Origin of the sequence: Haloarchaeobius baliensis (genome assembly GCF_052060055.1) — an archaeon.
In the GTDB taxonomy this organism is placed as follows: domain Archaea; phylum Halobacteriota; class Halobacteria; order Halobacteriales; family Natrialbaceae; genus Haloarchaeobius; species Haloarchaeobius baliensis.
In genome coordinates this window covers 495,662-553,332 of the sequence record NZ_JBPPFR010000002.1, presented here as the reverse complement: position 1 = coordinate 553,332, position 57,671 = coordinate 495,662, and the positions used below count along the sequence as shown (strand labels likewise).

Below are 57,671 nucleotides of genomic sequence, written 5' to 3'. Positions count from 1 at the left end.
GTCGTCATGCTCATCGTCGGCTTCATCGGCTACTTCGGCCAGCTGGTCGCGACCATCCCGAACCCCATCGTCGGGGGGCTGTTCCTGGCGATGTTCGGGCAGATCGCGGCGGTCGGCCTCTCGCAGCTGAAGTTCGTCGACCTCGACAAGAACCGGAACGTGTTCATCATCGGCATCGCTCTGTTCGCCGGCCTCGCCATCCCGGCGTACATGGGTAACGTCGGTGGTGCCGGCGCGTTCCAGACCGGGCTGGCGGGCGAGTTCCCGTTCAGCCTGCTCGAGGGCGTCGAGGTGGCCGGCGTCTCGCCGCTCGGCATCATCGCGACGACCACGTTCGTCATCGGCAGCACCGGCATGGCCGTCGGTGGCATCGTCGCGTTCGTCCTCGACAACACCATCCCCGGCACCCGCGAGGAGCGCGGGCTGACGACCTGGGAGGACATCACCGAGGACGCGGACGACTTCAAGCCGTTCTGGGAGCGCATGGGCGACGGCGACGACGAGCGCCCCGCACCCGGCGGCGACTGACCGCGAACGCGTTCGCACAGCCACACCCCTTCTTTCGACGCTCCACCGTGAGCAGCAGCCACAGCCCCCACCGCAACAGTCACGGGGCTGGGGGTCGCGAGAGGGGAACGTGCAACCGTCGAAGCTAACGGCGGACCTCGAGTACAGGGGCCAGCTGCGCGACGGCGGCTGGGTCGGCGTCACCCCGGAGAGCCTCGCCGTCGTCCACCGGAACGAGGACCCGGTGTACGTCGAGTTCGAGCAGGTCGAGACCATCCGGGTCGAGGGGCTCGACTGGTTCCTCGTCATCATGAGCCTCGCACTCGTCGGCTTCGGGCTCTTCTCCATCCCGCGGAACCTGCTGGCCGGGCTCGGCTTCTGCGTCGCCGGCGGCGTCAGCCTCTACATCACCTACGGACGCCGCGACCGGGTCCGCATCTCGGGCGAGGGCGAGAGCGACGACCTCACCATCTACCCCGAGGACGTCGAGGCGCTCAAGGCCGCGCTGGACCCGTACGTCGAGGGCTCGGCCGGCTGGAACCGGACGAGCTGAAGGGACCGAGCAACTGCGCCAACTGTTAACACGGACGGGCGCGAACCCGCCGTCATGACCGACGACCTCCCGTCACGCGACCGCGCTGTCGAGCACGTGCTCTCGCTGGCCGCCGACGCGATGGGCGCCCGCGCGACCGAGGCCGTCACCGCCGACGCCGTCGCCGGCCGGACCCTCGCCGAGACCGTCGTCGCGCCCGCCGACGTGCCGCCGCAGGACTACGCGACGATGGACGGCTTCGCGTTCGACGCGGCGGAGGACTACACGCTCGCCGTGGTCTGCACGGTGACGCCCGACGACGACCCACCGGAACTCGGGGCCGGCGAAGCGGTCCGCATCGCCACCGGTGCACCGCTGCCCGAACGCGCGACCGCCGTCGTCAAGCGCGAGGACGCGACCCTGACGGACGGGGAACTCCGCGGTCCCGAACTCCAGCCCGGCACGCACGTCTACGAGCGGGGGAGCACCGTCGCGGCGGGCGAACGGGTGTTCGCTGCAGGGGAACGGCTCTCCCCGAAGGACGCCGTGCTGCTGGACGACCTCGGCGTCGAGACCGTGTCGGTCCGCGAGCGCGCGAGCGTCGGCGTCGTCGCCACCGGCACGGAGATCCACGAAGGAACCCAACCCGACCGCGACTCGAACATGCTCCTCGGGCTCGCGCGTTCGTGGGGCCACGACGCCGTCCACGCCGGCACCACCCCAGACGAGTACGACGAAGTTCGGGACCTGCTCGCCGACGCGGCGGCCGCCCACGACGTCGTCGTCTCGACGGGCGGCACGAGCGTCGGCCACGGCGACCACGTCGTCGACGCGCTGGCCGACCTCGGCGAGCTGGTCGTCCACGGCGTCGCCCTCCGGCCCGGCAAGCCCGTCACCGTCGCCCACCTGCCCGACGACGACGCCGTCGCGGTCGCCCTGCCCGGCAAGCCGGTCGCCGCCCACACCGCCGCCTGCCTCGTCGCGCGGCCGCTGTTCACCGGCGCCGCGGCGCTCCCGACGCTCTCGGCGACGGCGACCGTCGACCTCGACCTCCCAGAGAGCGACGCCATCGGCGGCGCGGACGTCGAGTACGCCGTCCCGGTCCAGCTGAACGCCGGCCGGGCGACGCCGCTCGGCCACCCCGATTCCGGGCTCTCGATCTACGACCGGACGTTCGACCCGAGCGTGCTGGCGTCGTCCACGCGGGCGACCAGGGCGGACGGACTGGTGCTCACGCAGGCGGGATTCGCGGCGGACGAGACGGTCGCCGTGGTGCCGTACGCGGCGCTGGAGTAACGGCGACGAGGACCGTGACGGAAGCGTGTCGGCTATCAGTACGTGCGACCTGGCGGCGTCGACGGCGGGCGACAGTCCGCGAGGGCACTCTGCGCCTCCTCGATGACCCACGCCAGACTGTCGCCGAACCGCTGGACGTGCGTGAACTTCAGCTCGTGTGGAGAGGCCGCCAGCTCCTCGGGCGTGAAGAACCGGGCGTCGGTCGCGTCGGACGCTGCCTCGACGGTGCCCGTGGTGTCCGCCCGGTGGACGGCGTAGTCGATGCCGACCATGTACTGCTCGTCGGCGGGCTCGCCCGCCTCGTCGAAGAAGTAGACGAGGTCGGCGGGGTCGACGGCGAGCCCGGTCTCCTCCTCCAGTTCCCGGGCGACACCCTCCCGCGGCGTCTCGCCGAGCTCGATGCGGCCCGAGGGTAGCTTCCACTCCCCCGGCGACCGGAAGTCCTCGACGAGCAGGACCGAATCGCCGTCGATGACCGCCACGCTCCCGCCCGGCGTCGGGTTGTAGAACACGTAGTCCTCGCACGACTCGCAGCGGTAGACCATCGCCGTGTCGGCGGCGTCGCTCACCATCGGCGAATCGACGGGCTCGACGGCTGTGCCGCAGTAGGGGCAGTGCGTTGGTGGCTGGTTCATCGCTAGCATGGAGCAGGCGTGGCGGATATGTAACTCTGCCGTCGAATCGTTCGTGATGAATTCGGCTGTTCTGAGGGTTGTTCGTACTCGCTGTTGTGGGATTCACTGGAACTGCGAACGCCCAGAAAGCCCCTTCATCAACGCGAGTCATTGGAACTGCGAACGCCCAGAAAGCCCCTTCATCAACGCGAGTCATTGGAACTGCGAACGCCCAGAAAGCCCCTGCTGGCTCGACTCCCGCGGCTCGCTGCGGTCCTCGTTCCTGCGGTCCTTGCGTCGCCGGGGTTCGTCGAGCCAGCAGCCCCTTTCAGTCCCGCCCACGGCACAGCACCGCACCTCACACCTCCCCAGCCTCTTGCGCTCCTCAGTCGCTAGCGTCCCCGGAAATCGGAGATTTCCGGTGGGCCCACGAGACGCGAGCGTCTCGTGACCGCTCCCTGCGGTGCTCATCCCTCGCGCGGGCGTCCACTCGCCGCCTCGCGGTGCTCGGCGACGAGTGGGGCCGCGCGCCACCCGGCTGGTTCGGGGACGTCGATACCGGCTGCCGACCCCGTGCGTACGAACCTTTTTGCGCGCGCCGCCCGGGAATTGGTAGCATGAATACTGACGGCCAGATACTCGACGGCATCACCGTGGTCGACCTCACGACGTTCGTCACGGGCGGGTTCGCGTCGCTGATGCTCGCCAACCAGGGCGCGGAGGTCATCAAGGTCGAGCGCCCGGGTGTCGGCGACGACAACCGCCACTCCGGCCCACCGTTCATCGACGGCGAGTCGCCGTACTTCTGGACCATCAACTACGACAAGCGCAGCGTCGAGCTGAACCTCAAGCACGAGGAGGGCCTGGCCGCGCTGTACGACATCGTCGCCGAGGCGGACGTGTTCGTCCAGAACTACCGGCCCGGCACCGCCGCGAAGCTCCACGTCGACGAGGAGTCGATCCGCGAGGTGAACGACGACGTGGTGTACTGCGCCATCTCGGCGTTCGGCCAGACCGGGCCATGGAGCCAGCGCCCGGGCTACGACCTGCTCGTGCAGGGGATGAGCGGCATCATGAGCGTCACCGGCGAGCCCGACGGCCGACCCGTGAAGGTGGGGCTCCCACAGACCGACCTCATCACCGCGATGTGGGCGGCGTTCGGCATCGTGACGGCACTGTACCGGCGCGAGGTGACCGGCGAGGGCGAGTACATCGACCTCGCGATGCTCGACGCGACGCTGCCCTGGCTGACGAAGCAGGCCGGGAAGGTGTTCGCCGGCGAGCGGCCCGAGCGCATGGGCACGAAGGACCCGGTGCTCGCGCCGTACCAGACGTTCGAGACGGCCGACGGGCACCTCAACGTCGCCTGCCTGAACCAGAAGCTCTGGCGGGGGCTCTGCGACGCCATCGAGCGCCCCAAGCTCGCCGACGACGAGCGGTTCGAGACGAACGCGGACCGCGTCGAGCACATGGACGAGCTCGAGGCCGAACTCGCGCCGTCGTTCGCCGAGCGGACCACCGACGAGTGGATGGACGTGCTGGTCGAGGAGGCCGGTATCCCCGCCGGGCCGGTGAACGAGCCCGAGGACGCGCTCTACAACGAACAGACCGAGGCGCGGGGCGTGATGACAGAGCTCTCGGACGGCGAGCGGACGGTGCCGGTCGTCGAGCACCCGCTGAACTACGGGCGCTCGGAGAGCGGCTTCGACCACCTCCCCCCGAAGCTCGGCGAGCACACCCGCGAGGTGCTCCGGGAGGTCGGCTACGGGGCGGACGAACTCGACGAACTCGCAGCTGCGGGCGCGTTCGGCGACCCCGAGTAGTACGCCCGACCCACAGTTCCGTCACGAGTAATAAAAACAACTAGCATTGTGTTCGGTATGAAAACATATTTGTCGGCCGGCACTCGACTACGACCGTATGGAGTTCGATATCCGGAAGCGACCCAGTAACGCGATACTGCAGGTCACGATGGAGCGGGGGGAGACGATCAAGGCGAAGACCGGCGCGATGGTCAGCCGGAGCGACACGATGGACACCGAGGCCAACGTCGGCGGCGACGGCGGCATCGGTGGCATGGTCAAGAGCGCAGTCAGCAGCAGCAAGGACCTCGTCACGAACGAGTTCACGGCGCGTGAGTCCGGCGCGAACGTCGTGCTCGCGCCCGACCACCCCGGCGACATCGTCGCGTTCGACCTCGGCGAGACCGGGCGCATCAAGTCCCAGTCCGGCTCGACGCTCGCGTGGGGGCCGAACGTGAACAAGTCCTCGGCGATGAACGAGGCGGGGAACCTGTTCTCCTCGGGTCAGCTGAAGGTGCTCGCGCTCGACGGCACCGGGATGGCGTTCCTCTCGGCGTACGGCTCGGTGTACGAGGTCGACGTCTCGCCGGGCGAGCCGGCCATCGTCGACGAGGACCACCTCGTCGCATGGACCGACGGCCTGAACCTCGACCGGCAGAAGGACGGCGGCATCAAGTCCACGATGCTCGGCGGCGAGGGCTACGTCTCGAAGTTCTCCGGCGACGGCCGCGTCTGGCTCCAGACGCGCGACCCCATCGTCTTCCAGAGCATGGGCGGCGGCGGCGAGGGTGACGGCGACGAGGGTGGCCCGAGCGTCTCCGACTTCATCTGACGCCGCCGCTGCCGACAACCGACCGCGTTCTTTCACACTACCTGTCCGAGTACCGACCGCTTTCTCGCCGGTAGGGTACTCCTGCGGAGTTTCCACGAAACCACCAGCGAGCGGCGCCCTGTGGCACGGTTGCGGGTCACACGACGTACTTAGCGTCCGGTTATATGACCATCACAGTGGTGCGTAGAGGAAATGAGTGCGAGTGCCACGGGAGCCCCGGAAGACCGTTCAGAACTCCCGGATTCGGGGTTCTGGGCGGTCCGGTTTGGGTTGTTCCCGGTGGGAGGACGACCGCGACCGACGGGAGCCACCACGGCTGCCGGTCGGCTCGACCGAGCTGGACTCCGTGACGGACGCCGACAGCCCCTCGACGTCCGCTTCCAGGGGCGCCCCCCGGCGAGGGCGTCTGGATGAGCGACTGTTCGTCCTGTCCCTCCTGGGCACTCGTCGCCGGACTCGTCGCCGCCGTCGTCATCGGCGGTGGGGTGCTCGCACAGCCGGTCATCGCCAACGATGGCCTCGGCGGGCTGGGCAACAGCTTCGGCGGGACCGACGCCGCCACGACCCTCGCGCCGGAGGCCGCCTGCGAGATCTCACAGCAGTACCCCGAACCGGGCGAGCCGATGAGCATCTACGCGTTCGACTCCCGGAACGCCGACAGCTACCGGTACGACCTCGACGGCGACGGCTCCCCCGACACGCCGTTCACCGAGGACGCCCTCTACACGACGAACTACTCCGAAGGGACGTACCAGCCGGTCGTCTACGCGTACAACGCCACGGACGAGACCTCGGACACGGCCACGTGTCCCGAGTTCACCGTCGCGCCGAACACGCCGCCAACGCCGCAGCTGACCTACGACCCGTCGAACCCCGTCGTCGGCGGGACGGTGCAGTTCGACGCGACAGCGAGCACCGACGACGACGGCGAGATCTACTACCTGCGGTGGGACTTCGGCGCCGACGGTAGCTACGAGGTGAACGAGTCGGTCGAACTCGGCATCGACGGCCGGGAGAACCGCACCTACACCACCGCGGGCCCGAAGGCGGTACGGATAACGGTCGAGGACGACGACGGCGATAGCGCGAGCACGACCGTCGAGTTCACCGTCGACGCCGAAAACACGGCCCCGACCGCGTCGTTCGACGTCTCCCCACAGCCCGCGGTCGCCGGCGACCCGGCACGGCTCGACGCCTCCGCCTCCAGCGACCCCGACGGCAGCATCGCCGAGTACCGCTGGGACTGGAACGGCGACGGCACCGTCGACGAGACCACGAACTACGCCGTCGTCGACCATCCGTACGCCTACGACTCGACCGGTCCGGGCTACGCGGTCACCCGGCTCACGGTCGTCGACGACGACGGCCAGACTGGGTCGACGACGCGCGACGTGAGCATCGTCGAGTCCGCGCCGGTCGCCGACTGCACCGTCTCGCCGTCGGCCGTCGAACCCGGCGGCTCGGTCACCATCGACGCCTCTGGCTCCGCGAACGCTGCCGAGTACCAGTACGACACCGGCGGGGGCTTCGGCGACTACACCACACAGAGCCAGCGGACCGTCGACTACGTCGAGGAAGGCACCTACGACGTCCGGGTCCGAGTGTGGGGCAGCAACGCCGAGCGCAGCGACACCGCCGACTGCGGCACCGTCACGGTCGCCACCGACAACGTCCCGCCGACCGCGTCGTTCACCCACTCGCCCGCCGGGCCAGGCGTCGGCGAGACCGTGACGTTCGACGCCTCCGGCTCCAGCGACCCCGACGGCAGCATCGCGACGTACCGCTGGGACTGGGACGCCGACGGCACCATCGACAGCAACACCGTGACCCCGACGACGACCCACACCTTCACCAGTGATGGGGCGCACGCGGTGCGACTGGTCGTCGTCGACGACGACGGCGCCACGGCACGGGCGTTCGGCGCGGTCGACGTGACGCGGGAACCCGGGCCAGTCGCCCGGTGTTCGGTCTCCGCACGCGAGGTGGTCGTCGGCGAGGAGGTCATCATCTCCGCCGAGCGCTCCGAACGGGGCGACGACTACCAGTTCGACACCGGCACCGGCGAGTTCGGCGACTACCGCGCCGAGCCGACCCGCACCACCAGCTACGGCGAGCCGGGCACCTACTCGCCGCGTGTCAGGGTGCTCGCGTACCCGAGCGAGCGCTCCTCGGTCGTCGACTGCCCGACGGTCGACGTCACCACGGAGAACGTCCCGCCGACCGCCGCGTTCGCGCCCTCGTCGTTCGTCGTCGACGCCGGGGACACGGTCACGTTCGACGCCTCGAACGCGACCGACGCCGACGGACGGGTCGTCGAGTACCGCTGGGACTTCGACGGCGACGGCACCACCGACGCGGTGACCGCCGGCCCGACCACGGACCACACCTACGACGACACCGCGAACATCTCGCCGATGCTCGAGGTCGTCGACGACGACGGCGCGACGGACCGCATCTCGCTACCGCTCGACCCCGCTGTCCCGCCGGGAGACGAACCCGGCGGCGACGACGACGAGGGATTCCTCGTGCCGCCATGGTGGGTCATCCCCGGGGCCGGCGTCGGCGCCGGCGGCGGCTACCTGCTCTGTCGCAGCCGGTCGACGCCCGCCCCGCCCGTCGGCGGCGGCTCGCCCGACGGCGACATCGACATCCCCGCACACATCCCCGGCCGGAGCGGGGGCTCGAAGGGCGGCATCGACGACTTCGCCACCGGGACGTTCGAGACGCCGCCCGGCGGCGGCACCGTCGCGGTGACCGATCTCGACTTCGAACCCGACCTCGTCCTCTTCACCGCGACGAACAACGTCGGTCGCACCGGCGACGACACCGTCCGCACCGACGGCTGGACGTACGGCACGCTCTCGCGGGCGGACGACGGCACCCTGACCCAGAACGTCGTCGGCGTCGCCAACGACGCCCGACGGACCGGCAGTGCGGTCGGCTCCGGCCGCGACGGGCTCGTGCTCGACCTGCTCGTCCACGACGACGGCAGCGCCGGCGCGCTCGCCGGCAGCGTCACGAAGACCACCAGCGGCGGGTTCGAGATGTCCTTCGACGGCTCGTCGCTTCCGGCAGGCAGCCACGACGACAGCTTCACCGTCATGTTCCGGGCGTTCCGGACCGACAGCGATGCCAGGGTCGAGACGGGGCACTTCCTCACCCCGGCGACCGCCGGCGTCCAGTCCGTCCAGCTCGGCCTCGACGCCAGCTTCGTCTCGCTCACGTCGGTCAACGCCGTCCACGGGATCGACACCGCCTCCGCGACCGACGGCGCCATCGGCGTCTCCCACGGCGAGGCCGTCAAGACGGCCAACGACGCGGTCCAGCAGCACGTCGCCAACAGCACGCTCGTCCCCGAGACGGTCGTCCGCAACGCCTACGGCGGCTACCAGGACCGCGCGCTCCACCTCATGCACGGCCGCGGCGACGAGTTCGGTGCACACACCACCGGCCGCGTCACGAAGCTCGGCGAGACGATGGAGCTCACCTACGACGAGGTCACGGACACCGGGCAGGGCGGCCACCTCGTCACCTACGTCGCGGTCGAGGCCGACGACCATCGAACGCCCGAGATCGGCCAGTTCCGCGTCCCCGCGCCCGACGCCGACTACCCGACTCGCGTCGACGTGGGCTTCGACCCCGCGATGGTCGAGTTCACCACCTGCAACCTCGACGCGCTCGGCACCGACCAGGTCGTCGCCGACCACGCCTTCGGCTTCGGCTGGTCCCACGGCGTCGCCATGCCCGCCGCCGACGGCAGCGTCTCCCACCACCTGCTCCATGGCTCGCTCGCCGCCGACGACGTGTTCGGCCGGGTGCTCCCGCCAGTCGCTCCAGGTGCCGAGGGAGAGGGCGCAGCCACCGACGGCGGCGTCGAACTCGGCTCGCGCACCGAGGGCCAGCCATCGGCGGCACGCGTGCTCGCCCTCGGCGACGACGGCACCGTGACCGGCCGCGACGACGTCGTGGTGTCCGGTGTCACGAACACCGGCTTCGAGGTCGAGACGCGCAGCGTCAGTACCGGACGACGGAACACCGACAGCGAGGTCAGACCGGTCGTGTTCTACCGGGCCTGGCCGAAACGAGGTGAGCTATGACAACGATACGACGACCACAGGGTCCGAATCCAGGGGATGAACGAGTGGGTGGCCGACGATGACCGAGAGTGCCGAGTGGCTGATTGATACAGACACCGGGAAGTTCTCCTTCGAAATTGGAGACTCACAGATCGGTGACACCGACCGAATCGAACAGGCCCGGAAGCTCGCGCGGGAGTACAAAGTCCAGGTCCAACGATTTCAGGCGTGGGCGTCGGGAGAGACCGATCTCATCATGGACAAAAGCGTCGACAGTGACATCGCCGAGCGATACGAGGAGGCGCTCGGTGACCTGCAGGGCCAGAGCCGGGTCGGTGCAATGCGTCTCTACGAACAGATCGAACAGTTGATTCAGTCGTCCCGCTCGGACGAGTCGAACCTGGACCCGAACGATCTCGGAACAGAACTCGGGATATCGGGAGACCTGACCGGTGGGACGCTGCTGAAGTCGGACATACTCGGCTACGACATCACATTGGGGAAGGAAGGAGAGGACTTCCACAACAAAATATGTCACGCGGAGGCGATCCATCAGAACAAGGAGGCAATCCTGGACGCGGACGGCTCACAGTTCCAGATGTTCGGTCGTCTCGTCGAGGTGATGCGGGCAAACTACGAGCACAAGGCGTTACACCTCGTCGCACTCATGGCGTCCGGCTCCCCGGACGGCTTCGTCATGCAGCTGGGCAACTACTACGACTACACGACCGATTTCTCGGACGAGAACGGATTCCTTCGGCAGTTCGCCGGAAAGAAGTACTGGGAACAGCTCAGGCTCATCAACGAACTGACCTCGCTGTTCTCGTTCAGCAACATCGGTACACAGTTCCTCGCGGACCAGGCGTCGACCACGACGCTAGCGGAGAAGGTGTCCGAAACGGTCACTCCGGGCGGATCGGCCCGACGTAATCGGGCCATATTCCCCCTCGAGAACGTATTCTACCCACCGCTCTACGGAAGTTTGGACGAGAACGACTTCGTGAACATCCGTGTGCCCTCGCTCGGTGGCAAGCCGTTCTCCGGTTCGGATGCCCGTGCGCAGAAACGGAACGCGATTTTCCACGGTCGGAGCAAGGGGTTCCGGTTGAAAGCTGTGAACGACGCCGGGACCAACAGCAGCGTCCAGGGAATCAGCGAAACGCTCGCCAACCTGGCCGGTATCTTCCTTCCGGGAATTAAACACTACATCCGAACAGCAGGGACGACCGCCGAGGCGAATCGCGGACAGCAGATGCTTCTCATGGTCTACCGGAAGTTCACAGCATCGGACAAGTACAGCCAGAACCACATCCCCGGTCCCGAGTGGCAACAACACATCTCCCTCATCGACCGGAAACTGTACAAGGACAGCAATGGGAACGATATCGACCCCGGTGACCTAGCGGACAGCGCATGGAGCGAGCAGGACACGATTGCTCTCGTCTACAAGATCGAGAAGACGGTCCGGAAGACGCACGTCAACGCCGATATCGAGAACAAGTGGACGGGCGGGTTCACGCTGATCGAGAACGTCTACAAAGTCGGTCTCTATGGGTACGCCTGGTACAACGGGGACCCGCAAGGATTCAAATCGGCGCGAGGGTTCATGGGGCTCGCGACCGACACCCTGTTCATCGCTGCGAACTTCACGGAGAGCAAGCACTTCCTCGATTGGGTCGACTCGTTCGCAGCCAAGTTCGGTAAGGCCGGTACGGTCAACAAGTTCCTCGATTCGAAAGTTGCGAAATTCTGCACGTGGGCGGACAAAGTCGGCTGGAAGGTGGGACTGTTCGGCGTCCTGCTCAGTGCATGGGACGTGATCGGGGAGATCGATTCCGCCGATTACGACGCTGCAGCGGCACTCGGGGCATCCACTCTGGGAACCTTGCTGTGGGTCGGACTCAGCGTCGAGGTATCGGCGAGTACCGCGTCTGCCCTCCCGTTCGTTGCGAGTGCGGCAGCCGAAGGCGGGACGATAGCGTCGGTAATCGGCGCGACGGCATCGATGGCCGTCACGGTCGTCGCGGGCGTGCTCATCATCGGCGGGACCATCGCGTACGTCTACTACAACGACCCACCGGTGGTCGACTGGGTGAAGACAACCTACTTCGGTAGACTGTGGGGAGATAACGACTTCGAGGACCCCGGTTCCGACACGTTCCTGTACGAAGATGACGGTGAAGTCAACTGGAACCGTCAGCTCTCGACGCTCCGCGAACTGATCACCGGTGATCAGTTCACCATCACCAAATGTCGATACAAGGACGGCTACATGCTCGTAGAGTTCGAACCCAACTCGTCGTTCATCCGGGTGAACAACGGGGACGTTCTCTACGTAACGAGCTGGATAACGGGATCGAACAGCATACAGGACCGGGACGAGAAGTGGAATGGAATCGTCCACCGGCTCGAACTCAATACGAAGAACGTCGCGACACACGGCAACTGGATCGAGGACCCGAACGACGACCTCCCAATACAGAAGTTCGGAGAGTACGACTTCGGCATCAAGCTGTTCTCCTTCAAGCAGCTCTCGACCGACGGTTCGGGCAATTTCCTGGCAGGAAGACAACGGCTGTGGATGCAGGTGCATCCGACCGCCATGGAGACAGACGCGAGGTACGGACTGGTCGGTATCGACACGGACACACTGTCCCACTCCGGGGACGGCGGTGCACCTGAGTCGTACGTCGAACTGATTCACGTGCCCTCCGACATGGAATCCCGAATATCGCTCCTGAAACACCGGAAGCGGTTCTACCTGAACGAGGATTACGGCCTCAAAGGGTTCAGTGGGACGACGAGAGCGCGACGGCTGATCAACTACTACGGTGGGCTCGGGACGCCGAGCGACATCAGCGGCGAGCTGGCGAACTTCGACTTCTCGTAAACCATGGCATCTGAAACAGACACCAAAGAGCAGGTCGTCCGGGAACTCGGCGCGTTCCTCGAACCGGTCGTCGAGGCAGGCAACGGCGGTCCGTCCGCGATTTTCAGGTTGCTGCGAGACGCAGGCGTCGGGGAGGAGCTACAGCTCGGCGAGGTCGAGAAACTGGTCTCCATCGTCGGCGACGAACTCGCGGACCCGCTCACGACGGTGCACCAGAGTGTCCTCGTCGACGAGGCAGAACTGAGCGACGTTCCAACGGTCATCGAAGCCGTCGTCGAGATACACGGCGGCATCTCGAAGATAGACGACCTCTCGTTCGAGTCGCCGGAGCTCGACGAGGTCGGCAGCGGAATCCTCGACTATCTCGTCGAGGAGTACTTCGAGTCTGAGCACTACCTCTCGTACAACGTCCTCGTTGTGCTGGGCGTCCTCGGGCAGCCACGGTCGAGTGGCGCTGCCGAGTTCCGACCCGGGAAGCTCGTCGACCTGTTCAACGAGCCGGGCGGGACGATGCTCGATACGTACACCGACGAGGACGCTGGCGGCGCACTCGACTACGACCTCATCTCCTTCGGCCTCGGTGAGCTGTTCTCGGCCCTCGACATCGTTGCGTTGCCCGAACCTATCGACCGCGAGGCCGCGCAGGCGCTCTCGACGGAGATCCCGAGTTCGCTCACGAACGACCAGAACGCACACCGCGTCGCACAGTACAGACAGTACAGGTTCCCGCTCGTCCAGGGTGGCGGGTTCGCGTTCGGCGTGAACCTCATTCCGGTGCCAAGTGTCGAGCCGAGCACATCCCCACCGGAGTACGAAGGAATCGACGGGTTCGCGTTGCAGCCGTACGGGAAGTTCGAGGACGGCTGGTCGGGGAGCTTCGGGGAGAACGACCAGTGGACGTTCTCGACGACACTCTCCATCTCGGAGAGCGACTGGGTGCTCGGTGCCCTGCTCCAGTCAGGGCAGATCGAGACGAAGGCACTCTCGAAGGACGGAAGTACGCTTCCGTCGCTCAAGGCGCGTGGCGAGGTTGCACGTGCGACGGGGCAGTCGGGGAGCGACAAGCCACTCGTCGGCTCCTCGGACGGAACGAACCTGACCGCGACTGAACTCGGAATCGCCGGAATGGTCGGACTCGAAGACGACGAGTTCGTTGCGGGGGTCGAGTTACCGAGCAGCTTCCGGCTCGTCATCAAACCGAGTGGCGGGTTCTTAGAGCAGGTGTTCCCCGAGAGCATCACCAGCGAGTTCGACCTGACGGCAGGGTGGTCGAACACGAAAGGGCTCTACTTCGAAGGGGGAGTCAGCCTCGAAATCCCCATCCCGCTCCACGAGCAGCTCGGTCCGCTCACCATCAAAGAGATCTTCATCTCGCTCGCTGCGGACACCGAGACCGGCGAGATAACCGTCCAGGCAGCCGCCTCTGCGTCGGTCGAACTCGGCCCGCTCGTCGGCACGGTCACCCGGATCGGACTCGAGACGGACCTGTCGTTCCCCGAGAACCGGGACGGCAACATGGGCGTCGTCGACCTCGAACTCGGCTTCAAGCCCCCCGAGGGCGTCGGGCTGGACATCGCGGCTGGACCTGTCACGGGTGGCGGCTACCTCGCGTTCGACCCGGAGAACGAGCGCTACGCGGGGACCGGCCAGCTCACGGTTCCGAGCGGGCTGAGCATCTCCGTCGTCGGGCTCATAACCACGGAGCTGCCGGACGGCTCGGATGGCTTCTCGATGATGCTCGTCATCGCCGGCGAGTTCGACGCGGTCCAGCTCGGCTTCGGCTTCACGCTGAGCGGGGTCGGCGGCATGCTCGGCATCAACCGGAAGTTCCGCAAGCAGCCGCTGCAGGACATCGTCAGGCAGGGCAACCTCGACAGCGTGCTGTTCCCGGAGGACGTCGTCGAGAACGCCCAGCGCATCATCTCCGACGTGCGGGCGATCTTCCCGCCGACGCGCGGGAGCCACGTGTTCGGCCCGATGCTGAAGATCGGGTGGGGGACGCCGACCATCATCGCGGCGTCGGTCGGCGTCGTGCTGGAGATCCCGAGCTTCCGCATCGCCATCCTCGGGAACATCGAGATGGCGCTGCCGAGCCTGGAGGTCGAGCGCCCGGAGGGGATGCCCGAGGAGGTGCCGTTCCCGCCCATCCAGGTGAACCTGGACGTGGTCGGCATCATCGACATCCCCGGGAAGTCGCTCTCGCTGGACGCGTCGCTGTACGACTCGCGCATCATGCAGTGGACGATGGCGGGCGACATGGCGCTGCGGTCGTCGTGGGGCGAGCGGTCGCGGTTCCTGCTCTCCATCGGCGGCTTCAATCCGCGGTACGAACCCCCGGGTGGCTTCCCGAAGCTGGACCGCGTGACGGTGAGTCTGGACGTGCCGGGCGGCCAGCCGGTCATCGACTTCACGGGCTACCTGGCGGTCTCGTCGAACACCTTCCAGGTCGGCGCGCAGGTCAACGCGGAGCTGGAGGTCGGCCCGTTGTACGTCTACGGCGGGCTGGGCTTCGACGCGCTGTTCCGGTTCGACCCGTTCTCCTTCATCTTCGACTTCTTCGCCCACTTCGGGGTGGAGTTCAGATCCTTCGAGCTGTCCGTCGGCGTCGACGGCACCATCTCGGGCCCGTCGCCGTTCCACATCCGCGGGACGGTCCACGTCTCGGTCGGGCCGTTCGACGTCTCCGCGGACATCGACGTCACGCTCGGCAAGGATGCCAAGACGAAACAGCTCCCCACGGCGGAGGTGCTGCCCGAGCTGGTCGCGGCGCTGAACGAGCCGAAGAACTGGGACGCACAGCTCCCCGGCGACGGGAACGGCGTGGCGACGCTCCGCAGCGCGAAGAGCGCGGCGGCCCGCGAGCAGGCGAAGGCGGCCGCACAGGGCGGGGCGGGCGACGCACCGTCGCCGGTCATCGCGCACCCGCTGGGGACGCTGACGGTGAGGCAGACCGTCGTCCCGTTCAACTACGCCATCGAGAAGTTCGGCGAGGCACGCCCGACGACGTACGACGAGTTCCGCATCGCGGGCGTGACCGTCGGCGGGGTCGCCGACCACGAACGGGAGGCCGTCGAGGACGAGTTCGCGCCCGCCGCCTTCCGGAAGATGGACGACGCGGAGAAGCTGAAGACGGACGACTTCGTCGACCTCGAGGCGGGGACGACCGCGGGCGACGTGGGGATGGTCGTCGGTGGCGAGGGGAACGCTGCCGACGCGACCGCGGCCGCGTTCACCTACGAGGAGACGGTGTACGACGAGACGCACGACAACCGCGGGGCGCCGCTGGCCGAGTTCGAGGCCGCGACGGCAGGGGTCGGCCACACCGCGTTCACGGCACACGAGCTCTCGAAGGGCAAGCGCGGCGTCCAGCCCGAGGACGAGGGGCTGTTCGGCGTGAGCGAGGGCGACGACGACGGCGGCCTGTTCGGCGTCGGTGGCGAGGACTTCGTCGTCGTCGAGGTGGACACGCTCACGCCGGTCGTCGCGGACTTCGAGCAGTACGGTGGCGACGAGGACGACGAGGACGACGGCTCGCAGGGCTTCGTCTCCATCGCCGACAGCGCGGTCGCCGAGCAGGTCCGGCCGGGGCTGCACGTCGGCACCTCGAAGGGGCGCGCACAGGTCGAGCTGAAGCGGTACGCGAACGAGTCGGGCGTGGACGAGCGCGACCTCCAGGTCGTGCGAACCACCAGCCTGGAGGACGACGAATGAAGGGACACACCCACAGCACGAACGGGACGGGCGGAGGACTGGACACGACGGCGGCGCGGCGACACGTCCCCGCGCGACGGCCGGTCACGGCACGACGCGCCGCCGACGGCGACGGAGGTGTCGGCGATGGCGAGTGACCCGACCGCCGGCGCCAGCTTCCGGTTCCTCCCGCTCGTCCGACGTGGGTTCCGACCGGAGACGCCGTTCCGGCGCGACCGCTCCGCCGCAGCCATCCCGGGACCGATGCAGGTCGGCGTCGAGCTGACGCTCGCGGCGCGGGAGCAGGACAGCGGGACGTGGGACCAGGAGCCGGAACCCATCGCCGAGGGCGACCTCGAGCGGCCGACCCAGGACATCCGGATGTACGGTCCCGGCGACGTGATCGGCATCGACGAGGCGCAGGTGAGCCGGCTGGAGCCGGAGCCCGACAGCAACAGCTTCCCGGCGAACCTGTTCCCACTCGTCGAGTTCTCGCAGGCCGACCTCCCGTGGCTGTTCAGTCCCGAGCGCGCGGACCTCTCGCGGTCGGGCAGGTCGCGGAACCGCCCGTGGCTCACCCTCGTGGTCGTCCCGAAGGACGCGAAGGGCGTCAGCGTCGACGCCGGCGGGACGAGGCCGCTTCCGGTGCTCTCGACGCCGACGAGCGAGCTCCCCCCACTCTCGCAGTCCTGGGCGTGGGCCCACGCGCAGGTCGTCGGCGACGACACCGCGGCGGGCGAGGTGGTTCGGAACAGCCCCGAGCGCGCGGTCTCGCGGCTGGTCTGCCCGCGAAACCTCGACGAGAACCGGCGGTACGTCGCGGCGGTCGTCCCGACGTTCGAGCCCGGACGGCGAGCCGGGCTCGGCAGGGCACCGTACCGCGACACGCCGGGCGGCGGTACGGACGGTGACGCCACCGCGAACGGAGAGGGCGGTGGCGACGACGGCGACGAGGGCGACGAGACGAAGCCCATCGCGTTCTCGTGGACGGACGACGACGGCACGGTCGAGCTCCCGATGTACCTGCACTGGGAGTTCACGAGCGGTGCGGGCGACTTCGAGGAGCTGGCGAGCCGGCTCTCCCCCGTCCGGCTCTCCGAGGAGGACGTGGGCAGGCGAGCGGTCGACGTGCGCGACCCCGGCCCGGACCGCATCGGCCACCACGAGTCGATCTACCAGACAGGCGCGCTGAAGGCCCCGAGCCTCGACGTGCCGCCGTTCCCGAACCGTACCGAGCTGGTCCGGCTGCTGAACCAGCCGTACGCGCTGGCGAAGCAACAGCAGGCGAACCCCGGGGAGGACCTCCCGGTCGTGGGCGCGCCGCTGTACGGGCAGTGGCACGCCGACGAGACGCACATCGACCCGATGGCGACCGACTGGGTCACCGAGCTGAACGCGACGCTCCAGTACCGCATCGCCGCCGGGCTGGGCGCCGAGGTCGTCCGCGAGAACCAGGAGGACTACGCCGCCCGGGCCTGGGACCAGGTCGGCGAGCTGGCGACCGTCAACCGGAAGCTCGCCGGCGGACAGCTCGCCCGCGCCGCGAGCACGCACATCCACGACCGGCTGGTCGGCACCGTCGGGCTGGCGGGCGAGAAGAACGCGGCGCGTCTGCTGCAGTTCACGCAGCCGCTGCATCGCACGGTGGGGACGACCGGCAGCGACGGGACCGTCGACGCGCTGCGCTCGTTCACCGCCGAGTTCGACGACATGGTGGACTTCCCGTCGACGGTGCTCTCGCCGACGTTCCGACGGCTCTCGCGGCCGACCGGACCGCTGGTCCGGAACGCCGACATGTCGGTCGGGGACGGGCTGACGGCCAGCTCGATGGCCGCCGACTTCGAGGCCAAGAACGTCCAGCCCGCCGACCTGAAGAGCGGGCTCCGGCAGCGCGTGGCGACGCTCGACGACCTCGTCGGTACCGAGGCGGTCCCCGGACTCGGCGGGGGCGGCATCGCCGACGGTCAGTTCGTCGACGTCGGCCCCGTCCTCGGGGACGACCCGTGGGTCGGCGGCTGGGGTGGCGGCGACGGTGGTGGCTGGGGTGGCGACCTGGGTGGCGGCATCGGCCCGGTCGTCGACGGGACCCGGGTCACGCAGCCGGGCGCGGACCGGGGCGGAACCCAGTGGCAGGCGATGTCCGGCACGATGGCGGGGCCGGGACCCGCCGAGGTGCCACCGACAGCGCCTGACGACGGCATCGCGCTGCCCGGCGAGTCGCGCCACGTCCCCGCGCAGTTCCCGACGGGCGTCGACGTGGTCACGCCCGAGCTCGCCCGGGTCGCACGGCTCGGGACGTGGGCGGGCGACCTGCCGGACGTGGACCTCACGCGCATCGACCTCTCGACCGTGACGCCGGCGACGCCACGGGCGTTCGCGGTGCGGAAGGTCGACGTGCAGGTCGGCAGCAGCATCGACCACGCGGCGACCGCGATGGTCGCCATCCGGTCGCTCTCGGTCCGGCTGGACCCGGCCGACGGACGGACGAGTGCGCCGGCACCGACGACCGTGGCCGCCCACGCGGACGCTGTCGAGACGAACACGTTCGACGCGCTGGTGCGCAGCTTCGACAACCTGCTGAGCACGGCCCCCGACGCGACGCCGACTCAGATCGCGGACGACCGCGAGACGTTCGTCCAGTCGTTGCGCACGGACCACCGGGCGGCGGTCGACGCGCTGAGCGAGGTCGTCACCGCGCTGGAGGAGCGGGGCCTGGACCCTTCCCAGCCCGACCTCGGCTCGGGTGACGTCGACCCCGCGACGCCGGCGGCCGGGTCGGACGCGGTCGAGGTCGCCGACCTGGTCGCCCGCGTCGACCACGCCGCCCGCGAGATGCAGGCGGTACTCGACCGGCTCCAGCGGCTCCGTACCTCGCTCCGTGTCGGCCCGGAGATGCTCCAGACGCCGGCGGCCCGCGAGGGCGCGCTCCAGTTCGGCCGGACGTACGACCGCACCCAGCCCGAGCAGATCCTGGACCACGTCGACCCCGACATCACCGTCACCGAGACCGTCCTGTCGGGGGTGACCGCCGCGGGCGAGCTCGCCGACGAGCTGTCGACGCGGCCGGACCCCATCGAGCCGGTTCGCTGGGCCCCGTCGTTCCCCGACCCGATGGCCGACGCGCTCGAGTCGCTCTCGCAAGAGTACCTCATGCCCGGCGTCGCGGACGTCCCCCGGGACTCCGTCGGCGCGCTCTCGACCGACCCGGCGTTCGTCGAATCGTTCCTCGCGGGGGCAAACCACGAGTTCGCCCGCGAACTGCTCTGGCGGCGCTTCCCGACCGACCGGAAGGGGACGTACTTCGACACGTTCTGGGACAAGGCGCACAACCCGCTCTCGACGGCGGACGACCGCCCGGACATCGCGAAGCTGCACCGATGGGGGAACGAACTCGGCGGCAACCAGCACGACTCCGGCCGGCAGGGGACCCCGGTCGGCGACTGGAAGGCGGACGCGACGACGGAGGGCGAGCCCGAGGGCCGCGTCGTGCTGGTCATCCGGGGCGAGCTGCTCCGGCGGTTCCCCGATACGAGCGTCTACATGGTGCGGTCCTACCCGGACGATGCGAGCCACGCAGACGAGGCCGAGGGCGACCGCGCTGGCCGGTCGCCGATGCTCGGCGAGGTCGGCAACGTCACCCCGGAGACGGTCCGGAACGGCGAGGTCACGGACGTGAAGTTCCCCATCTTCCAGGGGAAGCTCGACCCCGACATCCGGTTCCTCGGCTTCGACCTCTCGCCGAGCGACGCGGTCGGCGACCCCGACGATGGCGAGCCCGGCTGGTTCTTCGTCTTCGAGGAGCCGATGGGCGAGACGCGCTTCGGGCTGGACAACGGGACCGAAACCGACCGCGGCACCGTCCCCAACGGCGTGACGGCACCGGCCGCCCCGCGCAGCGACGGGACGCCGCTGGACACCGGCGCGCTGACCGGGGAGGGTGGCTCGACGCCCTGGAACGCGCTCTCGTGGAACCACCTGGTCCCCGGCGATGCCGGCTCCCGCGACGTCGACGAGCTCGTCACGTACGTCGACCTCTGGGACAGCCCGCCAGGGGCCAGCGGGAACGAGGACAGCACCTGGCGCGTGACGGACGGGCAGGTGAGCAACTGGACGACGAACCACACCGAACTGGTCGAGCAGTACCCCGAGCTCGCCAACGCGCGGGCCGAGTGGGGACGCAACAGCGCCCACATGGCCCGCATCACGTGGCAGCGACCCGTCCGCGTGGCCATCCACGCCGACGACCTGCTTTCGGCGGAGGTGGCCGACCGGTGACCCGGACGGCCGACGCTCGGCGGGCGAGCACGACGACGACCGACGGACAGCGACCGACTCCGACTTTCATGCACCAACGACAGACGACGACGGCGGCGCGGCGTAGCTCCGGACAGACTGCGGTCGACGGAGGTGCGCGATGAGCAGCGCGAGCGTCGACGACGTGCGCGAGACCCTCCGGACCGCCGAGGACGAGCTGACGCGGGCGAGCCACCTCCTCTCGACGGTGACCGAGTTCGCGGAGGCACGCAAGCACGGCGGCGACGCGGACCCGACGCCGGTCGAACGGGCCGCGACCCGGTTCCTCCAGCCCGGGCCCGGTCCGAACTACACGGTCGCGGTGCGGCGCTCGGAGCTGGCCTACCTCGGCGAGCCGTTGCTCGATGACGGGACACAGGACTTCTTCGCCGCGGCCCGGGCGTACGCGTCCGCCGCGAACCGGACCGGCTCGGGGGACGACTCCGTCCCGGCGTTCGTCGACGACCTCGAACGGTTCGTGACGGGCGCGAGCGACCACGCCCCCGCCGCCGAGACGTTCGCGTCGCTCGCCGCGGCCGACGACCGCGCGATGGCGGGCCACCTCCGGGCCGTCGTCCAGCGGCTCGTGACCGCGGCGCGGGCGAAGCGCGACGCCACCGAGGACCGGCTCAACGACCAGTACCGGGAGGAAGACGACGGGAGCCACACGCGGACGAGCACCGGACGGGTACAGCAGTTCCTCGACTCCGTCGACGACACCGTCGCGACACTGTCGGACGAGCCCATCGCGCTCCTGCCGGTCCGGCTGGAGACGCGGTTCGTCGGCGACGATCTGCTCGTGCGGGTGTACCCCGACCGCATCCACGAGGACAGCCACGAGTCACAGCTCACCGACGCCGAGCGCAGGTGGGGCCAGAACTTCTGGACGTACGTCTGGTACGCGACCGCCGAGACGGCCGTCCCACGGAACCTCGCGACGAACCTGCCGACGGAGCGCCACGACGAGCTGGTGACGATGCTCGTCGAGCTCACCGACGGCGGCTACCCCGACGACCCGACCGGGCGCAAGCGCGCCATCCGCAGCCGGGCGTGGGGCCAGCTCGTCGAGCGGTTCGGCCGCGAGCGGGCGAAGTACGTCGTCCACGCGCTCCGGCCGGACGTCGACGGCGCGCACGACTGGACGACCCTGCTCGACGGCACCGAAACGGTCGCGAGCCTCGGCGCGCTCGCGTTCCCGGAGCCGGACGGCCGGCCGGGCTCGTGGACACGCGCGCCGGTCGCGCGGCTGCTGCCCGACGAGTGGCTCGTCTACGGCGTCTGGACGGCCGACGACGACTACGACGGCGAGGGCGACACCCGCGAGCCGTTCCTCGTCCACGGCGGTGCGATCCGCGAGCCCCTCCGCGTCGGGCCCGACCCCGACCCGATGGCCGTCGCGATGCAGGCGGTCGGCGACACGCCCGAGGGCACACGCACGGAGGAGGGCGTCGACTGGCTCGTCGACTTCGCGGCCGCCGAACGCGCCGGCATGGCGCTGCGCATCACGCCCGAGGACGTCCACCCCGGCGGCGACCGGCCCCTCGACGAGGGCTGGTTCGAACAGCTCGTCGTCACCGGCGTCAAGGCGACGATGGACGCCGACGAGTCCGCCCGCGAGCTCCGCGACCTCCTCGCCGCACAGGCGTACACCAACGGCCTCTCGCTCGTCCCGCAGGGGACGCCGACGAACAACGCCGACCGGCCCTCGGGCTACCACTCCAGCGAGGACCCCGAGGACACCGTCGACGTGGACGCCGGCGCGCCGCTCGTCGAGCACGGCGACATGACCGACGGCGACCTGCTCGCCCGCGCGCTGGCCGTCGACCCGTCCTCGCTCGGCGACGACGACCACGTGTTCGCGCACGTCGCCGACGCCGACGCGACCGACCAGCTCGACGCCTGGCACGCCAACGCCGCGCTCTGGTCCGGCACGCTCGGCTACTATCTCCAGACCATGCTCCGACCCAACCGCTTCGACGACTCCGTCGCGACGCCACCGCTGTTCGACCAGCTCGACCAGGAGGACCACCCCAGCAGGGCCGAGTGGCTCGCCGGCGACGACCCGGCGGGCTGGTACGAGGCCTACCGCCGGCACTTCGTCGAGTACGTCCGCGCCGGCGGGCCGCTCCCGACCATCCGTGCCGGTCGACAGCCGTACGGCTTCCTCCCGACCACGGTCTCCGACCCGGAGAGCGAGAGACGGCTCTGGGCCGGCGGGGGCGGGGCCCTCGACAGCGTCGGGACGGACGACGACCACGTGAGCGTCGGCGGTGGCGTGAGCATCGCGGACGCGGCCGACGACGGGACCGGCTGGTCCGTCGACGATATCCGCATCGGCGGATCGGGCGGGGACGCCGGCGACGAGGCGGCCGACGGGACCGCCCTGCGCGGGAACGACCCCGCCTACGACTTCACGACCGGTTCCGAGGAGGAGTTCCGGCGGACCTACCGCCCCGAGGACGCGAAGGACGAGATTCCCGACGCGGAGCTCGCGCGGACGTTCGAGCCCGCCGAGACGCGACGCGTGTTCTCCGCCGCGGAGATGGCGACGCACTACTCGCCGGACGAGTCGTCGAACGTGCTCTCGACCGACGAGCTGAACGCGAACTACTCGCGCGAGGAGCTGGCCGCGTCGTCGGTCGAGACCGACGCGGACGGCCGCGCGATCGACACGGAGGGTGGTGGCGGTCGGCGCGGGAGTCGGCCACGTGACGACGACGAGGACGACGGGGGGATATTCCGATGAGCTCCGACGACGACGGGACCGACCGCACCCCGTTCGGTATCGGCGTCCGCGACGGCGAGCTCGTCGGCACGCCCGACGACCCCGGCCACCTCGACCGGTGGCTGACCCTGTTCAGGGGTAGCTGGGCCGACGGCGCGACGCGGCCGAACACCACGTCCTCACCGGGTGTGCCTCACGTCGGGCGGTCCGGGACGACGACCGAGCTGAGCCAGATCCTCTCGATGACCGCGACGGCGAACGGCTACCAGCACCGGCGCTACCTCGCCGGGGACGGCTCGCTCGGGAACCTGCTCTCCCTCGACACGCCCGGACAGAACCGGCGAGACCACGAGAGCGACGCGAAGCCGTCCTCGTTCGCCGTCGACGTGGTCGACACCTACGACGACACCGTCCTCGACGCACTGGTCGGCGGCACCGACGACGAGGTGGCGTCGGTGGTCGAGCGGACGATGACCAACTTCCGACTGCTGGAGTGGCACTGGAACCCGGCGACGGGGACGTTCCAGCGACCGACCGAGGACGACTCGACCGAGTCGGCCGGCTGGAGGGACGAGGTCGTCCTCGGCACCAGACGCTCGGCGGCGCTCCAGCAGCAACGCGGCCAGCTCAGGACGGCCGTCGAGAACGCGCTGACCGGCGACCTCGCCGACGTGAGCGCGCTCGACGTCCACGTCATGAACCTCCTCTTCCAGGATATCGACAACGAGGACGACGTGCTCCCCGTCGTCGACGCGAGCGTGCAGGACCACCTGCGCGCCCTCCTGTCCGAGGAGTACGACACCGTCCGGAAGATGGGCTCGCGGCTGGTGTACGACGACGACGGACAGGTGTCGAACGAGTTCAAGAAGGACGTCTACCTCGAACTCGACGAGATCGTCCGGGCCCCCGACTACGTACCGGAGGAGACTCGGGACGACGTCGAGCGGGAGCGACCCAGCCAGGAGGAGGTGGAGCGAGCGAGGGGGATCGAAGATGGCCCCCCGGGCGGCGGCGGGACGCTGGGGCCGGGAGCTGGGACGACCCAGCCGCCCGTCGACGGCACCGGCGGCGGCTCCCAGGGCGGCGGTATCGACGGCGGTGACCCCCAGGGCGGCGGTGTCGACGGCCCCCAGGGTGGTGCCGTCGACCCGCCGCAGGACGGGGGGTCACTGGGCGACACACCTCGCGGGATGTCGCAGGTCGAGAGAGCACGGAGGGCGGCCCGGAACAACGAGCTCAAACAGGTGCTCGCGCGGTTCACGCGCCCGCACGTCGACGACGACGGGGACCAGCTCGACCTGTTCACCGAGCACGCGACCCTGTCGAACATCGGTGACCCGTCGTACTCGCTGCTCGACGGCGACCGACCGCTGGCGAACTTCGAGCCCGGGACGGCGACCTACACACTCGGGATGACGCCCGACTGGCTCGCACAGCAGCAGCTGCAGTTCCAGTACCAGCGCGTCGGCGTCGACATGTTCTACCCGATGCGACAGCGACGCGGCCGCTTCGAGAAGCTCTCGGTCCTGCACGAACTCGGGCAGGACCCGCGCTACGAGCACAACCCGGCCGTGCTCGGGTCGGTCGCACACCACCTGTTCCGGTTCAGCCTCATGCGGGCCCGCCACTCGGCGGCGCTGCGACGGTCCTTCATCGAGGGGAACGTCCCGCTCCCCGGTGCGTCGGACGTCTACGGGGACCAGTTCGTCGACGTGCGTTCCACCGACCCGACCGACGGCCGGCAGTCGCTGAACGACTTCCTCGACCGACAGACGTACCGGAACCTGTTCTCGGTGGACGACACCGGGTTCGAACCGGAGACGCCGTTCGACCTGGGGAGCGTCACGGCCGATACGGACCCCCGGCTCGCACAGGTCGGCCACAGCCTGCGCTACCTCCAGTCGCGCGACGACGACACCATCGACCGGCTGGTCCGGGGGACGCTCGACCTCGCCAGCCACCGCTTCGACGCGTGGGAGACCTCGCTGGCGACGCGTCGGCTCGCCGACCACCGCCACGACCAGGACAACTGGTACCAGCCGAAACCGGTCACGTACCGGAACGACGCCGGCGAGAACGTCTGGCGGGACACCGACGCGTACGTGCCACCGGGCGAGTTCCCCGCGTGGCCGCCGGGGTCGGGGATCACCACGGTCGGTGCCGCCGAGGACGCCGCCAAGGACACCGACGACGGGAGCCAGACCGGGACGGCCATGGCCGAGGCGTCGCTCTCGGAGTCGACCACCGAGTCGATGGCGGACGCCCTGCCGGGCGGCAACGACCTCGTGAACGACCCGACCACCGAGCGCGTCTCGCCGTCGGTGCCGCTGCCGGAGAGTTCGGCGGGCATCCACGTCGGCGCGTGGGGCTACGTCGAGGACCTCCACCCGGACGAGTCCGACGACACCGGCGAGTTCCTGCACGCGCCGTCGCTCGAGCAGGCGACGACCGCGGCCGTCCTCCGGGGCGGCCACCGGGCGTTCGAGAACGAGGACGAGGGCCACCTCTCGGCGGTCGACCTCTCGGCCGACCGGGCCCGCATCGCGAAGCAGCTGCTCGATGGCGTGCGCGAGGGGCAGCCCCTCGGCGCCCTGCTGGGCTACCGGTTCGAGCGCGGCCTCCACGAGGCCGGCCAGCAGCAGTACATCCAGGAGTTCCGCCGGGCGTACCCGACGTTCACCGGCACGCTCGGCGGCCCGGCGTCGTCGGCCGAGGCGGCCCGGAGCGACGTGGTCGACGGCTACAAGCTCTACCGGTCGCTGACGTTCGACGATTCGACACACACGGTCGACCCGCGACCGCCCCGTCGGCCCGAGGCCGAGGCTCGCCCCGACGTCGACGCCTACGCCGACCTGCAGGGGGAGCACGGGCTGCCCGACCTGACGAGCACCGACGGGGACGCGGTGCTGGGCGCGCTCTGGCACCTGTTCGAGGCGGTCGACGCCGTCCGCGACGTGCTCACCGCCGAGAGCGTCCACCAGTTCACGCAGGGGAACTACTCGCGGGCGACAGGGTCGCTGGAGGCGCTCGCGAACGGCGGCACCGTCCCGGAGCCGCAGGTGCTCGACACGCCGAGAACCTCGGTGGGGCTGACCCACCGCCTGCTCGTCACGTTCGGCGACGCCGACGGCGCGACGACGCCGGCCGCGTGGACCGACGACACCGCGTTCACGCACCCCGAAGTACCCGCCGTCGGTCCGGGCGACGGCCCCGCCGACGAGACCGAACCGGCCGTGCCGGCCGTCGACGCCGACGGGGCGTTCCCGCTCCAGACCCGGCCCGGGGCCGAACCGAACCTCGACGCCTGGGTCGGCGAGCTGCTGCCCGACCCGGCAGACGTGGGCTGTGCGGCGTCGTACCGCTGGACGGCGGAGCGCGAGTTCGCCGCCGGCTCGTTCCGCACGCCGGCGACGGACGGGCGCGTCTCTGTCACGGACGTCGGATTCGAGCCCGACGTGGTGGTGTTCACCGCGTCCGTGGCGGCCGAGGGGCCGGGCGAGAAGGCGGCGCAGGACGAGGACACCACCCCCACCGTCCACGGCTGGGGGCACGGCTCGGCGAAGCGCGAGACCGACGGTACCATCACCCAGCAGTCGGTCTCAGCGGTGTACGACACCGACGCCGGGACCACCATCGGGACGGCCGACACCGACGACGCGCTCCACGTCGCCTTCGCGGGCGATGGAGACGTCTCGGTGCGGGGCACCGTGAGCGAGACGACGACGGACGGTTTCGAGTTCGACGTACGCCTGTATGGCACCGACCGCGCCGTCTCGGTCGACTACCTCGCGCTGTCGGTCACCGACCCCGGACTCGTCTCCGTCGGTCACCTCGAGACCCAGTCCGGGAGCAGTACCGTCCCGCTCGGCGTCGACGCCGACTCGGTCGTCCTCACCGCGACGGACGGTGTCGACGCGAGCGCGCTCGGGACCCAGGGCGCGACCACCGCCGCGACCGGCGGCTCTGTCGGGCTCTCCTACGGGCAGGCGACCACCGGGGGGAACGGCCTCACCCAGCACGCGCTCTCGCTCTCGCAGGACCCCTCGGGGAGCACGGCACCGGCGGGGACCGCCCGCGAGGACCGCGTCGTCCACCTCGACGGCGACTGGTCGATCTCGTGTACGGGTCTCGGCACCGACCTCCAGCTGAACGCGGTCTCGACGGGGAGTGCACCCCGGCCGGTCACCTACGTCGCGATGGCGTCGCCACCGGACGAGCCGACGCCCGAGGTGGGCGTGCTCGCCGACGGCGAGAACACGCTCGCCGGCGACGGTCGCCCGGGAGCCATCGAGTTCGTCGCGCTCCCCGGCGTCACCGACACCGACATGAAGGCCGGGACGGGCGTCTCGCTGCCCGACGCGACGGTGGGGATGGGCCACGGCGTGACGACCGGCGTCGGCCGCCAGCGGGCGATGGCCGACACGGTGACCGACGGCGCCGTCGCCGCGCCGACCGCCACCGGCTCGGTCGTCGACGTCCCGACGGGCGCGACCACGAGCGTCACGGTCGAGCTGACAGCCGTCCGTGACGGCGGCTTCACCGTCTCGTTCGCCGAGGGCACGCCGACGGACTGTCTGGTCTGCTACCGCGTCTGGCCGGCCCAGCCCGTCGAGCGCGAGTTCGTCGCGGACACGACGCTCACCTTCGACGAACTGCTGCTGTCGCCGCTGGACGCGGTGGCGTTCTCGAAGGCGGGCGAGGACCAGAGCCAGACCCAGCTGGAGCAGCGCCTCGCGTACTACCTCCTGCGGAACCGCGAGACGAAGCCGACGACCGCCGACGCCGGCCACCCGCCGATTCCGGCCGACGCGACGGTCGACCTGCGATTCCGCGAGGACGGCGGGGCCCGGATCAGCGCCGCCGACTGCCTCGAACTCGTCCGCACGGTCCGGGGGACGCTCGCCGACGGGCGACCGGCGACGGCGGACGACCTCGCGCACCCGGCCGAGCAGACCGGGCCGGGCTACGACGAGCACACGTTCGCAGCACTGCACGGTCGCGCCGACGCGGCGACCGCCGCGCTCGCGGACGTGACCGCGCTCGTCGACAACCGCCGCGAGCTGCTCGACCCCGACGTGGACCCGACCGAGGCGAAGGAGACGCCAGAATCCGAGCGCGACGAGCCGACCGTGACCGAACAGGTCGACGACGTGCAGGACGCCGTCTCCGAGTTCCGGGCACAGGTCCCGGTCTCGGGCGTCGCGGAGGCCTGCAGCCTGGTCGACGGAGAGACCGACGACGACGGCGACCTGTTGACGAGCGAGCTCGAACGGCTGCTCGAGGCCCTGCCGGCCGGACCGACCGACCCGAAGCACGTCGACGAGGAGCTGACCGTACAGGCCCTCGCCGGCCGGACGCTCCGCTGCGAGACCGACAGCCCGGAGGCGACGCTCGACGTGACCGTCCTCGGCGACACCGGGGCGGACGAGGTGGCGACCGGACTCCCCGTCCAGTTCGTCGAATCGCGTACCGTCCGGACCGACGCCGACGGCGCGTTCACCGTCGACCTCGACTGTCACGACTGCACGCCCGGCGCGCCGTTCCTCGTCGTCGCGAGTGCTGGCGACTCCGTCGTCTACAGCGAACGCGGGCGGGTCGTCGAACCGCGCAGCGCCCACGTCGTCGACCCCGACACCGGCGGCGACACGAACCGCGACCTGACCGGGACGGCGCGGGTCCCCACCGACACCGAGACGCCCATCACCGTCACCGTGACCAGCGTGCAGGCCGGCGACGAGGCGACCGCGTTCGACACGACCGTCTCGACGACGACGGACGACGAGGGCCGCTTCGGCATCACCGTCGACGCGACCGAGGTCGCCGCCGGCACGGCGTTCACCGTCACCGCGACCGACGGCGACGGCGACACCGTCTACGAGGCCGACGGGCACGTCCGGAACCCGGCGTACGACGTGGACCTGCGGGAGCTGTTCGAGGGCATGACCCTGCTCCCGACGCTGTGCTGGCTCGGCTCGACCCGGCCCGCACTCGACCCCGACGCCCACGACTCGCCCGCCGACGTGCTCCAGTCGCGGCTGTCCGAGGACACCGACTGGCCGGCCATCGCAGCCGAGGCGAACCTCGTCGGGGACTGGAAGGCCGACGTGGCCGCGCACTCGACCGGGAACGCACCCGTCCGGCCCGCGCTCGACGTCTCCGACGACGACGTGGCGGCCCTCGCCGCGCTGACCGACCTGTCGACGCTCGACCTCCGGCGTCTGGCGGACACCATCGCGACCGCCGTCGAACCGCTCGCCGCGACCGGGCTGGTCGACGCCGTGGACGTGACCGGCGGCGAGGACCGCGTCGACGACGCGCGGTTCTGGCCGACGGCCGACCACGACCGGCTGGCGCGGGTGCGGACCGCGCTCGCCCAGCTGCTCCGGAACCCCGCGGGGCGCGACCGCGACGAGGAGCTCCAGCGCTTCGCCGCCGAGTTCGTCGCCAGCGTCGAGCGCGTCGAGTCGCGGACCGCCCGGAAGTCGGTCGTTCACCTGCTCGTGCTGTTCGAGGAGTCGGCCTGGGCGGCCACCGCGTTCGACGGGGCCGTCGACGACCCCGCGGCGTTCCTCGAACGGCTCCGGCGGTTCGTCCACTACCCCGAGGCGGCCACCGACGGCGACCGCGCGTCGCTGGAGGCCGACCTCGCCGCGCTGGCGGCGTACTACCGCGACCTCGACGACCTGCGGGGGTACCGGGAGACCGTCCAGCGGGCGAAGGCACTCCGCGACGTGCTGGACGAGGACAGGGTCGAACGGGCGATGCGGTCCCGGGACCACGACATCGCCGTCGACACGACTGACCGCATCATCGCCCTGCTCGACGAGCTGCCGGACTGCCGGAGCGGGACCGCCGCTGAACAGCTGTTCGAGCGGATCGAGGAGCCACTCGGCGAGCTCGCGGACGTGGACCACGTCGAGCCGACAGAGCGCGCGTTCGAGCCGATGGCCGACGCCATCGAGTCGCTCCGCGAGGCGGTCGACGACACGAACCCGTGGGCGCGCTTCGAGCAGCTCGACGAACGGTTCGAGGACGTCGAGGCCGAACTCGGCGTCGACGGCCGGGCGTCCGGCGACGCGACGCCGTCGACGGAGTTCGTCGCGGTCTGTGGCGCGCTCCGGACCGCCATCGAGCGGTACGAGGAGCACGCCGGGACGCCAGGGATCGAGCCCGTCTTCCGCCCGACTGATGCCCGGAACAGCTTCGACGGCTGGTGGGACTCGACCGCCAGCTCGCTCAAGACCGAGGTCGACGCCAGGGTCGGCCCGCTCGTGGCCGTCGCCCGTTCGACCCGGCTGGACGAGGTGTTCCGGCGCTGCGTGCTGGAGACGCTCCGCATCCCGCTGCTCCGGGCGTCGTACTTCGGCGTCTACGCGAGCACGCCCCGGTCTGCGACCGGCGGGACCCCAGAGGACGAGCGGACGCTCCTCGCGCAGGCACAGGGCGTCTCGGACCGGCTGCACGCCCGGCTCGACGAGGCCGGCGAGCACGCCGCCGCCGTCACCTCGCTGGTTCCGGGTGCCACAGACGCCGCGGCCGCGGCGTCGACGCTCTCGGGCGGATCCGCCGACCCGGCGACCGTCACGAAGGCGGCCGAGCACGAGCTGGACCGGCTGACCGCGCTGTTCGGCGAGGGCTTCGTCGTGCTGCCGCCGTTGTCGCCGCCGAACCAGGCGGAGCTGTCGAAGACGTTCGCGGCGACCCACACCGACGAGCTGCTGTCGGCCGCCGCGCCGATGGAGACCGAGTCGTGGCTCCAGCGGGCCGCCCGGGTCCGCGACCGCCCCGCGAACCTGCAGCAGACGTTCTCCTACGCCGAGATGGTGTCGGGCCGGCTGCTTCGCGACGACCTCCGCGTGGGCCAGCTCCCGTTCCGCGAGACCGACGACTGGGTGGGTATCGACGGGCTGGACGAGACGCCCGACCGAGGGCAGGTGTCGATGGTGACCACGTTCCCGACGCGGTACCACGCGGACCATCCCGTCGCCCCGAGCCCGGGCGACGCGGACGGCACGCCCGGCGCACAGGTCGCCGGCTTCCTCGTCGACGACTGGCGCGAGGCCGTCCCGAAGACCGAGGAGAAGACCGGCGTCGCCGTCAACTACGACGACCCGAGCACCGAACCGCCCCAGTCGGTCCTGCTCGCGGTCCCGCCGGCCGACGGCGGCGACTCGCCGTGGTCCGAGGACGTGCTGCTGCGGACCATCCTCGAGAGCGTCGACCTCGCCAAGCTGCGCGGCGTCGACCTCGACGTCGTCGGGAAACCGCGGTCCGACCCGAGTCAGCGTGTGCTCGGCCAGCTGCTCCCGGGGCTCACACTGCCGCACAACACCCGGGACGTGCCGGACACGCCGTCGGTCGACTTCGACCTCGACCGCGGGCTGAGAGACGACCTGCCCGGCTCTGACGGGGGTGAGGACGCATGAGTGGCGAGGAGTTCCAGCCCGTCGTCACGACCGAGACCGCCACCCTGCTCGACATCGAGGCCTGGACCGACTCGGAGACGTTCTGGACGCGCCTCGAACCCCGGACGCGCGACATCGAGATCGAGCGCCCGCTGCGCGCCGAGGTGCACGACCCGGCGTGGCTGCTCTGCCGCCAGTGGCAGGTCGGCGAGTTCCAGGGCGAGGACGCCGGCTCGCCGGTCACCGCGGCGGTCTCGTACGCCCGGGACTACCTGAGCCGGTACGAGCTCGGCGGCATCGACTACTCCGAGCTGCTCCCCGGTCCGGGCGGCTCCGACCTGCCCATCACGCCACCGCCGGCGCTCGGCGGCGCAGGGAACGTCCCCGTTGCGGACGAACGGAACCAGCTGGACGCGGTCGCTGCCGCGCTGGGCGACCACCTCGCCGCACAGCAGTCCGGCGGGGGCGAGCCCGCGGACGCACAGACCGCCTTCGAGACGTACCTCCAGCCGGGGAGCGGCCAGACCCCGTCGCAACGACGGCAGGCGCTCGGCTACCTGACGCTGCCGGTACCCGACGACGACGGCACCGAGTCGACGTTCACCGACCGGGCGCTGGACTACCTCGCGGACCAGCCGAACGCGGAGACGCAGGTCGGCGGCGACAGCGTCGACCAGCTCGTCGCCGAGCTCGTCGACTACGCCGAGGGGTCGGCGAGCTGGCAGGCCGCCGAGACGACGTTCGCGGTGCTCCTGCAGGTCGGCGGGCAGGCGACGACCCGGCACCTCGTCGAGGTCCTCGCCATCGCACGGGCCGTGCTGCAGGACTACGACACCGCACAGTCCGGCGGCACGGGCGGGTCGGGCGGGAGCGAGTCGCCCGACCGGACCGTCGCCGGCAACGGCCAGCCGTACGAGGGCGAGCCGCTGGAGGTGCTGGCAGAGCGCGAGCCGGTGACGACCGGGCTGACGGGCGCGGACGTACCGCCCGCGCGGCTCCGGGCCGACGCCGGACAGACGTACCTGCGCTTCCTCGCCAGGGAGGACGTGGCGCCGGCCGACGGCTCCTACGGCGCGGCCGACCTCGTCGCCCCGGACGCGGGCGACCCCGAACGCTTCCTGCTCGACGAGCCCGACGACGCGCTCGGCCCGGACGACCGCCGCTTCGTCTCGCTCACCGACGGACGAGCCGTCGATGGTCACGCCGTCTACGCCGCGCTCGTCGCCGGGGTGCCGGGTATCCGCGGCGCCGCCGGCTGGGAGGCCCCGTCGTGGCCCGGCTCGGCCGACGGGCTCCCGGTGCCCCAGGGCGAGTCGCTCTCGGACGGGCTCAAGCGCGCCGCGACGGGGTTTGTCGACTGGTACGCCGACCTCTACGAGGAGCCCGAGTCGGGCGCGAACCCGGCGTGGCAGGACGACCGACAGGAGCACCAGTTCTCCGTCGCGACCGGCCCCGCCGGCGGCGAGACGGTGCTCAAGGCCGAGGAGTACCCCGGTGGCCACCTCGACTGGTACTCCTTCTCGGTCGCGACAGGCCCGCTCGACTCGCTCTCGCCGCCGGCCGCGGCGGCGTCCGACCGGACGCTCACCGAAGCGGGCACCAGGGACGTGACGCTCGGCAAGCTGCGCTACCGGGGGATGCCCGCCTCTCGCTGGTGGGAGTTCGAGGACGCGGCCGTCAACCTCGACGACATCCCGGCGGGGCCGGAGGAGCTGTCGAAGCTGCTCCTGCTCGACTTCAGCCTCGTTCACGGCGACGACTGGTTCATCTTCCCGCTGACGACCCCCATCGGGACGCTGACCCGCATCACCGACATGACGGTGACGGATACGTTCGGGCAGACGACCGAGGTCGAGCCGGTGACGAAGTCGACCGACCGGTGGAACGCGTTCACGTTCACCGACCTGCCCGAGGACGTGACCGAGGACGGCGAGCCCGGGCTGTTCCTGCCGCCGACGCTCGCCGAGAGCCAGACGAGCGACGCCGTCGAGCGCGTCTCCTTCGCCCGCGACGAGATGGCGAACCTGGCGTTCGCCGTCGAGGAGCGCGTCGAGAGCCCGGTCGGCTCGCTCCTGGAGCGCGAGGAGTTCGTCGAGCCCGACCTCGCCATCGACCGGGTCGTCGCCGGCCCCGACGAGGGAGACGAGCGGCTCGTCTGCCGGAACGTCGGCGACGCGCCGCTCGACGTCACCGGCTGGACCGTCGAGGTCACGGTCGGGACGACGACCGTCGGCCAGCCGACCGACGAGCTGTACGAGTTCACCGCGCCCGACGACGGCGACCCCAGGGTACTCGACGCCGACGAGACGGTGACCATCCACACCGGGGAGGCCCCCGAGGGCGTGCCACCGGACGGCCACGTCTACCTCGGCGGGCTGGAGGACCATCCGAACCTCTCCGCACCGGTCTGGGGGAGCTCGGTCGGCAGCGTCGTCGTCCGGCGGGCGGGCGACGGATCGCCCGACGAGCGGTTCGTCGCCCGGGACGTGGTCGCGCACACGCCGGTCGACCTGCCCGAGTACGAGCTGGCGAGCTCGGTGCCCGACCACTACTTCGCGATGCAGCCGGTGCGGCCGAAGACCGGGCCGGAGCCCGACCCGCAGAACCCCGACCCGCTGGACCCGGACCCGACCGACCCGGACAGCTACCGGCTCGCGCTCGCGCTGCTGCTCGACGCCGACTCGATGGGCGACCCGCTCCAGCGGCTCCCGATGCCGCGTGGGCGGATCCTCGACACCGACGACCCCCTGCGGCTCCACGAGGAGGAGGTCACCCGTGCCGGCCGCGACGTGGAGCGCCACTACCAGCTCGCGCGCTGGACCGACGGGAGCACCCACCTCTGGTCCAGCCGGCGCGTCTCCACCGGCGCCGGCGAGATCGCCAGTCGGCTGCGCTACGACGACGTCGTCGAGCCCGACGAGCAGGACCTCTCGGCGGGCTCGGGGGGTGACACGAGATGACTAGCGTCGGGATACTTGCCGGTCTGACGCCCTCTCTCGACTCGATGCTACTCGTGGGGCTCATCCAGGGACTGGTGCTGCAGGGACTCCCGCCGGAGGCGGCGCAGGCGGTCGAGGACGTGCTCGCGACGATGACGCCGCGGAACGCGGCCGTCTACGGCGCGGGCGGACTGTTGAGCATCGGGACCGTCCGCTGGCTCGTCAAGCGTCGGGCCGGCGGGACGCTGAAGGACGCCGCGGCCGGGACGACCGTGGACACCGGCGGCGGGGCGGCGAGCAAGGGTGCGGTGTCGACGACGACCACGACACGCGCCAGCGCATCGAAGCACAACGTCGCGTTCACCCTGCCGTCGGCCGTGCCCATCTCGAAGGGTGTCCGGCAGGTCACCCATCACGAGATCCACGCGCTGGAGCTCGGGTTCGTCGTCGGGGTCGCGATGACCTGGCTCTACGTCGAGGGGCGCACCGAGATCGTCACCGGCGTCGTCGTCGCGTTCGTCGCCGGCAGCCTCGGCTACAAGCGCTACAGCAGCAAGGCGTTCAAGACCATCCGGTACGAGCCGTGGTACGCCCTGACGGCGCTCGCCGGCGGGGCCGCACTGGGCTTCGCCCTGTTCGTCATGGAGCCCGGCCTGCTCTCCCAGCTCGGCGTGTCGGTCTGAGTCGCCGGCGTCGCAGTCGGTCCTCAGTTCTCCAGCAGCTCGTCCAGCAGGTCCCGGACCACGTCGAACTCCGCCTCCGAGATACCGTGCTCCAGCCCCGGGTAGATGCGCTCGGTCACGTCGCCGTCGAGCGCCCGGAACCGGTCGGCGGTCGCCCGGACGCGCTCGACCGGAACGTACTCGTCGGCGTCGCCGGAGCCGACGAAGACGGGTGTGCCCGCGAGCGAGCCGTCCGGATCGGGGAGCTGCCGGTCGTCGGGGCCGACGAAGCCACCCGAGAGGACGACCACGCCACCGAGGCGACGGGGGCGCCGGCAGAGCAGCTCCGTGACGACGGCCGCGCCCTGCGAGAAGCCGAACAGCACCGTCCGTTCGGGCGGGATGCCAGCCTCCTCGGTCTGCGCCAGCGCGCGCTCGACCGCCCGGACCGCCGAGGTGAGGTGCGGCTCGTTGCGCCCGGGGTCGGCCCGGGCGTCGTACGGGAACCAGCGGCTCCGGGACGCCTGCGGCGCGAAGAAGGCGACGCCGTGGCGGTAGAACGACTGGGCGAGGTTGACGACGCCGTCGGCCGTCGCCCCGCGCCCGTGGACGAGCACGACCGCGACCGCGGCCGCCATGCTCGGTGCGCCGGCGGTGACGACCGGCTGGTCGGCGTGGGGGTCGGGGCCCTCGTCGCCATCGCCGACTCCGACTCCGTCCCCCGCAGCCTCGTCGTCTTCGGTCACAGGTCAGTCCAGCCCCGGCACGGAGAGCGGCGGGAGCTGCGACTCGATGAGCTCGCGGTCCTCCTCGAACCAGTCGGGCAGGACGAGCGACTCGCCGAGCGTCTCGATGTCTTCGTCGACCGTGAGGCCGGGGGTCTCGGTCGCCAGCTCGAACAGGACGCCGCCGGGCTCGCGGACGTACAGCGAGTGGAAGTAGTTGCGGTCCCGCACCCGCGAGACGTCGAAGTCGCGCTCGCGGAACAGCGAGTGCCACTCGTACAGCTCGTCGACGCTCTCGACGCGGACCGCGACGTGCTGGACGGTGCCGATGCCCTCGCGGCCGTAGTCTGCTGGCCGGTCGAGCACGTCGACGACGGTGGCGTGGTCGCCGTCGGCGCGGTAGCGGACGCGGGTCGCGTCGGAGCCTGCATCGGCGGCGTCGCCATCGCCGCCGTCGTCGGCCGGTTCGTGCTCCTCGCCGACCATGTCGAAGCCGAGCGTGTCGAGCATCCCGGCGGTCGCGTACGGGTTCGCCGACAGCGCGGTGACGCCGTGGACGCCGCGGATGGCGTGGTCCGCGGGCACGGCGCCGTCGGTCCACGGGTCGACCGGGCTGTCCGTCTCGACGAGTTCGATTCGGGTGTCCGCCGGGTCGGTGAACCGGAGCAGGCGCTCGTCGAAGCGCTCGACGGGTCCCGAGCACTCGACGTCGTGGTCGTCGAGGTGCTCGGCCCAGAAGTCGAGCGAGCCCGGCGGGACCGCGAAGCCGACCGACTCCCACTGGGGCTTGCCGAGTCTCGCGGGCACGTCGTTCGGGTACGGGAAGCAGGTGAGGACGGTGCCCGGCTCCGCGGTCCGGTTGCCGTAGTAGAGGTGGTAGGCGAGCATGTTCTCGTAGTTCACCGTCCGCTTGACCAGCCGGAGACCGAGGACGCCGACGTGGAACTCGACGTTCGCCTGGGGGTCGCCGACGATGGCGGTCACGTGGTGGATGCCGGGCGAGTCTGTGAGCATCGCGATGGTATCGGTTCGTCGGCCGGCCAGATGTAGGTAGCGTCCGGTGTGGCACCGCTGGCCACGGCCGCGAGACCACGACCCCTTCACGACCGACGTCGGGTTCGAGCTGAAGACCGACGGGCTGGTGTTCGTCGCCCACCTCGGCGGGTGAGTCAGTTCGCCGGCGCGTCGTCGACCTGCGGGTTCAGCGAGCCGGTGTGGCTGTAGACGCCGACGAGGAGGACGACGCCTGCGGCGAGCGGGAGCACCGCGCAGGTCGCGTACACCGGCACGAAGCCGAACGTGTTCACCGCCGGCAGGCCGACGAGCGGGCCGAGCCCGCCGCCGACGTCCCCGAGGACGTTGTTCGTCCCCGTCGCGCGGCCCATCCGGTCGCCCGGCGTGAGGTCCGCCAGCAGGGCGAGCAGCGGGCCGCCGACGCCGCCCTGTCCGGCGCCGATGAGCAGGCAGCCAACCAGCAGCCCCTGGGCGGAGTCCGCGACCGAGAGCACGAGGAAGCCCGCACAGGCGGCCACGAGGAAGACGAGAACGATGGGCACCCGTGCCCCGACGCGGTCGCTCAGGCTCCCACCGACGAGCATGAACACCGAGCCGGCGAGCACCGTGCCCGCCATCAGGAAGCCCGAGGTGCCCTGTGCGGTGTAGCCGAGGACGGCGATGTTGCGCTCGCCGAGGTAGACGACGAGCGTCGAGAACAGCACGCCGACGTAGGAGAAGTACAGCCCGAAGTTGACGAGTCCGGCGGTGAGCGCCGGGACGCTCCGGTCGATCTCCCAGGGCTTCACCGAGGACGAGACCTCGCTCGCGTGGGTCTCCGGGACGATGGCGTAGGCGAGCCCGCTGGCGACGAGCGCGAACGCCGCCGCGACTGAGAACGCGAGAGGGATGCTGTAGAGGTCGCTGACGACGCCGCCGAGGACGAGCCCGGCCGGGAAGCCGAACGTGATGCCCGCGCGGACGAACCCCATGCTGGTCCCCCGTGACTTGGCCTCGCTCACGTCCGCCGTGATGGTGTACGCCGTCGCGAACACGAGTGCGCTGCCGAGCCCCCAGGCGACTCTCGCGAGCAGGAACCACGCCTCGGGGGCCGCCGCCTCGATGGCGACGTTGTAGCCGAGCGTCGCCACCCCCTCGATGGCCAGTCCGGCGATGAACGGCTTTCTGGTGCCGATCCGGTCGACCAGCGCCCCCGCGGGTGCGTTGGCGAACAGCCGGACGAACCGGTTCGCGCTCAGGATGAGCCCGACCATGAACGACGAGATGCCGAGCACCGCGCCGAGGTTCGGCAGGATGGGGAAGACGACGCCGCCGCCGAAGCCGACGAAGAAGGTGCAGGCGATGACGGCGGCGACGACGGCGCGCGGTCGGGTGGCCCGCATATGCCTCTGACGTGTACCGGGTGGCACAACTGTCCGTCGGTCCCGGCGAGGCGGGGGGACGGGGGTCCGCTACGACCCGTCCCCGCGTCCCCGAACACCCTCGAGGGAGCCGAAGAAGCCGTAGTAGGCGACGACGCCGCCGGCCAGCGCCAGGTGGTAGGCCCACCGCGGGCTGCCGAGGCCGCGGAACAGCGCGGTCACGACGGCGACCCAGACGACGGCGAACGCGAGGTCGACGGCCATCCCGGAGCGGTGCTCGCGCACGTGGTCGGCGAGGGCGGCGGTGTCGACCATCTCAGTCGCCCTCCCCGTGCTCGTCGACGACCATGACGGGGCGATGCGTCGAGCGCAGCACGTTCTCGGTCACGCTGCCGAGGAGCACCCGCCGGACGCCAGAGCGTCCGTGGCTGCCCATCACGACGAGGTCGACGTCGTGGTCCTCGGCGAAGTCGGCGATGACCCGGTGGGGCTGGCCCGCCCGGAAGTGCGCGGTCACGTCGACGCCGCGTTTGCGGCCGGCCTCGACGACGTGGTCGGTCGCCGCACGGGCGCGCTCCTCCAGTTCGTTCATCTCGCCGAACCGGCCCGACCGGACGCGGTCGACCTGTTCGGTGCCGAGGCTCAGCTCGAGGGCGTCGGTGTCCACGACGTACAGCGTGTCGACCGCGGAGTCGAACTGCTCGGCGATGGCGAGCGCTCGGTCGACGGCGAGTTCGGCGGTCGGGCTGCCGTCCGTGGGGATGAGTATCCTGTCGTACATGGTCAGTCCTCCGTGGGTTCGGTCGTCCCGTCGGCAGCGTCGCCGGCGTCGGCCTCGACGGCGGTCCCGCCGTCGGTCACCGCGTCGGTGCCGCCGTCGGTGGCGGCGACCTCCTCGGCGCTCTGCTGCTGGCCCATCGGTTCGGGGCTGTGGCACTGCCGGACGATGCGCTTTATCTCCTCGTCGGGTTCGGCGGTCGCCATCGAGACGAGGATGGTGACGGCGAAGACGACGGGCGTACCCGCCAGCGCGGCCCCGATGGCCGGGAAGACGTCGGCGTAGAGGGGCACGATGGCACCGCTCTCGCCGGCGGCGTCGGCGAGGAAGCCGACGTACGCCGGGAGCACCTCGTTGACGATGGCCGCGAACCAGATGAGCAGGCCGGTGGTCATGCCGGCGAGCGCGCCCTGCCGGTTGGCGTTCTCCCACCAGAGTCCGAGGAAGAACATCGGGAACAGAACGAGTCCGGCGAGGCTGAACGCGTAGGCGACGAGCTCGCCGACGAGCGCGGGCGGGTCCAGCGCGACGAGCGTGACGATGGCGCCGAGCCCGATGATGGTCGCGCGCCCGACCAGGAGCTGCTGGCGCTGGCTCGCGTCGGGGTTGACGATGTTCGTGTAGATGTCGTGGGCGGCCGCGGACGAGGCGGCGATGAACAGTCCCGCGGTCGTCGCGATGGCGGCCGCGATGCCACCGGCGGCGACGAGGCCGACGAACCACGTCGGCAGGTTCGCGAGCTGGCTGGCGATGACGACGATGACGTCGCCCTCCGCGCCGGACATCCCGTTCGCGCCGTACACCTCCCCGACGTTCTCGGCGTAGAGGTCGGTGCCGAAGGCGGCGAACGCCGGCGCCGAGAGGTAGAGCAGGCAGATGAAGAACAGGCCCCAGACCGTCGACCAGCGCGCGGTGCGCTCGCTCTCGACGGTGTAGAACCTGACGAGCACGTGCGGGAGCCCGCAGGTGCCGACGATGAGCGAGAACGCGGTCGCGACCCAGATGTAGACGCCGCCGGTCGCGAACGGCTCGGTGAACTCCGAATCGAGCTGGGAGAGCAGCGCGCCGTACTCGATCTGCGGGGCGACCGTGGAGTAGCCCTGCGTCCAGCCGACGGCGTAGAGACCGGCGAGGAACGCGACGATGAGGATGACGTACTGCACCGCCATGTTCTTCGTCGCCCCGAGCATGCCGGAGAGGGCGAGGTAGCCGACCGTGATGCCCATCAGCAGGACGACCATGGTGACGTAGTCACCCCCGAAGACGTAGATGCCGACGAGCCCCATCCCGCGGGCCTGCCCGACCGAGTAGACGAAGCCGATGAGGATGGTCGTCAGCGCGGCGATGGCGCGGGCGGCGTCGGAGTCGAAGCGGTCGCCGACGAAGTCCGGGGCGGTGTACTTCCCGAACCGGCGCATCTGTGCGGCCAGGAAGATGAGCAGGATGAAGTAGCCCGTCGACCAGCCGACGACGAACGCCAGCCCGTAGTAGCCAGAGAGGGCGATGAGCGCCGCCATGCCGAGGTACGACGCGGCCGACATCCAGTTCGCGCCGATGGCCATCCCGTTCTCGACGTTGCCGATGGAGCGCCCGGCGACCCAGAGGTCCTCCGTGTCGGCGACGCGGAAGGCGTAGCCGATGCCGAGGAACAGCAGGAGCATCGCCGACACCATGATGGCCGGCACGAGCTTGAACGATGCGTTGAGCGCGTCCGGCAGGAGCTGCAGCGGCCCGACCGCCGCCGGTCCAGCAGCGAGCGTCATTGCTCGACCCCGCCGTCTGTCGCGGCGACGGCCTCGCTCTCGGTGTCGGTCTCACCGCCGGTCGAGTGGTCGATGCCGTACTTCGCGTCGAGCCTGTCGCGCTGCCGTGCGTAGACGAACGAGAGGGCGAGTGCGCCGCCCGGGGCGCCGATGGCCGTCAGCAGGTAGTGCAGCGGGAAGCCGAGGACCGTGATGCTCGTCATCAGGTCGGTCGCGAGGTACGTCGCGAGCACCGGCCCGAAGACGAACAGCGCCCAGGCGACGAACATCGTCCAGATGATCTTGAGGTGGTCGCGCATGAACGGCGTCGCGGGTTTGAACATGTGAACCTCCGCGTCGAGGTAGTCGGTGGTGTCGTGGCCGCCGTCGGTCTCGACGGGTGCGTGCTGGTCCGAATCGTGCGTGTCGGTGTCTGCCATATGTCGTGTCGTGGTGGTGTGTCGTGCGGTCGTGTGCGGTACAACAGCAGCTCGTGCGTGTGCCGGTTGCCGCGCCCGCGGTCAGTCGTCGGCCACGCTCGCGGCGATGTCGTCGACGATGTCGGGGTTCCGCAGCGTGGAGGTGTCGCCGAGCGCCTCCCCGTTCGCGATGTCCTCCAGGAGCCTGCGCATGATCTTGCCGGAGCGCGTCTTCGGCAGCTCCGGCGTGAAGACGACGGCCTCGGGGCGAGCGATTGGGCCGATGGCCTCCTCGACGCCCTCGACGATGGCCGCCCGCAGCTCCTCGTCGCCGTCGTGGCCGTCCTCGGTGATGACGTAGGCGTAGACGGCCTCGCCCTTCAGCTCGTGGTCGGCGCCGACGACGGCGGCCTCGGCGACGCCCGGCACGCCGACGATGGCCGACTCGATCTCCATCGTGCCCAGGCGGTGGCCGGAGACGTTGACGACGTCGTCGACCCGGCCGAGGACGGTGATGTAGCCGTCCTCGTCGACCTTCGCGCCGTCCTCCGGGAAGTACACCCAGTCGGCCGGGTCGTCGCTGTCGGTGTCAGAGTACTCCGCCCAGTACTCGGAGACGAACCGCTCGTCGTTGTTGTACAGCGTGCGGAGCATCCCCGGCCACGGTCTGTTGACGGTGAGGTAGCCCGCCTGTCCCTCGTCGACGGGGTCGCCGTTCACGTCGACGATGCGGACGTCCAGCCCCGGGAGCGGCGGCCCGGCGGACCCGGGCTTCATCTCGCCGACTCCGGGCAGGGTGGTCACCATCATGCCGCCGGTCTCGGTCTGCCACCAGGTGTCGACGACCGGGCAGGACTCGTCGCCGATGTGCGTGTAGTACCACTTCCACGCCCGGGGATTGATGGGTTCGCCGACGGTGCCGAGCAGCCGCAAGCTCGACAGGTCGTGGCGGTCCGGGTACTCGCTGCCCCACTTCATGAACGCCCGGATGGCCGTCGGCGCGGTGTAGAGCTGGGTGCAGTCGAACTCGTCGACGATCTCCCAGAGGCGGTCCTTCCCGGGGTAGTCGGGCGTCCCCTCGTACATGACCGAGGTGGTCCCGAGCGAGAGCGGGCCGTAGACGATGTAGCTGTGCCCGGTGATCCAGCCGATGTCGGCAGAGCACCAGTACGTGTCCTCCGGCTTGATGTCGAGGACGGACTGGCTCGTCCAGGTCACCCACGAGAGGTAGCCGCCGGTCGTGTGCTTCACCCCCTTCGGCTGGCCCGTCGTCCCCGAGGTGTACATCAGGAACAGCATGTCCTCGGCGTCACGGGACACCGGCTCGACGGTCGCGCCCTCGTTGGCCGCGACGAGGTCGGCGTACGCGTGGTCGCGCTCGTTCGTCGGGTGGTCGTAGGTGTCGCCGAGGCGGTCGACGACGACCGTCTCCGCGTCGTGCTCGACGCCCGCCAGCCCGTCGTCGGCCTTGGCCTTGTGCTCCAGCGCGTCGCCGCGGCGGTAGTAGCCGTCGCAGGTGACGAGGTACTCGGAGTCGGCGGCGTTCATCCGGGTCGCCAGCGCGTCCGCCGAGAAGCCGGCGAAGACGACCGAATGCGGCGCGCCGATGCGGGCGCAGGCGAGCATCGCGATGGGCAGCTCCGGCACCATCGGCATGTACATGGTGACGACGTCGTCCTCCTCGACGCCGAGGTCGCGCAGGCCGGCCGCGAACTCGTTCACCTCGCGGTGGAGTTCGGCGTAGGTGTACGTACGGTTCGCCTCGCCCGTGGGCTCGCCGACCCACTCGATGGCCACCTCGTCGCCTCGCTCGTCGAGGTGCCGGTCGAGCGCGTTGTACGAGGCGTTCAGTTCGCCGCCCGTGAACCACTCGAAGAAGGGCGGGTTCGAGTCGTCGAGCACCTGGTCGTAGGGCTCGTTCCAGTCGAGCAGGTCGGCCGCGGCCTCCCAGCAGTCGGGCCAGTTCGCCTCGAACTCGTCGTAGATCGCCGGGTCCGAGACGTTGGCCTGCTCGACGAACGATTCCGGTGGCTGGAACACTGCCGTCTCCTCGAGCCGCGCCTCGAGGTCGACGTCGGGGTCGTCCGACATATGCCATCAGCCACCATCCCACGTAAAAAGCGGGGTCGCTAATCGGGTCGGCACGCCGCCCCCACGTCCCGAAACGGGGATCGCCGGAGGTCTCGGCGTCTCAAACGCCCGTTCGGTTGCAGCGCGTTTCTCGGTCGGCCGTCACCGATGGTTGCGGCTCACCGACGGTCGTCTCTAGACAGTTAGCCGCCGGTCGCGTTCCCCGGCACCGGCCGCGGCTCAGCCCTCGAAGAACGCGTCGAGCAGCTTCGACTGGGCCACCCGCAGGTGGTTGTGCAGGGTCGGCGAGGCCACGTCGAGCGAGTCCGCCAGCTCCTCGGCGGTCGACTCCCGGGGCCACTGGAAGTAGCCACCGTGGTAGGCGGCACGGAGGACCGCGGCCTGCCGTTCGGTGAGGTCGTCCCGCAGCGACGCCGAGAAGCCCGCACCGGGGTCGACCGTGCGCTCGACGGTCTCCTTCGCGGCGAGGCTCGACGCGGGGTACTGCTCGGACAGTCCGTCGACTACCGCCCGCACGTCGGCGTCGGTCGCGACCGTGGCGACGAGCGACCCGACGCCGTCCTCGGCGACGTAGGACTCGACGCGGGCGTCGAACCCGACGAGCCGCAGCGCCGGTGAGGCCGACAGCGCGAGCTCGAGGACGGGGCCGTCGGCGTCGTCGTCGACGTAGCGCACCCGTTCGACCCGCTCGTCGTCGGCGAGGGAGTCCGAGACGGCGTCGGGCGTCGTCCCTGCGACGACGGCGTACAGGACCAGCCCGGGGCCACCTGGGACGACACCGGTGACCTCGACGCGCTCGGCCGGGCCCGCCGAGAGGTCGACGACCACCGCCTCGGTGTCGCGCACCGTGAACCGGAGCTCGGTGACCACGTCGGCGACCAGTCGGCGACGGCGACGGAGCGCGTCGAGCGCCCGACCGGCGAGTCCGCCGACGGCGACGAGGGCGTCCGTCTCGGCGTCGGTGACGGGACCGGCGACGCCCACGCCGAGCACGCGGTCCGCGCCCTCGGTCGCGCCGAAGGGCAGGCAGACCGCGACGTCGTCGCCGGCGAGGTCGAGGACGCGACTGCTGCCAGAACGCAGAACGTCGTCGAGGTCGTCCGCGTGGTCCGCGAGGAGCGTGTCGACGACGGCCCCATCGAAGCCGGCGTGGGCCCGCCGCTCCAGCCCGTCGTCGATCCCGCGTGCGACCCAGGCCGACCCGTAGCCCTCGACGGCCACGAGACGGTCGCAGAGGCGTCTGTACAGCTCGTCGGTCGTCGTCGCGTCGGCGAACGCCTCCCCGAGCGTCGCGAGGAGGGAGAGCGCGTCGCGCGACCGGGTCGACAGCTCGCCGTCGGTCGGTCCGTCCGCAGCGAGCGACGCCGCGAGCTCGACGCCCGAGGGCTCGTCGAGGTACGGCGCGAGTCCGGCGACGCTGTCGAAGCCGGCCGCCGCGGCGACGACCCTCGGGTCGACGCCCCCCTGGAGGTGCCGCAGCACGAACTGCTCGCGAAGGTCGCGGCTCGACACGTCGGCGAAGTGGGGCTCGCCGGTCGCGTCGGCCGCGCGGTCGGCCACCTCGCGGACGAGCATCTGCACACGGCGGGTCGACACGTCGACGACGGGAGCGTCCGGGGCGCAGTCGGTCGCATCGGCGTACAGCCGGAGGTCGTGCTCCACGTCGGCGGGCAGGAACGCGGTACGGTCCGGGAGGTCGAGCAGGAACGCGTCGTCGACCGGCACGACCGAGTCGGGCGTCACCTGCGTCACCTCGGCCGGGCGGAGGCCGGCCTCCCCACAGAGCCGGCAGACGAGGTCCTCGCGGTGGCTCTCGGTGTAGCGCCGGAGGCGGTCGTAGCCCGCGTCGCTGAACGGCCGACCCATCTGTTTCGTGCTTCTACAGCCAGCGAAATAGTTCTACCGCCAGCAGCCTCGTGGTCGTCGTCGATAGAGTGTCGCGAGCCGCTCGAAGGCCTATCATCTCCGACCAGCTGTTTCGCTTCTCTGTCGGCCACGAACTCCTGTCGTCGGTCCGAGACGAGCTAGTCGTGCTGGCGCGCCTCCAGCTCGCCGACGACCTCCGGGTTGCGCAGCGCGCTCGTGTCGCCGTAGTCCTCGCCGTTGGCGATGTCGCCGAGCAGGCGTCGCATGATCTTCCCGGAACGCGTCTTCGGCAGGTCGGGCGTGAACACGACCTCGTCCGGCGTCGACCCCGCGCCGATGGCCGCCGAGACGGCCGCGTCGACGTCGTCGCGCGAGACGGCCGCGCCGGCGGGGCCGTCCTCGGTGGTGACGTAGGCGACGATGGCCGTCCCGATGTCGGGGTCGTCCCGGCCGATGACCGCCGCCTCGGCGACGCCGTCGACCTCGACGACCGCGTGCTCTATCTCGGCGGTGCTGAACCGGCGGCCCCCGACGTTCAGCACGTCGTCGACCCGACCGAGCACGGTGACGTAGCCGTCGTCGTCGACGACCGCCTCGTCGCCGACGCGGTAGCGCCACCGCTCGGGTCCGTCCGCGACGGCGCCCCACTCGCTGGCGGTCGCGAGCTCGCGCGCCATCGCGGGCCACGGGCGGTCGACCGAGAGCCAGCCCCGCTCGCCCGGGGGACAGACCGCGTCGGCGTCGTCGCGGACGGTCACCTCGATGCCTGCCAGCGGGCGGCCGACCGAGCCGGGCTTCATCGCGTCGACGCCCGGAAGCGTGGTCAGGAGGACCGCGCCCGTCTCGGTCTGCCACCAGGTGTCGACCACGGGACAGTCGCCGCCGCCGACGTGCTCGTGGTACCAGTGCCAGGTCTCCGCGTCGAGCGGTTCACCGACGCTCCCGAGCAGCCGGAGGCTGGAGCGGTCGTGGGCCGCCGGGTACCCGGTCCCCCACTTCATGAACGAGCGCACGACGGTCGGCGCGGTGTAGAGGACGTTCACGTCGTTCCTGGCGACGACCGCCCACGGCCGGTCGCGGTCGGCCGCGTCCGGACTGCCCTCGCTCAGGACCGTCGTCGCACCGAGCGACAGCGGCCCGTAGACGACGTAGCTGTGGCCGGTGATCCAGCCCAGGTCCGCGGTGCTCCAGATCGTCGTCTCCGGGTCGACGTCGAGGACGCGCTCGCTCGTCCAGACGACCTGTGCCAGGTAGCCGCCGGTGGTGTGGGTGACGCTCTTGGGCTCGCCCGTCGTGCCCGAGGTGTACATCCGGAACAGCGGCGCGGCGGCCTCGCGTGGCACCGGCTCGACGGTCGCCCCCTCGTTCGCCGCGACGATCTCGTCGTAGCGGGTTGTGTCCTCGTCCCCGCTGCGGTCCCCGCCGGCGGCGAGCCGGTCCACGACGACCGTCGCGTCGAGGTCGTACGGGAGCGCCATCCGCGCGTTGTCGGCCCGGCGGCGCTGGTTCACCGCCTCGCCCCGGCGGTAGTAGCCGTCGCAGGTGACGAGGTAGCGCGACCCCGCACGCTCCATCCGGGTCGCGAGCGCGTCCGCCGAGAAACCCGCGAACACGACGTTGTGGACCGCGCCGATGCGTGCGCAGGCGAGCATCACCGCGACGGCCTCCGGAATCGAGGGGAGGTAGGTCGTCACCACGTCGTCCGCCGCGACGCCGAGCTCGCGCAGGCCGGCGGCGACGGCGTTCACCTCGTCGAACAGCTCGTGGTACGTGTACGTGACGTGCTCGTCGAGGTGACCCTCCCAGACGATGGCGGTCTCGTCGCCCCGTTCGTCGAGGTGGCGGTCCAGACAGTTCGCGCAGGCGTTCAGCTCGCCGCCCGCGAACCAGCGGAACGGCGGCCTGCCGTCTGCCGACTCGAGGACGGTGTCGTACGGGCGGTGCCAGTCGAGCCGGTCGGCCGCCGCCGCCCAGCAGTCCGGCCACGGCTCCTCGAACGACGCCTCGCTCGACCCGACGTTCGCCTGTGCCACGAACGACGGTGAGGGCTCCACCACGTCGCCCGACGGCGGTCCGTCCGACCCGGTCATCGCTTGGACATACGGGTTCGGCCGCATAAGCGTTCGGCTCTCACGTGTTCGGGGCCGGGAGAACACGGTCGCCCGGGTCGCTCGTCGGCGGTCGACCCGCGGCTCGCACTCACTCGATCAGCCTCGAATGCGGCGCCGGCAGCAGCACGTCCGTCCCCGGGTGGGCCGTGCGCCACTCGCCCCAGGTCGACAGGATCGACGCGCGGATCGCCAGCTGCGTATCGGTGTGGGGCCCGCAGATGGCCGTCGCGAGCAGCTGGCTCCAGTAGCTCTCCGTCTCGACGTCGTACAGCACGAGGTTCGCGGTGTTCCGGACCGACTCGTCCTCGCCCGGGAGCCCGCGGCTCCCGGCCACGAACACGTCGCCGCCCTGCTCCATCGACCGGGTGTAGATCTCCGGCGGCACCCAGAGCTGCCCGGAGGCGTCGAACGTCAGCGTCTCGCCGTCGACGACACGGGAGGCCACCATCCCGCTCCGACAGAGCGGGCAGTACGTCACGAGTATCGGACCGCCGAACTCGTCGTTGACGACCTCGTGTCGCCAGAACGCGTCGATCGGGTAGGCCCGCGCCGCACCGTCCGCGACGACGCCCACGACAGTGCGCTCGTCGTCGAGCGTCGGCTCGCCGTAGACGAACTCGTTGTCCGGCTCGACCGCGCTCCAGTCCGACGCGAACGCCGGCTCGACGATGGCGCGGATGCCGGAGACGATGGGTGCGCTGCAGATCGTCGACGGGTTCCCGTTCGCCGCCAGCGAGCCCGGGTCGACCGGCGTGCTCGGACGGCGCGTCGGCTCCGTCGCACCGTCGCTGCCTCCGTCACCGCCGACGGACCTCGCGGTACAGCCGGCGAGCCCACCGAGGCCCGCGGCGGCGGTCGCGGCGAGGAGTCGCCGTCGGCTGGTCGTCCGTTGCACGGCGAGACCGTAGGCACGAGGCCGGCATAATCCCCCTGCGGTCGTGCGACTCCCTCTCACGACCGGCGCAAGGCTATTGAGCAGTGCGCCGTCTACTTCCGCGTATGCATCCCTCTCGTCGGTCGGTCCTCCGGGCCGGCGGCCTCGGTCTGGCGACCGGGCTGGCCGGCTGCCTCGGCTCGCTCCGTCCCGGCGGCGGGACGAGCGACGGCCTCGCCCTCGAGTCGGTCGAGGTCGGCGGCTCCCCCGGCGGCGCGGTCGTCGTCCAGCCACGGGGCGGCCCCGTCGTGCTCGACTTCTTCGCGACGTGGTGTGCGCCGTGCAAGCCACAGATGGACGAGCTGCGCGCGGTGCACGAGCGGTTCCCGGACCTCGCGATGCGCTCGATCACGACCGAGTCGGACCAGGACGCCGTCCGGTCGTTCTGGCGCGAGCACGACGGCACCTGGCCGGTGCTGCTCGACCCCGAGCTGGCAGCCTCGAGCACCTACGACCCGCGCGGGTTCCCGACGGTGTTCGTGTTCGACGCCGACGGCGAGCAGGTGTGGACCCACACCGGCCTCGCTCGCTCGCAGGACATCGTCGCCGCCATCGAGCGTGCCCGGTCGTGATCGGGCCCTCGCAGCTCTCCTTCGCGTTCAGCGCCGGGGTGTTCACCTTCCTCGCCCCGTGTGCGTACCCCCTGCTGCCCGGCTACGTCGCGTACTTCCTCGGCGAGGGCGACGGGTCGGACGACGACGGGGTCGTCCCGCTCGGTCACCGGCTGCGCCGCGCCGTCCTCGTCGCCGGCGTCACGAGCCTGGGGTTCTTCCTCGTCTACGCCGTCCTCGCCGGGCTCGCGGCCGCCGTCGGGGCCAGCGCGCTCGCGAACGTGAGCGCACTCGAACTCGTCGTCGGCGTGTTGCTGATCGTCCTCGGGGTTGGGATGGCGAGCGGGCGGTTCCAGCCCTCGGCGCACCTCCCGCTCCCCGAACGGCGTCGCTCCGTCGGCGGGTTCTTCGCCTTCGGCGTCGTCTACGCCGCGGCGGCAGCGGGCTGTACCGCGCCGCTGTTCGTCGCCATCGCCGGCGTCGCCCTGAACGCCGGTGCGACCGGCGCGGTGCTCCTGTTCGGCGCGTACGCCGCCGGCATGAGCCTGCTGATGCTCGCGGTGACGCTGCTGGCCGCGCTCGGACGGGAGACCGTCCTCCGACGACTCTCGGCGTCGACCGGACGGCTCACCCGCATCGCGGGGGTCGTCCTCGTCGTCGCGGGGAGCGTCCAGCTCTACTACTACCTCTACGTGTTCGACGGGCTCGCGACGCTCGGGCTGTAGACACCGGCGGACCGCCCCCACCCACGACCGTCAGAGCTCGTGGTTCCGCTCGACGACGAGGTCCGACTGCACGTCGATGCTCGCGTCGTAACTCACGTTGCCGGAGACGACGCCCGACGAGCACTCCTTGATGGTCAGGCTCCCGCCGCCCCCGCTGCAGTCGAACAGGTTGTCGCGGACGAGGAGCCGCTCCGCGCTGGCGAGCAGGCCGACGTCGTGCGGGATGCGCTCGAACGTGTTGTGCTCGACGACGAGCGTCCGGAGCTTCCGGCCGGTCTCCCGGAACCAGGTGAGCGCGTTGGGGCCGCCCCCCTCGAAGTGGTTGTTCCGGATGCGGACGCTCCCGAGGGACTCGTCGGAGCTGAAGAGGACGTGCGCGGAGGTCTCGCCGGCGTCGATGTCCGGCAGGATGAACGTGTTGTCAGAGATGGTGACCGAGTCGACGGTGGTGTCCGCGAACTCGACCTGGCCGGAGGCGATGTCGGGCAGGTAGTTGTCGACGAACACGTTACCCGTGATGACGATGTTGCCGCCCGACCGGTCGGCGTCGTCGATCTTGATGCCGTGGCCGTTCCCCTCGAAGTGGTTGTTGGCGATGACGGCGTCGGTGGCGGCGAGGTCGAACACGTCGCCCGTCTCCTTCGCGTTGTTCAGGAACGTCGAGTTGACGATGCGGAGGTGCGGCGCGGACGTGTGGTAGCCGTGGCGGTCGCTGTCGCGGACGATGCAGTTGTCGATGGTGACGTGGTCGGCGTCGTTGTCCTCGCCGATGCCGTAGCCGCCGTCGCCGTCGACGCTCTTCCCGCCGAAGACGACGCAGTCGCGGAACGTGACGTGGCTGACGTTCGCCCGGACGTCGGCCGTTCTGGTCCGGCTCGTCCGTGCGTCCTTGTTGCCGTCGAGGACGAGCCCCTGGATGGTGACGTGCTCGGTCGAGCCGTCGCCGGGCTCGATGGCGAAGTCGGTCTGGGACTCGCCGTCGTCTCGCGGGTGGTCCTGGAACGTCAGCCGGGCGAAGTCCGACCTGACCTCTGTGTAGCTGCTGGTCAGGTCCAGCTGCCGGTCCGGCGTGTACTCCGCGCGACGGATGAACACCCGGCCGCCGGTCACGGAACCGGCCGCCAGCGCGTCGAACGTCTCCTGCAGGACGCGGCCGTCGTCAGCGCCGGCCGAACCACTGTATTCGACCGCGAGCGTCTGGCCGTTGTACGCCCGTATCTCGCCGTCCTCCTTGGTGACGACGTAGGCGGCGGGGATCAGTCCGGAGCCGTCGGCGACCGGCTCCTGCTCTTCGGGGCCCTCCGTCGTCGTCTCGGACTGGTCGGTCGTCTGCGTGGTCGCGGTGCTGGTCGGGTCGGCCGTCTCGGTCGCCGTCTCCGGGTCGCCGCTCCCGGAGCAGCCGGCGATGCTGCCCATGCCGATGGTCGCGCCGGCACCCAGCAGCCGGCGTCGTGTCACGTCTCTGGCCATGCGCTGACGTATCACGTCGGGAACATAGCTGTTTTCGCCGTCCCAGGAACGTTCTTGCCGCCGGGCACCGAGACGGTGAACATGACACGCCTCGCGCTCATCGCCCACGACGACGAGAAGCCGGAGATGCTCGACTTCGCCGAGACCCACCGGGAGTACCTCGAGACCATCGACATCGTGACGACGGGGACGACCGGCGAGCGCATCCAGGAGACGGTCGGCATCGAGGTCGAACGCAAGGCCTCCGGGCCGATGGGGGGCGACCTCCAGATCGGTGCCGAGGTCGTCGACGAGCGCCTCGACGGCATCGTCTTCCTGCGCGACCCGCTGACGGCCCAGCCCCACGAGCCCGACATCTCCGCGCTGTTGCGCATCTGCGACGTCCACGACACGCCGCTGGCGACGACCCGCTCCGGTGCGGAGTACCTGCTCGCCGGCGTCGCGGCCGCGGACGGCACCGACCTCGACGGCTGAGCCCGACGTCGGGTCCGTGGCTTTCTGTGTAGGCCGGACATTGAACCGGCTCGCAGCCGTCTCTCCTATCCATGAGTGACGAAGAGCATGGCATCGACATCGAGGAGGATACCGAGCTGGAGACGGCCGACGACGCCGACGAGGACGCCCGCGAGGAGGCCGAAGCCGAGGCACGCGAGGAGGAGCGTCGGGCGGAGGAACGACAGAAGGAACACGACATCGAGCAGGAGTCCGAACTCCGCGAGAAGGAGGCGAGCGAGCAGGAGAACCCCGACAACCACCGTGATGGGGAGCCGTTCCAGTCGTAGCGGGCGGGTCGTATCGGGCGGTAACCACGCTGTCCGCGGTCGTCGACCCCAACCACAATCATGAACGCATCCACAGTCGCCATCGCAGCTGGTCTCGGTCTGTTCGTACTCCCGATCCCCGGTACCTTCATCACCGGTGCACTGGTCATGCTGGCCGGCGGTCTCGCGCGCTGGCTCGGGTCCTGACGCCCGCGCCGCGACACGCTCCCGGATTTTTGTAGCAGCACGTCGAAGTTGCACCCGTGCAGGAGCGGCGCGACCGGCCGGTCACGCGGCGGACGCTCCTCGCGGGAGCGTGGACGCTCGTGGCGGGCTGTGTCGGTCTCGACGGGTCGTCGCCAGGGCAGTAGAACCCCGCACGCGGGGAGGTGACCCAGATGACAGCACTCGAACTCACGAGCCCAGCGTTCGACGACGGCGAACAGATACCTCGGAAGTACGGCTACCGGGCCGAGAACGTGAACCCGCCGCTGTCCATCGCCGGCGTGCCCGACGAGGCCGCCTCGCTCGCGCTGGTGATGGACGACCCCGACGCCGTCGAGCCGGCGGGGAAGGTGTGGGACCACTGGGTGGTCTGGAACGTCCCGCCGGACCGCCGGGAGATCCCCGAGGACTGGACACCGAGCGACGCGATGGAGGGGACCAACGACTACGGCGAGGTCGGCTACGGCGGCCCGAACCCGCCGGACCGCGAGCACCGCTACCGCTTCAAGCTGTTCGCGCTCGATTCGACACTCCAGCTGGAGCCCGACACGGATGCGGACACGCTCGGAGAGGCGATGGCGGGCCACATCGTCGGGCGGACCCAGCTCGAGGGCACCTACCCCGTCTGAGCACGGTCACCGTCGTCTCCGCGGTCGCTGCTGGGGAGGCTGCCAGATACTGGTAGTTATCCGACGGTAACCGAAAGAAAATTATCGAGAGAGACATGTGAACCAGATTATGTCTAAAGCGTTCCAGAGCGACGGGGTGCGCGGGATGGTCGGTGACGAATCGGCGGACGGGGACGACCGGGGAACGTCGGCCGCCGAGTCGTTCGGGGACAAGATCGGGATTCCGGCGGGGCTGCTCGCGTTCTACATCCTCTTCGTCGGCCCGGAGCGGATCTTCCGGCTCTCCTCGGCTGCGGGCGACCTGCTCACGATGCGAACCGGGCAGGGGAACGACCCGCTCGTCGTCATGGCGGGGGCGGTGCTCGTCTCGGGCCTCGTCGCGGGAGTCACGTTCCCCCTCGTCGCCGAGGAACTGACCGAGAAGTACAGGAGCGACCTCGCGATGGGCGTGCTGACGCCGTCGGTCGTGGTCGTCCTGCTCGTCCTCCTGGTCGCGCTGCTCGAACCCATCGGCAACGCCCTGCTAACCGGCGACCTGCTGCTGGCGGCGACCATCCTCGTGGCGGAGATCATCGGCATCGTCATCGCGATCGGCTCGACCGTCGGCATCATCGCCGCTGCGGTCATCTTCGGGGTGTACTTCGGCATCCCGTCCTACATCGGCGTCTTCGTCGGCAGTCTCGTCGGCCGGCTCGGTCGCCGCGTCGGCGGGAACGAGAACCGGTGACCGCGGCGCGCGAGGACCCCCGTCAGCGGGTAACACTTACCCCCGTCCTGTCTGAACGTCGATCCATGCCAATCGTCAACGACGACGACCTGGAGTGGACGACGGTCGGCGACGGCGAGGACGCCCTCCGCCGCAAGAAGCTGGCCGAGCCGGCCGGCGGCGAGTCGCTGGGCTGTAGTCTGTACGAACTGCCCGCCGGCGGCAAGTCGTGGCCGTACCACTACCACACCGGGAACGAGGAGGCGATGTACGTCCTCGACGGCACGTGTACGCTCCGGCTCGACGGGGAGATGGTCCCGCTCGATGCGGGCGACTACGTGGCGCTGCCGGCGGACGAGCGCGGCGCCCACAGGGTGGTCAACGACTCCGACGGGCCGGTCCGGTACCTCGCGATGTCGACCATGGAAGAGCCGGACGTGACGGTGTACCCCGACTCCGAGAAGATCGGCGTGTTCGCCGGCTCGCCGCCGGGCGGGTCCGGCGAGCGCAGCGTCCACGGCTACTACCGCATCGACGACGACGTCGACTACTGGGAGGGCGAGGAGTCCTAGTCCCACTCGAACTCGAGCCCGGAGCAGTTCGGTCGGTCCGCCAGTTCGGGACAGCCCTCGCAGTCGTCGAGCGCGGTCAGGCCCTTGTAGCCCACGTAGGGCACCAGGAAGCCGACGAACAGGACCGCCCCCACGAGCCGGTCAGCCGGCCGGAAGATGACGGGCAGGGCCGCGACGGCGAGCCCCACCGCCAGCAGTGCCTTCGTGAGCATCCGCCAGCGGATGCGCCGCACGTCGAACAGCGCCTTCGAGACGAGCAGCGGCGCTGCCAGTGCACCCGCGACGGCGTACAGCACCACCGTCGGGACGGCGAACAGGCCGGGGACCGCGAGGTGCAGCAGCGACAGAAGCGAGAGGGAGACGAGCCCGACCGGGTAGACGACGAAACAGCCCAGGCAGAGCTGTGCACCGTAGAGCTCGAACGTGTGATGCGAGTAGTACGCACAGGACGGGTGGTGTGCGAGCACGATGGGCTTGCGCCGCCAGACGTACCGCACGAGCCGTTCGAGTGGGTTGTACATTGACTGCGTATCCGTTACTGACCGGGATGGCGACCGACAAAAAACTACGCCGGGCCGAAACCCTCAGAACTCCTCGGTCTCGTCCTCGTGGTCGTGTTCGTGGCCCATGTCACCGGCGTCCTCGAGGTTCTCACCACAGTTCGGACAGGTGTTGGCACCCATCCGGACGGCCTCTCGGCACTCGGGACAGACCCACATCTCCTGCTTGTTGCTGATGTAGTAGTATATGCCAACCGGCAGGCAGAGGAACAGTCCCACGATCAGCCCGGCCATGCTTCCGTCGAATTCGGATGTCGTCTCCATACACGGTCCAAATCAAAGACCGCTCACTTAAATGTGTCGTCGATGAAACCTTTCCACGACACCACGGAGGATGCTAATTTCCAGCGGTCAGTTCGCCGCGGTCTGGTTGATGCCGGACTGGATCCAGTACCAGGACAGTACGCCGAAGACGAGGAACAGGATGAACAGGATCTCCTTGTCCTGATCCGTGACGGCCTCGGCGGCGTCGGCGACCTGCCAGGCGCAGACGAAGTTCAGCACCGGGATGACACCGAAGATGGGGGTCAGGCTCTTGTCGGTCGCCGCATCCAGCTGTTTGGCCGTGCTGTAGAACCAGTACAGCGGGTAGAGTCCCAGCGTGACGACCGTCAGGCCGACCTGCATACCGAGTGACTTCTGTTCGAGCGCCGATGGGTTCGTGAGTTGGGCAGTTCCGGATATACAGGCGGAAAAGTCAGGTGATAATACATAAATGTTCGGGCAGCGACGCCCCCGACTCGTCGACGACTGCGCTCCCGCCACCGTGTACGTTTACAAGCACCTCACGAGTAGCGACAGACGGATGGAGGGCGTGCTCTGGTACGTGCTGGCGAGTTCTCGCGGCGGGCCGTCACGGGTCCGTATCGTGCGCGCCATCGACGAGCGCCCGCGCAACGCCAACCAGCTCGCGACCGAGCTCGACCTCGACTACACCACGGTCCGCCACCACCTCGACGTGCTCGTTGAGAACAACGTGGTCGACCGGAGCGGCGACGAGTACGCGGCGGTGTACACGTTCACCGACGCATCGCGGGCGAACTGGGACACCGTCGAGGAGATACTGGCGACGGTGGAGGACGACTGAGTATGGACGAAATTTGGACAACACGGATAACGGTCGGCACACGAGAGGTGAACGATGACGGTCTGGCTTGAGGTGGCCCTGGCCGCCGCCGGGATCAACGTGCTGCTGTTGCTCGCACTGGGGTCGGTGTGGCTCCAGGGCTACCGACAGCACGGTGCCCAGCACACGCTCGGGCTGCTGGTGTTCGCCGGCTTCCTCCTCGTCGAGAACCTGCTCTGGGTGTACTTCTACCTGCTCCACCCGGCGTTCATCGGCTGGTTCGAGGCGACCACCACCGAGGTGCAGGTGGGCATGACGATGCTCTGTGGGCTGGAGCTCGTCGCCCTGCTGTTCCTCGTTCGCATCACCTGGTGGTGACGGCTGTCGGGCGGTGACCGGGAGCCGCTCCGACCGGCCCCCGGCGTCACGGTGCCCGCGCTCCCGATGTCGGACGAATTTGGGACGGAGTTCGGACAATCCTCTTTAGCTGCTGTGTCGACGGTCCTCGTATGGTACGCACACGACGGGCCCTGCTCGGTGCGGTCGCGGGAACGCTCGCACTCGCCGGCTGCCTCGGCGACGGCGACGGCGGCGGTGGCGGGACGACCGCGGACCAGACGACGACCGCCCCGGCGACGACGGAGATGGTCACCGAGACCACCTCGCCCGCGACCACGACGGCCGGTGGCGACGCCACGGTGGCCGTCCGCAGCCACCCCGATCTCGGCGACGTCCTCGTCGGTCCGGACGGCCTGACGCTGTACATGTTCGACCAGGACGAGCGTGGTGCGGGCGCGAGCAGCTGCACCGGTGGCTGTGCAGACGCGTGGCCCCCGCTGACGGTCGACGGCGAGGCGATGGCCGGCGCGGGCGTCTCGGCGACCCTCTCGACGTTCGACCGCGGTGATGGCTCGACACAGGTCGCCGCGAACGGCTGGCCCCTGTACTACTACGCGAGCGACACCGACCCCGGCGACGCCACAGGACAGGGTGTGAACGACGTGTGGTGGGTGCTCGCGCCCGACGGCTCCCCCGTCCGGCCGTCCGGGACGACGACCGGTGGTGGTGGCGGTGGAGGCGGTGGTGGCAGCCCCTACTGACCCGCGACTCGGCCCACCGACCGCTCGAGACCGACTGGACCCGGCTCGAACCCCTCTCTCCGACGTATTCGGCCGGTAGAACCATTCTACACCGTCGTTCTCCCACTCAGACCGAACGCGGAAGCCTTATCGGTCTCCCGCTCGTGAGTTCAGTTGCAATGGCGAAAGGCAAGGTTGATTTCTTCAACGACACTGGCGGCTACGGTTTCATCGACACTGAGGACGCGGACGAGGACGTTTTCTTCCACATGGAGGACGTTGGCGGACCGGACCTCGAAGAGGGACAGGAGATCGAATTCGAGATCGAGGACGCCCCGAAGGGCCCGCGCGCGAAGAACGTAACCCGTCTCTGAGCGTCGGTTCCTAACGGACCCACGATCTGATTCACGCTCGCGCCACCTTCGGCGCGAGCTCACACCAACACCGCGAGCAGCGCTGCTGCTCGTCCGTTCTTTGAACGGCTACCTGCCTCGGAGTGACGACGACGCCCAGACAACCGGGGGCGGTGCGTCCACGAACGGCCAGTTCCGAGTCCAGACCCCCTACCGATTAGAACAGGCAGGTAGTTCTATACCACAGAACTACACGAATCGGTGCTATTATAGGAATATAAGTGTCCAAACTTGCGCTATTGGGCAAGATTTTAATACACCACCACCTACCTGAGAGTGCAGCGGTGACCCGCTGTGCGCTGGAGTGCACCTGTCGACACGAGTCTACAGGGTCTCCGTGTGCTGCCGTCACTCATGCTCTGACGGCGGCCGTGAGTGGCTGCACGGCCGCCGTCCCCGTGTCCTACACATCGGCGAGCGACCGCCGTGTTCGTCCTCGCAGCTGACCACCGATACTGTGTGATACACACTCGCCCGTGAGACCCAGTATCATTACGTATGGAAGGTAGTATTAGGTATTTTCACCGCATGGGGCATAACTTTATATTCGATGCAGACATCCATCGAGATACGATGAGCACCCAACGTGCTGCCCTCAGACGCACCGCAG

Annotated in this window: 43 protein-coding genes (2 of these 43 running past the window's edge); 27 read left to right on the top strand and 16 right to left on the bottom strand. The window is 70.1% G+C overall.

The genetic code is table 11. From position 1 onward, the window contains the following. From ACSG06_RS13585 to ACSG06_RS13575, 3 genes are all read left to right on the top strand, one after another. Positions 1-528 carry the end of a uracil-xanthine permease family protein gene (locus ACSG06_RS13585; protein ID WP_440990819.1) on the top strand. Its footprint begins 1,098 nt before the window's first position, so 528 of the gene's 1,626 nt are visible here — the last part of the coding sequence; its start codon lies beyond the left edge, outside the window; it ends in the stop codon at positions 526-528. Between the two features lie 109 nt (positions 529-637). Then, positions 638-1,060 carry a hypothetical protein gene (locus ACSG06_RS13580; protein ID WP_440990818.1) on the top strand — a complete coding sequence of 141 codons (423 nt, stop codon included), beginning with the start codon at positions 638-640 and terminating at the stop codon, positions 1,058-1,060. A 54-nt stretch (positions 1,061-1,114) separates the two neighbouring features. Beyond that, positions 1,115-2,335 carry a molybdopterin molybdotransferase MoeA gene (locus tag ACSG06_RS13575; protein WP_440990817.1) on the top strand — a complete coding sequence of 407 codons (1,221 nt, stop codon included), beginning with the start codon at positions 1,115-1,117 and terminating at the stop codon, positions 2,333-2,335. Positions 2,336-2,370: 35 nt separating this feature from the next. Here the strand turns inward: ACSG06_RS13575 and ACSG06_RS13570 are convergent, their stop codons facing one another. Continuing rightward, on the bottom strand, positions 2,371-2,970 hold the full coding sequence (locus ACSG06_RS13570; protein WP_440990816.1) for an NUDIX domain-containing protein: 600 nt from the start codon (positions 2,968-2,970) through the stop codon (positions 2,371-2,373). Between the two features lie 596 nt (positions 2,971-3,566). Here ACSG06_RS13570 and ACSG06_RS13565 point away from each other — a divergent pair. From ACSG06_RS13565 to ACSG06_RS13515, 11 genes are all read left to right on the top strand, one after another. Then, positions 3,567-4,772 carry a CaiB/BaiF CoA transferase family protein gene (locus ACSG06_RS13565; protein WP_440990815.1) on the top strand — a complete coding sequence of 402 codons (1,206 nt, stop codon included), beginning with the start codon at positions 3,567-3,569 and terminating at the stop codon, positions 4,770-4,772. Between the two features lie 97 nt (positions 4,773-4,869). Beyond that, complete coding sequence (locus tag ACSG06_RS13560) at positions 4,870-5,583, top strand: TIGR00266 family protein (protein WP_440990814.1); 714 nt, start codon at positions 4,870-4,872, stop codon at positions 5,581-5,583. A 410-nt stretch (positions 5,584-5,993) separates the two neighbouring features. Continuing rightward, the gene (locus ACSG06_RS13555) at positions 5,994-9,680 is read left to right on the top strand and encodes a PKD domain-containing protein (RefSeq protein ID WP_440990813.1); all 3,687 of its coding nucleotides are present in this window, start codon (positions 5,994-5,996) and stop codon (positions 9,678-9,680) included. 58 nt (positions 9,681-9,738) lie between these two features. Beyond that, entirely contained in the window at positions 9,739-12,549 is a 2,811-nt protein-coding gene (locus ACSG06_RS13550) for a hypothetical protein (RefSeq protein WP_440990812.1), read from the top strand. A 3-nt stretch (positions 12,550-12,552) separates the two neighbouring features. Beyond that, on the top strand, positions 12,553-16,260 hold the full coding sequence (locus ACSG06_RS13545; protein ID WP_440990811.1) for a DUF6603 domain-containing protein: 3,708 nt from the start codon (positions 12,553-12,555) through the stop codon (positions 16,258-16,260). Next, complete coding sequence (locus ACSG06_RS13540) at positions 16,257-16,397, top strand: hypothetical protein (RefSeq protein ID WP_440990810.1); 141 nt, start codon at positions 16,257-16,259, stop codon at positions 16,395-16,397. Before ACSG06_RS13545 ends, ACSG06_RS13540 begins: the two co-directional genes overlap by 4 nt. Next, positions 16,387-20,514 (top strand): hypothetical protein, encoded by a 4,128-nt coding sequence (locus ACSG06_RS13535; RefSeq protein WP_440990809.1) that lies wholly within the window; start codon positions 16,387-16,389, stop codon positions 20,512-20,514. The genes ACSG06_RS13540 and ACSG06_RS13535 overlap by 11 nt, the downstream gene beginning before the upstream one ends. A gap of 139 nt (positions 20,515-20,653) precedes the next feature. Then, a complete protein-coding gene (locus ACSG06_RS13530; protein WP_440990808.1) occupies positions 20,654-23,278 on the top strand; it encodes a hypothetical protein in 2,625 nt (874 codons plus the stop codon). After that, entirely contained in the window at positions 23,275-31,683 is an 8,409-nt protein-coding gene (locus tag ACSG06_RS13525) for a hypothetical protein (protein ID WP_440990807.1), read from the top strand. The genes ACSG06_RS13530 and ACSG06_RS13525 overlap by 4 nt, the downstream gene beginning before the upstream one ends. Continuing rightward, positions 31,680-34,622 (top strand): hypothetical protein, encoded by a 2,943-nt coding sequence (locus ACSG06_RS13520; RefSeq protein ID WP_440990806.1) that lies wholly within the window; start codon positions 31,680-31,682, stop codon positions 34,620-34,622. The genes ACSG06_RS13525 and ACSG06_RS13520 overlap by 4 nt, the downstream gene beginning before the upstream one ends. Continuing rightward, on the top strand, positions 34,619-35,284 hold the full coding sequence (locus ACSG06_RS13515; protein WP_440990805.1) for a hypothetical protein: 666 nt from the start codon (positions 34,619-34,621) through the stop codon (positions 35,282-35,284). Before ACSG06_RS13520 ends, ACSG06_RS13515 begins: the two co-directional genes overlap by 4 nt. 23 nt (positions 35,285-35,307) lie before the next feature. On the opposite strand, the gene ACSG06_RS13510 is transcribed toward ACSG06_RS13515, so the two are convergent. The 11 genes from ACSG06_RS13510 to ACSG06_RS13460 form a co-directional block, all read right to left on the bottom strand. Then, complete coding sequence (locus ACSG06_RS13510; RefSeq protein ID WP_440990804.1) at positions 35,308-36,009, bottom strand: alpha/beta hydrolase; 702 nt, start codon at positions 36,007-36,009, stop codon at positions 35,308-35,310. Between the two features lie 3 nt (positions 36,010-36,012). Further along, entirely contained in the window at positions 36,013-37,002 is a 990-nt protein-coding gene (locus ACSG06_RS13505; RefSeq protein WP_440990803.1) for a VOC family protein, read from the bottom strand. Positions 37,003-37,157: 155 nt separating this feature from the next. Continuing rightward, positions 37,158-38,384, bottom strand: coding sequence for an MFS transporter (locus tag ACSG06_RS13500; protein WP_440990802.1), 1,227 nt, complete (start codon positions 38,382-38,384; stop codon positions 37,158-37,160). A gap of 69 nt (positions 38,385-38,453) precedes the next feature. Then, positions 38,454-38,678, bottom strand: coding sequence for a DUF8119 family protein (locus ACSG06_RS13495; protein WP_440990801.1), 225 nt, complete (start codon positions 38,676-38,678; stop codon positions 38,454-38,456). A gap of 1 nt (position 38,679) precedes the next feature. Further along, positions 38,680-39,144, bottom strand: coding sequence for a universal stress protein (locus tag ACSG06_RS13490; protein WP_440990800.1), 465 nt, complete (start codon positions 39,142-39,144; stop codon positions 38,680-38,682). Between the two features lie 2 nt (positions 39,145-39,146). Next, positions 39,147-40,904: a VC_2705 family sodium/solute symporter gene (locus ACSG06_RS13485; protein WP_440990799.1), complete on the bottom strand. Its 1,758-nt coding sequence runs from the start codon at positions 40,902-40,904 to the stop codon at positions 39,147-39,149. Next, a complete protein-coding gene (locus ACSG06_RS13480; RefSeq protein ID WP_440990798.1) occupies positions 40,901-41,323 on the bottom strand; it encodes a DUF4212 domain-containing protein in 423 nt (140 codons plus the stop codon). The genes ACSG06_RS13485 and ACSG06_RS13480 overlap by 4 nt, the downstream gene beginning before the upstream one ends. Positions 41,324-41,404: 81 nt before the next feature. Then, the gene (gene acs, locus ACSG06_RS13475) at positions 41,405-43,393 is read right to left on the bottom strand and encodes an acetate--CoA ligase (RefSeq protein WP_440990797.1); all 1,989 of its coding nucleotides are present in this window, start codon (positions 43,391-43,393) and stop codon (positions 41,405-41,407) included. A 219-nt stretch (positions 43,394-43,612) separates the two neighbouring features. Continuing rightward, on the bottom strand, positions 43,613-45,259 hold the full coding sequence (locus tag ACSG06_RS13470; protein ID WP_440990796.1) for a bacterio-opsin activator domain-containing protein: 1,647 nt from the start codon (positions 45,257-45,259) through the stop codon (positions 43,613-43,615). Between the two features lie 158 nt (positions 45,260-45,417). After that, complete coding sequence (locus ACSG06_RS13465; protein ID WP_440990795.1) at positions 45,418-47,349, bottom strand: acetate--CoA ligase; 1,932 nt, start codon at positions 47,347-47,349, stop codon at positions 45,418-45,420. A 109-nt stretch (positions 47,350-47,458) separates the two neighbouring features. After that, positions 47,459-48,265, bottom strand: coding sequence for a DUF3179 domain-containing (seleno)protein (locus ACSG06_RS13460; RefSeq protein WP_440990794.1), 807 nt, complete (start codon positions 48,263-48,265; stop codon positions 47,459-47,461). 104 nt (positions 48,266-48,369) lie between these two features. Here ACSG06_RS13460 and ACSG06_RS13455 point away from each other — a divergent pair, with 104 nt between their 5' ends. Beyond that, positions 48,370-48,876: a TlpA family protein disulfide reductase gene (locus tag ACSG06_RS13455; protein WP_440990793.1), complete on the top strand. Its 507-nt coding sequence runs from the start codon at positions 48,370-48,372 to the stop codon at positions 48,874-48,876. Beyond that, entirely contained in the window at positions 48,873-49,580 is a 708-nt protein-coding gene (locus ACSG06_RS13450) for a cytochrome c biogenesis CcdA family protein (RefSeq protein ID WP_440990792.1), read from the top strand. Before ACSG06_RS13455 ends, ACSG06_RS13450 begins: the two co-directional genes overlap by 4 nt. 30 nt (positions 49,581-49,610) lie before the next feature. Here ACSG06_RS13450 and ACSG06_RS13445 read toward each other — a convergent pair whose 3' ends face one another. Next, complete coding sequence (locus ACSG06_RS13445) at positions 49,611-51,050, bottom strand: right-handed parallel beta-helix repeat-containing protein (protein WP_440990791.1); 1,440 nt, start codon at positions 51,048-51,050, stop codon at positions 49,611-49,613. An 81-nt stretch (positions 51,051-51,131) separates the two neighbouring features. On the opposite strand from ACSG06_RS13445, the gene ACSG06_RS13440 reads away from it, so the two are divergent. The 6 genes from ACSG06_RS13440 (at position 51,132) to ACSG06_RS13415 (ending at position 53,943) form a co-directional block, all read left to right on the top strand. After that, positions 51,132-51,524: a methylglyoxal synthase gene (locus ACSG06_RS13440; RefSeq protein ID WP_440990790.1), complete on the top strand. Its 393-nt coding sequence runs from the start codon at positions 51,132-51,134 to the stop codon at positions 51,522-51,524. A 71-nt stretch (positions 51,525-51,595) separates the two neighbouring features. Then, the gene (locus tag ACSG06_RS13435; protein ID WP_440990789.1) at positions 51,596-51,832 is read left to right on the top strand and encodes a hypothetical protein; all 237 of its coding nucleotides are present in this window, start codon (positions 51,596-51,598) and stop codon (positions 51,830-51,832) included. Positions 51,833-51,892: 60 nt separating this feature from the next. Next, positions 51,893-52,018 carry a hypothetical protein gene (locus ACSG06_RS13430; protein WP_440990788.1) on the top strand — a complete coding sequence of 42 codons (126 nt, stop codon included), beginning with the start codon at positions 51,893-51,895 and terminating at the stop codon, positions 52,016-52,018. A gap of 191 nt (positions 52,019-52,209) precedes the next feature. Further along, positions 52,210-52,665 carry a YbhB/YbcL family Raf kinase inhibitor-like protein gene (locus ACSG06_RS13425; RefSeq protein ID WP_440990787.1) on the top strand — a complete coding sequence of 152 codons (456 nt, stop codon included), beginning with the start codon at positions 52,210-52,212 and terminating at the stop codon, positions 52,663-52,665. Between the two features lie 109 nt (positions 52,666-52,774). Further along, positions 52,775-53,392 (top strand): hypothetical protein, encoded by a 618-nt coding sequence (locus tag ACSG06_RS13420; protein ID WP_440990786.1) that lies wholly within the window; start codon positions 52,775-52,777, stop codon positions 53,390-53,392. A 65-nt stretch (positions 53,393-53,457) separates the two neighbouring features. Further along, a complete protein-coding gene (locus ACSG06_RS13415; protein ID WP_440990785.1) occupies positions 53,458-53,943 on the top strand; it encodes a cupin domain-containing protein in 486 nt (161 codons plus the stop codon). Here ACSG06_RS13415 and ACSG06_RS13410 read toward each other — a convergent pair. From ACSG06_RS13410 to ACSG06_RS13400, 3 genes are all read right to left on the bottom strand, one after another. Next, positions 53,940-54,464 carry a hypothetical protein gene (locus ACSG06_RS13410; protein WP_440990784.1) on the bottom strand — a complete coding sequence of 175 codons (525 nt, stop codon included), beginning with the start codon at positions 54,462-54,464 and terminating at the stop codon, positions 53,940-53,942. The two genes, ACSG06_RS13415 and ACSG06_RS13410, sit on opposite strands and share 4 nt — an antisense overlap. 63 nt (positions 54,465-54,527) lie before the next feature. Then, the gene (locus ACSG06_RS13405) at positions 54,528-54,767 is read right to left on the bottom strand and encodes a zinc ribbon domain-containing protein (protein ID WP_440990783.1); all 240 of its coding nucleotides are present in this window, start codon (positions 54,765-54,767) and stop codon (positions 54,528-54,530) included. An 87-nt stretch (positions 54,768-54,854) separates the two neighbouring features. After that, positions 54,855-55,130, bottom strand: a complete 276-nt coding sequence (locus ACSG06_RS13400) for a DUF4234 domain-containing protein (protein WP_440990782.1) — start codon at positions 55,128-55,130, stop codon at positions 54,855-54,857. Positions 55,131-55,308: 178 nt separating this feature from the next. Between ACSG06_RS13400 and ACSG06_RS13395 the strand changes: the two genes are divergently transcribed. The 5 genes from ACSG06_RS13395 to ACSG06_RS13375 all read left to right on the top strand — a co-directional run. After that, positions 55,309-55,590, top strand: coding sequence for a winged helix-turn-helix domain-containing protein (locus ACSG06_RS13395; protein ID WP_440991430.1), 282 nt, complete (start codon positions 55,309-55,311; stop codon positions 55,588-55,590). 54 nt (positions 55,591-55,644) lie between these two features. Continuing rightward, complete coding sequence (locus ACSG06_RS13390; protein WP_440990781.1) at positions 55,645-55,947, top strand: DUF8036 family membrane protein; 303 nt, start codon at positions 55,645-55,647, stop codon at positions 55,945-55,947. Between the two features lie 131 nt (positions 55,948-56,078). Beyond that, the gene (locus ACSG06_RS13385; protein WP_440990780.1) at positions 56,079-56,669 is read left to right on the top strand and encodes a COG4315 family predicted lipoprotein; all 591 of its coding nucleotides are present in this window, start codon (positions 56,079-56,081) and stop codon (positions 56,667-56,669) included. Between the two features lie 158 nt (positions 56,670-56,827). Further along, complete coding sequence (locus tag ACSG06_RS13380; protein ID WP_256298372.1) at positions 56,828-57,022, top strand: cold-shock protein; 195 nt, start codon at positions 56,828-56,830, stop codon at positions 57,020-57,022. A 612-nt stretch (positions 57,023-57,634) separates the two neighbouring features. Beyond that, on the top strand, positions 57,635-57,671 hold the 5' end (the start) of the coding sequence (locus ACSG06_RS13375) for a TrmB family transcriptional regulator (RefSeq protein ID WP_440990779.1). It continues 194 nt past the right edge of the window; only the first 37 of its 231 coding nucleotides appear in the window; it begins with the start codon at positions 57,635-57,637; its stop codon lies off the right edge, out of view.

Excerpts from the sequence above, each read along its gene's own strand:
- ACSG06_RS13455 (WP_440990793.1), top strand. The coding sequence starts at position 48,370 with ATGCATCCCTCTCGTCGGTCGGTCCTCCGGGCCGGCGGCCTCGGTCTG.
- ACSG06_RS13535 (WP_440990809.1), top strand. The coding sequence starts at position 16,387 with ATGGCGAGTGACCCGACCGCCGGCGCCAGCTTCCGGTTCCTCCCGCTC.
- ACSG06_RS13470 (WP_440990796.1), bottom strand. The coding sequence starts at position 45,259 with ATGGGTCGGCCGTTCAGCGACGCGGGCTACGACCGCCTCCGGCGCTAC.
- ACSG06_RS13445 (WP_440990791.1), bottom strand. The coding sequence starts at position 51,050 with ATGGCCAGAGACGTGACACGACGCCGGCTGCTGGGTGCCGGCGCGACC.
- ACSG06_RS13540 (WP_440990810.1), top strand. The coding sequence starts at position 16,257 with ATGAAGGGACACACCCACAGCACGAACGGGACGGGCGGAGGACTGGAC.
- ACSG06_RS13390 (WP_440990781.1), top strand. The coding sequence starts at position 55,645 with ATGACGGTCTGGCTTGAGGTGGCCCTGGCCGCCGCCGGGATCAACGTG.
- ACSG06_RS13525 (WP_440990807.1), top strand. The coding sequence starts at position 23,275 with ATGAGCTCCGACGACGACGGGACCGACCGCACCCCGTTCGGTATCGGC.
- ACSG06_RS13465 (WP_440990795.1), bottom strand. The coding sequence starts at position 47,349 with ATGACCGGGTCGGACGGACCGCCGTCGGGCGACGTGGTGGAGCCCTCA.
- ACSG06_RS13485 (WP_440990799.1), bottom strand. The coding sequence starts at position 40,904 with ATGACGCTCGCTGCTGGACCGGCGGCGGTCGGGCCGCTGCAGCTCCTG.
- ACSG06_RS13495 (WP_440990801.1), bottom strand. The coding sequence starts at position 38,678 with ATGGTCGACACCGCCGCCCTCGCCGACCACGTGCGCGAGCACCGCTCC.
- ACSG06_RS13385 (WP_440990780.1), top strand. The coding sequence starts at position 56,079 with ATGGTACGCACACGACGGGCCCTGCTCGGTGCGGTCGCGGGAACGCTC.
- ACSG06_RS13400 (WP_440990782.1), bottom strand. The coding sequence starts at position 55,130 with ATGCAGGTCGGCCTGACGGTCGTCACGCTGGGACTCTACCCGCTGTAC.
- ACSG06_RS13545 (WP_440990811.1), top strand. The coding sequence starts at position 12,553 with ATGGCATCTGAAACAGACACCAAAGAGCAGGTCGTCCGGGAACTCGGC.
- ACSG06_RS13405 (WP_440990783.1), bottom strand. The coding sequence starts at position 54,767 with ATGGAGACGACATCCGAATTCGACGGAAGCATGGCCGGGCTGATCGTG.
- ACSG06_RS13440 (WP_440990790.1), top strand. The coding sequence starts at position 51,132 with ATGACACGCCTCGCGCTCATCGCCCACGACGACGAGAAGCCGGAGATG.
- ACSG06_RS13520 (WP_440990806.1), top strand. The coding sequence starts at position 31,680 with ATGAGTGGCGAGGAGTTCCAGCCCGTCGTCACGACCGAGACCGCCACC.
- ACSG06_RS13560 (WP_440990814.1), top strand. The coding sequence starts at position 4,870 with ATGGAGTTCGATATCCGGAAGCGACCCAGTAACGCGATACTGCAGGTC.
- ACSG06_RS13430 (WP_440990788.1), top strand. The coding sequence starts at position 51,893 with ATGAACGCATCCACAGTCGCCATCGCAGCTGGTCTCGGTCTGTTCGTA.
- ACSG06_RS13575 (WP_440990817.1), top strand. The coding sequence starts at position 1,115 with ATGACCGACGACCTCCCGTCACGCGACCGCGCTGTCGAGCACGTGCTC.
- ACSG06_RS13555 (WP_440990813.1), top strand. The coding sequence starts at position 5,994 with ATGAGCGACTGTTCGTCCTGTCCCTCCTGGGCACTCGTCGCCGGACTC.
- ACSG06_RS13410 (WP_440990784.1), bottom strand. The coding sequence starts at position 54,464 with ATGTACAACCCACTCGAACGGCTCGTGCGGTACGTCTGGCGGCGCAAG.
- ACSG06_RS13435 (WP_440990789.1), top strand. The coding sequence starts at position 51,596 with ATGAGTGACGAAGAGCATGGCATCGACATCGAGGAGGATACCGAGCTG.
- ACSG06_RS13480 (WP_440990798.1), bottom strand. The coding sequence starts at position 41,323 with ATGGCAGACACCGACACGCACGATTCGGACCAGCACGCACCCGTCGAG.
- ACSG06_RS13425 (WP_440990787.1), top strand. The coding sequence starts at position 52,210 with ATGACAGCACTCGAACTCACGAGCCCAGCGTTCGACGACGGCGAACAG.
- ACSG06_RS13530 (WP_440990808.1), top strand. The coding sequence starts at position 20,654 with ATGAGCAGCGCGAGCGTCGACGACGTGCGCGAGACCCTCCGGACCGCC.
- ACSG06_RS13505 (WP_440990803.1), bottom strand. The coding sequence starts at position 37,002 with ATGCTCACAGACTCGCCCGGCATCCACCACGTGACCGCCATCGTCGGC.
- ACSG06_RS13565 (WP_440990815.1), top strand. The coding sequence starts at position 3,567 with ATGAATACTGACGGCCAGATACTCGACGGCATCACCGTGGTCGACCTC.
- ACSG06_RS13550 (WP_440990812.1), top strand. The coding sequence starts at position 9,739 with ATGACCGAGAGTGCCGAGTGGCTGATTGATACAGACACCGGGAAGTTC.
- ACSG06_RS13415 (WP_440990785.1), top strand. The coding sequence starts at position 53,458 with ATGCCAATCGTCAACGACGACGACCTGGAGTGGACGACGGTCGGCGAC.
- ACSG06_RS13570 (WP_440990816.1), bottom strand. The coding sequence starts at position 2,970 with ATGAACCAGCCACCAACGCACTGCCCCTACTGCGGCACAGCCGTCGAG.
- ACSG06_RS13500 (WP_440990802.1), bottom strand. The coding sequence starts at position 38,384 with ATGCGGGCCACCCGACCGCGCGCCGTCGTCGCCGCCGTCATCGCCTGC.
- acs (WP_440990797.1), bottom strand. The coding sequence starts at position 43,393 with ATGTCGGACGACCCCGACGTCGACCTCGAGGCGCGGCTCGAGGAGACG.
- ACSG06_RS13515 (WP_440990805.1), top strand. The coding sequence starts at position 34,619 with ATGACTAGCGTCGGGATACTTGCCGGTCTGACGCCCTCTCTCGACTCG.
- ACSG06_RS13380 (WP_256298372.1), top strand. The coding sequence starts at position 56,828 with ATGGCGAAAGGCAAGGTTGATTTCTTCAACGACACTGGCGGCTACGGT.
- ACSG06_RS13420 (WP_440990786.1), top strand. The coding sequence starts at position 52,775 with ATGTCTAAAGCGTTCCAGAGCGACGGGGTGCGCGGGATGGTCGGTGAC.
- ACSG06_RS13395 (WP_440991430.1), top strand. The coding sequence starts at position 55,309 with ATGGAGGGCGTGCTCTGGTACGTGCTGGCGAGTTCTCGCGGCGGGCCG.
- ACSG06_RS13490 (WP_440990800.1), bottom strand. The coding sequence starts at position 39,144 with ATGTACGACAGGATACTCATCCCCACGGACGGCAGCCCGACCGCCGAA.